The organism is Oerskovia sp. Root22 (assembly GCF_001429135.1).
GTDB lineage: Bacteria > Actinomycetota > Actinomycetes > Actinomycetales > Cellulomonadaceae > Oerskovia > Oerskovia enterophila.
On the sequence record NZ_LMIL01000011.1, the window covers coordinates 1 to 56,147 of the forward strand.

General features: G+C 73.7%; 50 protein-coding genes (1 of these 50 running past the window's edge). 19 read left to right on the forward strand and 31 right to left on the reverse strand.

Annotation, left to right across the window (positions count from 1 at the left end; genetic code table 11):
• Together ASE15_RS15490 and fdxA are read left to right on the forward strand one after the other, a co-directional pair.
• A partial coding sequence (locus tag ASE15_RS15490; protein WP_235534514.1) for a Fe-Mn family superoxide dismutase occupies positions 1 to 162 on the forward strand: 162 nt, incomplete at its 5' end.
• Positions 163 to 309: 147 nt separating this feature from the next.
• Positions 310 to 627 carry a ferredoxin gene (gene fdxA, locus ASE15_RS15495; protein WP_056764260.1) on the forward strand — a complete coding sequence of 106 codons (318 nt, stop codon included), beginning with the start codon at positions 310 to 312 and terminating at the stop codon, positions 625 to 627.
• A 73-nt stretch (positions 628 to 700) separates the two neighbouring features.
• Here fdxA and ASE15_RS15500 read toward each other — a convergent pair whose 3' ends face one another.
• From ASE15_RS15500 to ASE15_RS15565, 14 genes are all read right to left on the reverse strand, one after another.
• On the reverse strand, positions 701 to 1,753 hold the full coding sequence (locus ASE15_RS15500) for a hypothetical protein (RefSeq protein WP_056653406.1): 1,053 nt from the start codon (positions 1,751 to 1,753) through the stop codon (positions 701 to 703).
• Positions 1,754 to 1,897: 144 nt separating this feature from the next.
• On the reverse strand, positions 1,898 to 3,013 hold the full coding sequence (locus ASE15_RS15505; protein ID WP_056653402.1) for an App1 family protein: 1,116 nt from the start codon (positions 3,011 to 3,013) through the stop codon (positions 1,898 to 1,900).
• A gap of 54 nt (positions 3,014 to 3,067) precedes the next feature.
• The gene (locus ASE15_RS15510) at positions 3,068 to 4,315 is read right to left on the reverse strand and encodes a hypothetical protein (RefSeq protein ID WP_056653398.1); all 1,248 of its coding nucleotides are present in this window, start codon (positions 4,313 to 4,315) and stop codon (positions 3,068 to 3,070) included.
• Between the two features lie 159 nt (positions 4,316 to 4,474).
• The gene (locus tag ASE15_RS15515; RefSeq protein ID WP_056764262.1) at positions 4,475 to 4,816 is read right to left on the reverse strand and encodes a YciI family protein; all 342 of its coding nucleotides are present in this window, start codon (positions 4,814 to 4,816) and stop codon (positions 4,475 to 4,477) included.
• Between the two features lie 94 nt (positions 4,817 to 4,910).
• Positions 4,911 to 5,573, reverse strand: coding sequence for a response regulator transcription factor (locus ASE15_RS15520; protein WP_056653664.1), 663 nt, complete (start codon positions 5,571 to 5,573; stop codon positions 4,911 to 4,913).
• Positions 5,574 to 5,617: 44 nt separating this feature from the next.
• Positions 5,618 to 6,907: a sensor histidine kinase gene (locus ASE15_RS15525; protein WP_056653392.1), complete on the reverse strand. Its 1,290-nt coding sequence runs from the start codon at positions 6,905 to 6,907 to the stop codon at positions 5,618 to 5,620.
• 187 nt (positions 6,908 to 7,094) lie between these two features.
• Positions 7,095 to 8,552 (reverse strand): L-serine ammonia-lyase, encoded by a 1,458-nt coding sequence (locus ASE15_RS15530; protein ID WP_056764264.1) that lies wholly within the window; start codon positions 8,550 to 8,552, stop codon positions 7,095 to 7,097.
• A gap of 44 nt (positions 8,553 to 8,596) precedes the next feature.
• Positions 8,597 to 9,289 (reverse strand): DNA-3-methyladenine glycosylase I, encoded by a 693-nt coding sequence (locus ASE15_RS15535; protein ID WP_056764717.1) that lies wholly within the window; start codon positions 9,287 to 9,289, stop codon positions 8,597 to 8,599.
• Positions 9,290 to 9,400: 111 nt separating this feature from the next.
• The gene (locus ASE15_RS15540; protein WP_056764266.1) at positions 9,401 to 9,724 is read right to left on the reverse strand and encodes a transcriptional regulator; all 324 of its coding nucleotides are present in this window, start codon (positions 9,722 to 9,724) and stop codon (positions 9,401 to 9,403) included.
• Positions 9,721 to 10,173, reverse strand: coding sequence for a hypothetical protein (locus tag ASE15_RS15545; RefSeq protein ID WP_056764268.1), 453 nt, complete (start codon positions 10,171 to 10,173; stop codon positions 9,721 to 9,723). The genes ASE15_RS15540 and ASE15_RS15545 overlap by 4 nt, the downstream gene beginning before the upstream one ends.
• 202 nt (positions 10,174 to 10,375) lie before the next feature.
• Positions 10,376 to 12,760 (reverse strand): hypothetical protein, encoded by a 2,385-nt coding sequence (locus ASE15_RS15550; protein WP_056764269.1) that lies wholly within the window; start codon positions 12,758 to 12,760, stop codon positions 10,376 to 10,378.
• A gap of 166 nt (positions 12,761 to 12,926) precedes the next feature.
• Complete coding sequence (locus ASE15_RS15555; RefSeq protein WP_056764719.1) at positions 12,927 to 13,454, reverse strand: O-acetyl-ADP-ribose deacetylase; 528 nt, start codon at positions 13,452 to 13,454, stop codon at positions 12,927 to 12,929.
• Positions 13,455 to 13,572: 118 nt separating this feature from the next.
• Positions 13,573 to 14,346, reverse strand: coding sequence for an SDR family oxidoreductase (locus tag ASE15_RS15560; protein WP_056764271.1), 774 nt, complete (start codon positions 14,344 to 14,346; stop codon positions 13,573 to 13,575).
• A gap of 140 nt (positions 14,347 to 14,486) precedes the next feature.
• Positions 14,487 to 19,361, reverse strand: coding sequence for a DUF3418 domain-containing protein (locus tag ASE15_RS15565; protein ID WP_056764721.1), 4,875 nt, complete (start codon positions 19,359 to 19,361; stop codon positions 14,487 to 14,489).
• Positions 19,362 to 19,493: 132 nt separating this feature from the next.
• On the opposite strand from ASE15_RS15565, the gene ASE15_RS15570 reads away from it, so the two are divergent.
• Entirely contained in the window at positions 19,494 to 20,156 is a 663-nt protein-coding gene (locus ASE15_RS15570) for a GAP family protein (protein WP_056764272.1), read from the forward strand.
• A 122-nt stretch (positions 20,157 to 20,278) separates the two neighbouring features.
• A complete protein-coding gene (locus ASE15_RS15575) occupies positions 20,279 to 21,124 on the forward strand; it encodes a DUF427 domain-containing protein (RefSeq protein WP_056764274.1) in 846 nt (281 codons plus the stop codon).
• Between the two features lie 170 nt (positions 21,125 to 21,294).
• Here ASE15_RS15575 and ASE15_RS15580 read toward each other — a convergent pair whose 3' ends face one another.
• Positions 21,295 to 22,170, reverse strand: coding sequence for a hypothetical protein (locus tag ASE15_RS15580; protein WP_056653356.1), 876 nt, complete (start codon positions 22,168 to 22,170; stop codon positions 21,295 to 21,297).
• 119 nt (positions 22,171 to 22,289) lie between these two features.
• Between ASE15_RS15580 and ASE15_RS15585 the strand changes: the two genes are divergently transcribed.
• Genes ASE15_RS15585 through ASE15_RS15600 form a run of 4 tightly spaced genes read left to right on the forward strand, consistent with a single transcriptional unit; the run spans position 22,290 to position 25,633 of the window.
• Positions 22,290 to 23,204 carry an ATP-binding cassette domain-containing protein gene (locus tag ASE15_RS15585; RefSeq protein ID WP_056653353.1) on the forward strand — a complete coding sequence of 305 codons (915 nt, stop codon included), beginning with the start codon at positions 22,290 to 22,292 and terminating at the stop codon, positions 23,202 to 23,204.
• Positions 23,201 to 23,920, forward strand: coding sequence for a hypothetical protein (locus ASE15_RS21075; protein WP_162259143.1), 720 nt, complete (start codon positions 23,201 to 23,203; stop codon positions 23,918 to 23,920). Before ASE15_RS15585 ends, ASE15_RS21075 begins: the two co-directional genes overlap by 4 nt.
• Before the next feature lie 13 nt (positions 23,921 to 23,933).
• Positions 23,934 to 24,971, forward strand: a complete 1,038-nt coding sequence (locus tag ASE15_RS15595; RefSeq protein ID WP_056653346.1) for a sensor histidine kinase — start codon at positions 23,934 to 23,936, stop codon at positions 24,969 to 24,971.
• Positions 24,962 to 25,633 carry a response regulator transcription factor gene (locus tag ASE15_RS15600; protein WP_235534473.1) on the forward strand — a complete coding sequence of 224 codons (672 nt, stop codon included), beginning with the start codon at positions 24,962 to 24,964 and terminating at the stop codon, positions 25,631 to 25,633. Before ASE15_RS15595 ends, ASE15_RS15600 begins: the two co-directional genes overlap by 10 nt.
• Here the strand turns inward: ASE15_RS15600 and ASE15_RS15605 are convergent.
• The 3 genes from ASE15_RS15605 to ASE15_RS15615 all read right to left on the reverse strand — a co-directional run bounded on the left by ASE15_RS15605 (position 25,630) and on the right by ASE15_RS15615 (position 28,004).
• Positions 25,630 to 26,634 (reverse strand): cyclase family protein, encoded by a 1,005-nt coding sequence (locus ASE15_RS15605; RefSeq protein WP_056653344.1) that lies wholly within the window; start codon positions 26,632 to 26,634, stop codon positions 25,630 to 25,632. The two genes, ASE15_RS15600 and ASE15_RS15605, sit on opposite strands and share 4 nt — an antisense overlap.
• 198 nt (positions 26,635 to 26,832) lie before the next feature.
• Entirely contained in the window at positions 26,833 to 27,147 is a 315-nt protein-coding gene (locus tag ASE15_RS15610) for a DUF4190 domain-containing protein (RefSeq protein ID WP_197487085.1), read from the reverse strand.
• Positions 27,148 to 27,527: 380 nt separating this feature from the next.
• Positions 27,528 to 28,004 (reverse strand): hypothetical protein, encoded by a 477-nt coding sequence (locus ASE15_RS15615; RefSeq protein ID WP_056653341.1) that lies wholly within the window; start codon positions 28,002 to 28,004, stop codon positions 27,528 to 27,530.
• Positions 28,005 to 28,183: 179 nt separating this feature from the next.
• Between ASE15_RS15615 and ASE15_RS15620 the strand changes: the two genes are divergently transcribed.
• Complete coding sequence (locus tag ASE15_RS15620) at positions 28,184 to 28,798, forward strand: 1-acyl-sn-glycerol-3-phosphate acyltransferase (RefSeq protein WP_056653338.1); 615 nt, start codon at positions 28,184 to 28,186, stop codon at positions 28,796 to 28,798.
• A gap of 130 nt (positions 28,799 to 28,928) precedes the next feature.
• On the opposite strand, the gene ASE15_RS15625 is transcribed toward ASE15_RS15620, so the two are convergent.
• A complete protein-coding gene (locus tag ASE15_RS15625; protein WP_056764279.1) occupies positions 28,929 to 30,602 on the reverse strand; it encodes a bifunctional phosphatase PAP2/diacylglycerol kinase family protein in 1,674 nt (557 codons plus the stop codon).
• A gap of 141 nt (positions 30,603 to 30,743) precedes the next feature.
• Between ASE15_RS15625 and ASE15_RS15630 the strand changes: the two genes are divergently transcribed.
• Positions 30,744 to 31,412: a response regulator transcription factor gene (locus ASE15_RS15630; RefSeq protein ID WP_056653332.1), complete on the forward strand. Its 669-nt coding sequence runs from the start codon at positions 30,744 to 30,746 to the stop codon at positions 31,410 to 31,412.
• A gap of 90 nt (positions 31,413 to 31,502) precedes the next feature.
• Here the strand turns inward: ASE15_RS15630 and ASE15_RS15635 are convergent, their stop codons facing one another.
• Positions 31,503 to 33,455: an AfsR/SARP family transcriptional regulator gene (locus ASE15_RS15635; RefSeq protein WP_056764281.1), complete on the reverse strand. Its 1,953-nt coding sequence runs from the start codon at positions 33,453 to 33,455 to the stop codon at positions 31,503 to 31,505.
• A gap of 86 nt (positions 33,456 to 33,541) precedes the next feature.
• On the opposite strand from ASE15_RS15635, the gene ASE15_RS15640 reads away from it, so the two are divergent.
• Positions 33,542 to 34,420, forward strand: coding sequence for an alpha/beta fold hydrolase (locus ASE15_RS15640; RefSeq protein ID WP_056764283.1), 879 nt, complete (start codon positions 33,542 to 33,544; stop codon positions 34,418 to 34,420).
• 47 nt (positions 34,421 to 34,467) lie between these two features.
• Here ASE15_RS15640 and ASE15_RS15645 read toward each other — a convergent pair whose 3' ends face one another.
• The 4 genes from ASE15_RS15645 to ASE15_RS15660 form a co-directional block, all read right to left on the reverse strand.
• Positions 34,468 to 35,679, reverse strand: a complete 1,212-nt coding sequence (locus ASE15_RS15645) for a GAF domain-containing sensor histidine kinase (protein WP_056764286.1) — start codon at positions 35,677 to 35,679, stop codon at positions 34,468 to 34,470.
• Between the two features lie 316 nt (positions 35,680 to 35,995).
• A complete protein-coding gene (locus ASE15_RS15650; RefSeq protein WP_082618504.1) occupies positions 35,996 to 36,592 on the reverse strand; it encodes a hypothetical protein in 597 nt (198 codons plus the stop codon).
• 153 nt (positions 36,593 to 36,745) lie between these two features.
• Positions 36,746 to 37,951 carry a hypothetical protein gene (locus ASE15_RS15655; protein WP_056764288.1) on the reverse strand — a complete coding sequence of 402 codons (1,206 nt, stop codon included), beginning with the start codon at positions 37,949 to 37,951 and terminating at the stop codon, positions 36,746 to 36,748.
• 50 nt (positions 37,952 to 38,001) lie between these two features.
• The gene (locus ASE15_RS15660; protein WP_056653324.1) at positions 38,002 to 38,541 is read right to left on the reverse strand and encodes a hypothetical protein; all 540 of its coding nucleotides are present in this window, start codon (positions 38,539 to 38,541) and stop codon (positions 38,002 to 38,004) included.
• A gap of 207 nt (positions 38,542 to 38,748) precedes the next feature.
• Here ASE15_RS15660 and ASE15_RS15665 point away from each other — a divergent pair, with 207 nt between their 5' ends.
• Positions 38,749 to 40,734, forward strand: coding sequence for a D-alanyl-D-alanine carboxypeptidase family protein (locus ASE15_RS15665; RefSeq protein WP_056764290.1), 1,986 nt, complete (start codon positions 38,749 to 38,751; stop codon positions 40,732 to 40,734).
• Between the two features lie 331 nt (positions 40,735 to 41,065).
• Positions 41,066 to 42,862 carry an ABC-F family ATP-binding cassette domain-containing protein gene (locus ASE15_RS15670; protein ID WP_056764292.1) on the forward strand — a complete coding sequence of 599 codons (1,797 nt, stop codon included), beginning with the start codon at positions 41,066 to 41,068 and terminating at the stop codon, positions 42,860 to 42,862.
• A gap of 72 nt (positions 42,863 to 42,934) precedes the next feature.
• Here ASE15_RS15670 and ASE15_RS15675 read toward each other — a convergent pair whose 3' ends face one another.
• Positions 42,935 to 44,107 (reverse strand): PrsW family intramembrane metalloprotease, encoded by a 1,173-nt coding sequence (locus ASE15_RS15675; RefSeq protein WP_056653315.1) that lies wholly within the window; start codon positions 44,105 to 44,107, stop codon positions 42,935 to 42,937.
• Positions 44,104 to 44,730, reverse strand: coding sequence for a hypothetical protein (locus tag ASE15_RS15680; protein WP_056764294.1), 627 nt, complete (start codon positions 44,728 to 44,730; stop codon positions 44,104 to 44,106). Before ASE15_RS15680 ends, ASE15_RS15675 begins: the two co-directional genes overlap by 4 nt.
• Before the next feature lie 167 nt (positions 44,731 to 44,897).
• Here ASE15_RS15680 and ASE15_RS15685 point away from each other — a divergent pair, with 167 nt between their 5' ends.
• Positions 44,898 to 45,434 (forward strand): aminoacyl-tRNA deacylase, encoded by a 537-nt coding sequence (locus tag ASE15_RS15685; RefSeq protein WP_056764296.1) that lies wholly within the window; start codon positions 44,898 to 44,900, stop codon positions 45,432 to 45,434.
• A 119-nt stretch (positions 45,435 to 45,553) separates the two neighbouring features.
• Complete coding sequence (locus ASE15_RS15690) at positions 45,554 to 45,898, forward strand: STAS domain-containing protein (protein ID WP_056653305.1); 345 nt, start codon at positions 45,554 to 45,556, stop codon at positions 45,896 to 45,898.
• Here the strand turns inward: ASE15_RS15690 and ASE15_RS15695 are convergent.
• A complete protein-coding gene (locus tag ASE15_RS15695; RefSeq protein WP_056653301.1) occupies positions 45,895 to 46,188 on the reverse strand; it encodes a hypothetical protein in 294 nt (97 codons plus the stop codon). The two genes, ASE15_RS15690 and ASE15_RS15695, sit on opposite strands and share 4 nt — an antisense overlap.
• A gap of 120 nt (positions 46,189 to 46,308) precedes the next feature.
• Here ASE15_RS15695 and ASE15_RS15700 point away from each other — a divergent pair, with 120 nt between their 5' ends.
• Both ASE15_RS15700 and ASE15_RS15705 read left to right on the forward strand, forming a co-directional pair.
• Positions 46,309 to 47,622: an exonuclease SbcCD subunit D gene (locus ASE15_RS15700; protein ID WP_056764298.1), complete on the forward strand. Its 1,314-nt coding sequence runs from the start codon at positions 46,309 to 46,311 to the stop codon at positions 47,620 to 47,622.
• Positions 47,622 to 50,807 (forward strand): AAA family ATPase, encoded by a 3,186-nt coding sequence (locus ASE15_RS15705; RefSeq protein WP_056764300.1) that lies wholly within the window; start codon positions 47,622 to 47,624, stop codon positions 50,805 to 50,807. Before ASE15_RS15700 ends, ASE15_RS15705 begins: the two co-directional genes overlap by 1 nt.
• A 6-nt stretch (positions 50,808 to 50,813) precedes the next feature.
• On the opposite strand, the gene ASE15_RS15710 is transcribed toward ASE15_RS15705, so the two are convergent.
• The 4 genes from ASE15_RS15710 to ASE15_RS15725 all read right to left on the reverse strand — a co-directional run bounded on the left by ASE15_RS15710 (position 50,814) and on the right by ASE15_RS15725 (position 54,459).
• A complete protein-coding gene (locus ASE15_RS15710; protein ID WP_082618505.1) occupies positions 50,814 to 51,590 on the reverse strand; it encodes a uracil-DNA glycosylase in 777 nt (258 codons plus the stop codon).
• A gap of 19 nt (positions 51,591 to 51,609) precedes the next feature.
• Entirely contained in the window at positions 51,610 to 51,984 is a 375-nt protein-coding gene (locus ASE15_RS15715; RefSeq protein WP_056764302.1) for a VOC family protein, read from the reverse strand.
• Between the two features lie 174 nt (positions 51,985 to 52,158).
• Positions 52,159 to 53,565, reverse strand: a complete 1,407-nt coding sequence (locus ASE15_RS15720) for a multidrug effflux MFS transporter (RefSeq protein ID WP_056764304.1) — start codon at positions 53,563 to 53,565, stop codon at positions 52,159 to 52,161.
• A gap of 111 nt (positions 53,566 to 53,676) precedes the next feature.
• Entirely contained in the window at positions 53,677 to 54,459 is a 783-nt protein-coding gene (locus tag ASE15_RS15725; RefSeq protein ID WP_056764306.1) for an LLM class F420-dependent oxidoreductase, read from the reverse strand.
• 207 nt (positions 54,460 to 54,666) lie between these two features.
• Here ASE15_RS15725 and ASE15_RS15730 point away from each other — a divergent pair, with 207 nt between their 5' ends.
• Positions 54,667 to 55,353, forward strand: a complete 687-nt coding sequence (locus ASE15_RS15730) for a DUF2993 domain-containing protein (RefSeq protein WP_162259144.1) — start codon at positions 54,667 to 54,669, stop codon at positions 55,351 to 55,353.
• A gap of 10 nt (positions 55,354 to 55,363) precedes the next feature.
• Positions 55,364 to 56,147, forward strand: the 5' portion of a protein-coding gene (locus ASE15_RS15735; protein ID WP_056764308.1) for a winged helix DNA-binding domain-containing protein. The gene runs 392 nt beyond the window's last position; the window shows 784 of its 1,176 coding nt (coding positions 1-784); its start codon is at positions 55,364 to 55,366; the stop codon falls past the right edge of the window.

Sequence of the window (56,147 nt, forward strand, 5' to 3'; positions counted from 1 at the left end):
ATCGTCCTGCTCGACGTCTGGGAGCACGCCTACTACCTCGACTACCAGAACGTGCGCGCCGACTACGTCACCGCCTGGTGGAACCTCGTCAACTGGGCAGACGCCGACGCACGCCTCGCACGCGCCCGCACCCAGGGCGAAGGCCTCATCATCCCCGCCTGACCTCTCCCTCACCTCGACGGTCCTCGTGGGCCGTCGCGACGAGACCCGCGTGAACGGGAACGGCCCCGGCACCGCGGCGCGCACCACGCGCGACGCTGCCGGGGCTTTCCTGCGGGCAGCCAGAACCCTCCAGAAAGGTGGTCCGCCGTGACCTACGTGATTGCTCAGCCTTGTGTGGACGTGAAGGACAAGGCGTGCATCGAGGAGTGTCCGGTGGACTGCATCTATGAGGGCAAGCGGTCGTTGTACATCCATCCTGACGAGTGTGTGGACTGTGGTGCGTGCGAGCCGGTGTGTCCGGTGGAGGCGATCTACTACGAGGACGACGTGCCCTCGGAGTGGAGTGACTACTACCGGGCGAACGTGGAGTTCTTCGATGACCTGGGGTCGCCGGGTGGTGCGGCGAAGATGGGCATGATCGAGAAGGACGACCCGATGATCGCTGCCCTGGCCCCCCAGGCCTGAGCGCAGCCACTCCCGAACCCCGAGGGGCCCGTCATCCTGTGGATGACGGGCCCCTCGACGTTCTCGACGATGCTCAGCCCTGCGGTTCGACCGGGCCCCCGGGGTCGGCGCCGCCCGCGACGAGGTCGCCGCAGCTCGTCTCCTGCGCCGTCACGACGACCGGGTCGCTCGCCGGGACCCCCTCGGCGACGGTCTCGGTCTGACCGTTCGTGGCTCGGCGCGCCGACTCGTCGAGGTCGACGAAGGTTCGCGCGACCGTGTAGGTCGAGCCGTCGTTCGACATCGCGTTGAGCCCGGCCAGGTGCAGCACGCCGTCCACGGTCGTGCACCCGACTCCTGTACCGAACCCGCTGAACCCCTTGTCGAACGTGTACGGCTCGTCCTGCGCGTTCTGCGTGACGTTCACGGCGCAGTTCGCGACCGAGTACAGCAGGACCTCGCGGCTGACATCGACCAGTGCGATGGGCGCTTCGCCGTCGCCTGCCGCGACGAGGTTGACGACCGCGCTCGCCGGGACGGGGCTCGCGGTCGTCACGGGGGCGGAGAACGTCGCCCCGGAGGCGGTCGTGATCCCGAAGCGCCGGTCCGCACCCGTGGTCAGCCACGCGGTGTCGGGGCGCCCGTCGAAGTCGACGTCGATGATCTCGTGCGTGCTCGCGCCGGCGGGCGTGCCGCCCTCGGTGGGCGTGCAGCCCGTGGCGGGGGGAGTGGTCACCTCGGTCGTGGGCTCGGGGCTGGGCTCCTCCGAGGGGGCCTCGGAGGTCACGGTGCCCGACGGCGTCGCGCCGGGGGAGGCGCCGTCGTCGCCCCCCGCGTCGCCCCGGGTCGCGAGCCAGACCGTGAGGGCGACGATCGCGAGGAGGACCAGCCCTCCGAGCGCCCACCACCATGCACGGTTCCCCGAGGGGGTCTCGCCCGGGCCTCCGGGCGGCGGCTCACCCGGCCCGCCGGGGGGCGGAGTGGTCGGTGCGCCGGTCGGGGAGAACGGGTCGGGGGCGTTCGGGATGGGCTCGGCCGGCGGGACGCTGCCCCCGGTGAGACCGCCCGGCGCCGGGAAGCCGGGTCTGATCGGTTCGGTGGGGTCCTGGCTACCTGCGGGGCCTCGTCGCTCCTGGTCGTCCGTCATGTGTCCAGGGAATCATCCCGTGACGAACGGGGCCAACCGGTCAGGTGCCCGGACCCTGTGCGCCTCGTGGGCGAACCCCGTGGCCCCCGCTGCTCGACAGGGGCCACAGGAGGCGGTGCAGCACGCGTCGAGCGCGGCCCGACCTCAGCGCAGGGCGCGCCCGAGCGCCCGGGCGAGCGCTGCGCCGTCGGGCCCTCCAGCCGTGGGGACGCCGTGCGCGGGGCGCCGGGTACGGCGCGAGCCGGGCGTGCCCGTCCCGCCGCGGCCCGCCGCGCCGTTCCTGCCCGACGGCGCGGGCGGCTCGTGCGCGAGCAGCCTCTGGGTGGGGCTGAGCTGCCGGATGCCGATCGCGGCCACGTGCTCCGGGTGCCGGCGCGCCGCGGCAGCGTAGATCTCGGGGTCGTGCTGGCCGTCGTCGCCGAGGAGGAGCCAGCCGACGTCCGGCAGCTCGCGCACGAGCCGGTCGATCGCGTTGCCCTTGTGCTCCTGGCCGCTGCGGAACCAGCCCGTGGCCGTGGGGCCCCAGTCGGTGAGGAGCAGGGTCCCGGGCGGGAAGCCGTTGCGGTCGAGGAAGCGTTCCAGGTTTCCCGCGGTGTTCCACGCCCCGTTCGACAAGTACACGAAGGGGGCCTCCGGATGTACGGAGGCGATGCCGTGGTACAGGTCGGCCATGCCGGGCACGGGTCGCCGCTCGCTCGCGTGCAGCCCGAACGTGTTCCACACCGCGCGCAGCAGGCTCGGGACCATGGTGATCATGACCGTGTCGTCGATGTCGCTGATGACCCCCAGGCGCCGGCCGGGGCCGACCACGAAGACCCGCGACGTCGCGACGGCCCCGCTCGCGGTCGCGAGCTGCACGTCGTGCCAGCCGGGCTCGAGCGCGACGTCGAGCATCCCGTCGACGTAGCCGTCCCGGTCGGCCGCGAGGTCCACGACGAGTCGCTCGTCGCGCCCCGCGGCCCCCGTGCGTGTCACGGACGCGCGCACCACCTCTCCGGGAGCCGAGACCGTGAGGTAGTTGCGCCACCCGCGCCGGTTCCAGACCAGGTCCGCGCGGCGGTGCGGACGACTCAGCAGCACGCGCGCCAGCACGCGCACCGAGCCCTCGGTGCCGTAGCCGACGTACGGCTCGATCCGCGGGGTCCACCCCCGCGACCGGAGGAAGCGCACAGCAGCCGCACGGATCCGGTCCTCGAGACGCGCCGAGAGGTGCAGGTGCTGGACCGGAGGGGTCGGGGACGGCAGGTGCTCCTGGTGCATGAGGTCCGATCGTCGAAGGTGCTGGTCTCCCACCTTGGCACACGGGGGCCCGGTTCATCGGGCGACGCGGGGCGTGATCGTCGAGGGCGAACGACCGCACAGCCGGCAGGTGCCTCGGCGCCGGGTGGCGTACGCGGCCGTCGCGACACCGAGCGCGACGCTCCACAGAGGCCAGAGCACGCCAGGACCGAACGCCGCCCAGTTGGCCAGGAGCTCGGGCGTCGACATCTCCAGCAGACCCTTGATCATCGAGAGCCCGGCCGGGAGGATCGCGACCGCGACCACCGAGGCGGGGACGACTGCGAGCGCGACGGGGACCCGTCGCCCGGCCAGGCCCGGGATCCAGCGGGGGAAGACCTCTCCCCACCGTTGCACGAGGCCGAGGGTCAGCACGGCGCCGACCACGGCGAACAGCCCGAGCCCCACCGCGGGGGCGACCAGCCTGCCGGCGTCCTGCTCGTACATCTCGGGGTCGAGCCCGAGCGGGTAGCCCAGCACCCAGATCAGCCGCGTGAGGGCGTACAGGCACGGGATGGTCGCCGCGACGATCGCGGCGGGCCGCCCCCAGGCCACGATGCCCGACGGCGCCGCGGAGGTCTCCCCGGCGGGTGCCGGCGCGTGGTGGTCGGCCGGGGCGTCCAGTCGGCCGCAGACCGCGCACGCCCCGCTGCTGCGCCGGGCGAAGAGGACGGTCGTGACCGCGAGGAGGACCAGGGCGACGAGCACGCCGAGCTGGAGCAGGAACGCGGGCGCGGCGTACTGGTCGAAGGCCCCGGCGAGCTCCGGGTCGAACGGGGCCCGGACGAGCACCACCGGGAGATACCCCATGCGGGCGAGAAGGCTGGTGTCGGCGAACACGACGCCGAGGGCCACGACGAGCCCGGAGACCGTGACCGCCGCGGCGCGCACCCGGCGCGTCGCCGGGCGTCCGGCACGCGACGTCATCCAGGCGGCGTGCGCCGCCCCGACCAGTCCCAGGGTGGCGAGAACCGCGGTCAGGCCGTCGCTCGGGACGGAGTCGACGATCGTCCCTGCTGCGTCGGGCGTCGAGGCCCCGACGGGCAGGTGACGGCCGGTGAGGACGGCCGTGAGGGCCGTAACGGCTCCTGCGAGCCACCAGGCGACCGTGAGACCCGGGACCCACCGTGGCCATCGCGGGGCCTCCCGGCGAGGGGGCGGTGTGCCGTCCGGCCTTGAGGCGGCGTGACCGGACGTGCGGCGCCGGGGTGGTGCTGACGTCGTGGCCGAGCTGGTCGAGCTGGTCGAGCTGGTCGAGCCGGTCGTGAGGTCGGTGTCGTCCATGGTGTCTCCCGAGGTGACGGCCGCCGGGCGGTCCGGCGGGCTGTCTCTCCAGGCTCCCGGCGCGCGGCCAGGAGGGGATCACCCGCTCCGGTGAGCGGGTTCCCCCGTACGGGTGAACGATCAGGACGTCGTCGAGGAGTCGTCGGACGGACGATCCCGTCAGCTGGCGGGGTCGTAGTGGAAGGCGCGCACCTCCTGCGCGCACCGGCAGGCGACCGCGAGCTTCGTGGCCCAGGCCAGCGCCGCCTCGCGCGTCGGCACCTCCAGGACGCAGAAGCCGCCGTCGAGCTGCTCGGTCTGGGGGTAGGTGCCCTCGGTCACGGTGCCGTCCCCGTCGACCAGGACGGGGGCGACGCCCTCGTCGATCGCCGCGCCGAACACCCAGACGCCGGCTTGCTTCGCCTCCTCGACCACGGCGCGGGACGCGTCCGAGACGGCAGGCAGCTCGTCGTCGGGAACGACCATCGCGGCGCTCGGGAAGGTGATCAGGTACTTCGTCATGGTGTGGCCTCCTGGATTCGTGTCGTGGGGCTCTGAACCATCCTCACCGACGCACGGGTGCTCTGCACAGGGGCCTGCAGGCCGCGAACCCGTCCTAGGGGCTCGGTCGCACGAAGCCCGACTCGTAGGCCGCGACGACGGCCTGCGTGCGGTCGCGGACGCCGAGCTTGGCGAGCAGGTTGCCCACGTGGGTGCGCACGGTCTCGACCCCGAGGAACAGCTCGCCGGCGATCTCCTGGTTGGACCTCCCGGTCGCCATGAGGCGCAGCACGTCGCCCTCGCGCTCCGTGAGCCGTGCCGAGCGCAGGGCATCGCCCCGCGCCGGGTGAGCGGTCGCGATCCGTCGCACCGCGTCGGGGAAGAGGAGCGACTCCCCGCGGGCCACGACCCGCACGGCCTGGGCCAGGTCCTCGGGGCGGGTCCGCTTGAGGAGAAAGCCGTGCGCTCCCGCGCGCAGCGCGTCGAGCACGTGGTCGTCGTTCTCGAACGTCGTCATGACGAGGACCCGGGGCGCGGGGGCACGGGCCACGATCGCGCGGGTCGCGGCGATCCCGTCGACCCGCGGCATGCGGACGTCGAGCAGCACGACGTCGGGCCGGGTCGCCTCGACGGCACCTGGCACGTCCGCGCCGTCCGCAGCCTCCCCGACGACCTCGATGTCGGGCTCGGCGTCGAGGATCACGCGGAGGCCCACCCGGACGAGCGGCTCGTCGTCGACGACGAGGACGCGCAGGACCCTCGCGGGTCCGGCCGGCACGTCACCGGCCCCCGGCCGCCCGGGCACGTCGGGGTCCGTCTGCCTCACGGGGTCACCTCGTCCGACGCGGCCTCGGGAACGCCGAGAGGCAGCGATGCGCGCACGACCCACGCTCCGCCGTCGGGCCCCGCGAAGAGCGTGCCGCCGAGTGCGGTCACGCGCTCCTGCATGCCCGGCAGCCCACGGCCCCGTCGCACCGATGCCCCGCCCGGCGGGGGCGACCACGGGTGCCGGACCTCGATCCGGAGGTCGTCCGCGCGGACCACCCGGACGTGGATCGGTGCTCCCGGCGCGTGCCGCAGGGCGTTGGTGAGCGACTCCTGGGCGATCCGGTAGATCTCGCGGGTCACGGTGAGCGGCGCCCGGCCCACCTCGCCCACGAGACGCAGCGTGACGTGGGCTCCCGCGGCGCGCGCGTGGCGGACGAGCATCGCGACGTCGTCGTCGTGCTCGGCGGACGCCTCGCTCCCGGGGTCGCGCAGGCGGCGCAGCAGGTCGTCGAGCTCGGCCAGGGCGTGGCGTCCCGTCTCCTCGATCGCCTCGAGCGCGCGACGTGAGGCCCGCGGGTCGGTCTCCAGCGTGCGGGTCGCCGCCGCGGCCTGGAGCACGGTGATCGTCAGGGCGTGACCGACGCCGTCGTGCACGTCGCGAGCGAGGCGGTTGCGCGCGGTCAGGCGCGCGGCCTGCGCCTCGAGCTCGGCGATCCGCTCGCTCTGGTCGGGGCCCAGCAGCACGGGTGCCGCCGAACGCAGCACCGCGCGCGCCCCGACGACCGCGTACGGCAGGGCAAGGAGCACGAGCAGCGCGAGCGCGATGCGCGCCGCCGCGCCCTCCAGCACCCCCGGCAGCCACCCGGGGTCGACGAACGGCGCGCCGAGCACCGAGAGCACGAGGTCGAGCACGAGCGGGACCACGGCCAGCAGCACGACGACCGCGACGAGACCGAGCAGCAGGTGGAGCGCGAACCAGGCCGCACCGCGCCACCTGGCCGCCGGGCCGGGGCGGCCCGACGGGACCGGGACGTCGACGTCGAGCAGGGTGCGCACCGCGAGGACCTCGACCGCACGGACCGGGGCGAGGAAAGGTGGCACGGCGGCAAGGGTCGTCGCGACGATCGCGAGCACGACGGTCGTGGGGGTCGCGGTGCGTGGCTCGGCGAACATCTGCACGAATCCCGCACCGAGCAGCCCGTACGCCCCGGCGACCACGCCACCCACGACCAGGAAGACCCCCGCCCGGACCGTCGCGCCGGAGGTCAGGGGCGCGACCAGAGCGCGCGGCGAGAAGCGCGGCCGCGGCGCGGGGCGCGCTCGATCGGGGGACGAGCCGGACATCTCGCCATCATGTCAGGCGGGCGTGCTCGGCGCGCTGGGACGCCGGCGCGGGTGCTGCGGGGCTGGCGGCGGCCGGACCGCTCTCTGCGCTCGATGAACCGGACCGCCTTCAGCACTCGATCACACGGACCGCCTTCAGCACTCGATCACACGGACCGCTTTCAGCACTCGATCACACGGACCGCTTTCAGCACTCGATGACGTTGACCGCGAGGCCACCCGTCGACGTCTCCTTGTACTTGGTCGACATGTCGAGTCCCGTCTGGCGCATGGTCTCGATGACCGTGTCGAGCGAGACGACGTGCGCGCCGTCTCCCTGGAGGGCCAGCTTGGCCGCCGAGACCGCGGTGCAGGCCGCGATCGCGTTGCGCTCGATGCACGGGACCTGGACGAGTCCGCCGACCGGGTCGCACGTGAGCCCGAGGTTGTGCTCCATCGCGATCTCCGCGGCGTTCTCCACCTGCGCCGGGGTGCCACCGAGCACCGCGCAGAAGGCGCCCGCTGCCATGGAGCAGGCCGAGCCGACCTCGCCCTGGCAGCCGGCCTCCGCCCCCGAGATCGAGGCGTTGCGCTTGTAGAGCGCGCCGATCGCGCCAGCCGTGAGCAGGAACGTGCGCATGGCCTGGCGTGTGGCGTCCTCGTCGGCGGCGAGGTCCGGGTGGATCCGCAGGAAGTGGCGGCCGACGGCGGGCAGGATGCCCGCGGCCCCGTTGGTGGGGGCCGTGACGACGCGGCGGGCGTCGGCGTTCTCCTCGTTGACGGCCATGGCGAAGGCCTGGAGCCACTCGATCGAGTGGTCGTTGTGTGCGGCGGCCCCGCTCGCGGCTTCAGCAGCCTCCAGCTTCTCGCGCTGCGCCCGGGCCCGACGGCGGACCTTGAGTCTCCCCGGAAGCATCCCTCGGCGGTCCAGGCCCGCGTCGACGCACTCGCTCATGGTCCGCCAGATCCGGTCGAGTCCTGCCCCGACCTCCGACGCGGGACGCAGGGAGACCTCGTTCTCCCACGCGGTCTCGGCGATCGACCGGCCCTCGAGCGTGCAGGACGCCAGGAGCTCGGCGGCGTTGGCGAACGGGTGCGGGACGTCCGAGGGCTCGGTGGCCGGGTCGATCGGGGCGCCCGCGAGCTCGGCTGCGTGCTGGGCCTCCTCGTTCGCGGCGGCGGCCTCGAGCTCCTGCTCGGTGAGCACGAACCCGCCCCCGACCGAGTAGTACACCTGCTCGGCCACGACGTCGCCGGTCGCGTCCAGGGCCGTGAACCGCATCCCGTTGGGGTGGCCGGGCAGGCGGGTGAGCGGAGCCAGCCGGACGTCGGTGCTCGACATGGTCACGGCCCGACGACCGAGGATGCGGACCTCGTGACCGTCGCCCAGGCGCTCCCAGCTCCCGGGCACCTCGTCGGGGTCGCACGTCTCCGGGTCGAGCCCGCGCAGGCCGGCGACCACGGCGTCCGGTGTCCCGTGGCCGATCCCCGTCGCGCCGAGCGAGCCGCACAGCACGACCTTGACCGCGGCGACACGGTCCAGCACGGCGCGTTGCTCGAGCTCGCGCGCGAACGTGGTGCCCGCCCGCATGGGGCCGACGGTGTGCGAGCTCGAGGGTCCGATGCCGACCGAGAAGAGGTCGAGGACGCTGACGTACGAGGACATGGTCCTCATGATCGCACCTCATCTCACGGAGTGGAACTCTTCTGCTATAGCAAGTGACCCCGGACCGTGTCTCGGCGCGAGGTGACGACCGGGCACGTGGCCAGGTGGTCGTCGACGAGCCCGCACGCCTGCATGGCTGCGTAGGCCGTCGTCGGGCCGATGAACTTGAAGCCCTCCTTCTTGAGAGCCTTGGCCAGGGCGACCGACTCGGGGGTGCTGGCCGCGAGGTCCGCGAACGTCGCGGGGCGAGGGCGGTCGAGGGGGGTGCCGCCCTCGGGTGCGCCCGAACCGCCCGGGGCGAACGACCAGACGAGCTCGTCGAGCGTCCGGCCCTGCTCGTGCAGCGCGAGCAGGGCGCGCGCGTTGGAGATGGTCGCCTCGATCTTCATCCGGTTGCGGATGATCGAAGCGTCCTGGAGCAGCCGCTCGACGTCCGCGTCGGTGAAGCGCGCGACGACCTCGGGGTCGAAGCCCGCGAATGCCGCGCGGAATGCCGGGCGCTTGCGCAGGACCGTGATCCAGGCGAGCCCCGATTGGAAGGCTTCGAGGGCAAGCCGCTCGAACAGGGCCTCGTCCCCGTGGACCGGGATGCCCCACTCGGTGTCGTGGTACTCCTCGTAGAGCGGGTCGCCGTCCCCGAAGCAGCGGGCGCCCTGCGCGGGGCCGGGCGCGTCGGCGGGCGCCGCGAGCGGAGCGGGCGAGGGGGCTTCGGGGGACGTGGCCTCGGTCGTGGTCATGGCCCCACTCTTGCGCACGGCACCCACGCGCGGCGCGTGAGGGGCGTGGTCCTGTGGAGCGCGCTCCGGCCGAGGGGCCTGTGCACGGCTCCTGTCCACAGGTCCTGTGGATCAGGCGTCGGCGACCGGAGGGAGCTGCTGCTCGGCGATCGCGCGCAGCGCCTGGAGGTGGCTGGTCAACGCGGCCCGGCCCGCAGCGGTGAGGGCCACCCAGGTCCGCGGTCGGCGGCCGACGCGGTCCTTGCTGATCTCGACGTAGCCGGCCTCCTCGAGCACCGTGAGCTGCTTGGAGAGAGCCGAGTCGGACACCTCGATCGCGTCGCGCAGGGACTTGAAGTCGGCCTTCTCGACCCCGGCGAGCGCCGCGACGACCGAGAGGCGGACGGGGGAGTGGATGACGTCGTCGAGCCGGTGACGGGGGTGGGTCTCGGTCATGCTGCCTGCTCCTCGCGGCGCGGCCAGAGGGCGACGACGACCATCGGTACGGCGGAGACCAGTGCCGCGGGCAGCCAGTAGGCGAGGTTGCCCGCCTGGCCGGGGAGGCCGATGACGAGCGTCGCGCCGTAGACGACGGCCCATGCCGCCGGGGCCACGGCGAGGCGCCGGCGCGACCCCTGTGCCAGGAAGCCTTGACGCGACGCCCAGGTCACGCCGATCGTGACCAGCGCTGCCCAGGCCGCCATGCCGACGAAGAACCCGACCCGCCCGCCCATGCCGATCGCGAGCACGAGGCCGACGCTGCCCAGCCCCCATCCCAGGAGGTAGGTCCGGACCCAGCGGGCGCCGCGCAGCCGGGTCAGGCGGGTGCTGGACTCCGCGTGGGCGAGCACCGCGGCGGCTTCCTGGGGGGTCGGGGCGGCAGGAGAGAGTGCGTCGTGGCTCATGGATCCATCGAAGCATCTACTTTCCCACTTGGCAAGTACACGTCCGTTCGACAACTTGTCGTGCCGCCCCCGTCCGGCGACGCAGAGCGAGGGCGGCGGGAGCCGCGTCCAGGTCATGGACGCGGCCCCGCCACCCTCGAGATGCGCGGCGTCACCGTCGACTGTGAAGGCGCCGCGCGGGATTGCGCTGGTCAGCCGGTGCTCAGATGGTGAGCCGGCGGCGCATTCCCAGTCCGACGCCGAACACCCCGGCGAGAAGCCCCCCGCCCAGGATCGCTGAGGCGCCCATCGAGAGCTTGCCCGCGGGGCTGTTCTCGACGTCCGACTTCAGCTTGGCCGTGCCGTTCGAGATCTCGACGGTCCCGTCGGCGAGCGTTCCGGCGCCGTCCGCGAGCGTCGAGCTGCCCTCGGCGAGGTCGCCCGCACCGTCGGCCAGCGTCGTGGTCCCGGTGTGCAGCGTGCCAGCGCCCTCGGCGAGCGCGGCGTTGCCCGCGGCGAGCGTCGTGGCACCGTTCGACAGCGTCGTGATGCCGGTGTGCAGCGAGAGCGAGCCGTCCTCGAGCTTGGTCGTGCCCGCGAAGAGGTCTCGGGCGCCCGTGGCGAGCTTGGTGTTTCCCGCAGCGAGCTCCTGGGCACCGGTCGCGAGCTTCTGCGATCCCTTCGCCGCGTCGGTCGCGCCGACCGAGACCTCAGCCGCACCCGGGGCGAGGGCGCCGAGGCCGGTGTTGATCTCGGTCGCGCCGTTGGCGGCTGAACGGATGCCGGGGGCGAGGGCGCCGAGGCCGGTGCTGATCTCGGTCGCGCCGTTGGCGGCTGAACGGATGCCGGGGGCGAGGGCGCCGAGGCCGGTGCTGATCTCGGACGCGCCGTTGGCGGCTGAACGGATGCCGGGAGCGAGGGCGCCGAGGCCGGTGCTGATCTCGGACGCTCCTCCTGCCGCCTGGGCGATCCCCGGGGCGAGGACGTCGAGTCCAGCCTTGATCTTCGTCGCGCCGGCCGCTGCGTCCTGGGCCCCGGTGGAGAGCTCACCCAGCTTGGTGGTGAGGGTGGAGGCGCCCGTCGCCGCGTCCTGGGCGCCGGTGGACAGCTCGCCCAGCTTGGTGTTGAGCGTGGAGGCGCCCGTCGCCGCGGACTGGGCCCCGGAAGCGACCTGCTGTGAGCCCGCCTGGACCCGTGCAGCACCGCTCGAGAGCTCGCCCAGACCGGTGGAGAGCGCTGCGGTACCGTCGGCGACCTGCTGCGCTCCGCTCCTCAGTGCCTGGGCCCCTTCATCGAGGCTGGCAGCCCCGGACCGGAGGTCGGAGGCTCCTGCGTCGAGCGCCCGGGCGCTGTTCACGAGCCCCTTCTCGGCCGTGAAGCCACCGTAGAGCCGAGCGGTCCCGGCTGCGACCTCTGCTGCCCCGCCCTCGACCGACGCCGCTCCCGTGGAGAGGCCACCAGCGGCACCGGCAAGTCGATCGAGCTCGGCCTTGAGGGGCGAGTCGGACGGCACAGAATCAGCCAGCGCGGCGATGTCGCCAGCGAGGTCGGCGGCTCCAGCCTCGACCGAGGCGGCCCCAGCGGCGACCCCTGCCGACCCGTCCTTCAGTGTCTTCGCAGAACCAGCGGCCGTCTCCAGTCCTGCGGACAGTGCGCTCGCACCGTCGTGAAGCCGCGAGGCGCCATCCGCGAGCGAGCCGGAGCCGGTGGCCAGGGCGTCCGCGCCGCCGGAGACGCTCCGCGCTCCGGTGGCGAGAGCGCCGCTGCTCGACGCTGCGGCGGCAGCTCCGGTCGAGAGGCTGGACGCTCCTCGTGCGAGGTCTGCTGCGCCAGGGGCCAGCTCACTCGTCAGCTTGCCGCTGAGSTCTCCGGAGCCGGCGTGGAGGAGTGCGGCGCCGGGSGCGAGCCGGGTGGTGAGGCTGTTGCTGAGGTCTCCGGAGCCGGCGTGGAGGAGTGCGGCGCCGGGSGCGAGCCGGGTGGTGAGGCYKGTGCTGAGGTCGGTCGATCCGGCGTAGAGCTGGGCGGCGCCGGGGGCGAGCCGGGTGGTGAGGCCTGTGCTGAGGTCGGTCGACCCCGCGTACAGCCGCGCTGCACCGTCCGCCACCTTGGCGGCGCCGGGGGCGAGTCGCCCGGTGAGGCCTGCGTCGAGCTCCGTGGCGCCGGCGGCGACCTTGTTCGCTCCTGTGGACGCGTCGGCCGCTCCCGGGGCGAGCTTCGCCGCACCGGCGTTGAGCTCGTCGGCTCCGGCGGCGAGCTGTGCGGCGCCGTCGAGCGCGGTGACCCCGCCGGCCGCGAGCTGCTCTGCGCCGCTCGACGCCTGGGTCGCACCCGCGGAGAGGGTCTTCGCCCCGTCCTCGAGGGCCTTCGAGCCGTCGGCGACCTTGCCCGCGCCGTCCTCGGCGCGGGTCGCGCCGTCGGCCAGCTCGGCTGCGCCCGCTTCGAGACGCGAGGCTCCGTCGTCGAGGCGCGTGGCGCCGTCGGCCACCCTGCCGTTGAAGAGGAGGAGATAGCCGACGAGCACGACGACGACGAGTGCCAACGCCACCAGGGCGCCGATGGTCAGGGCTGAGTGCGCGCGCGAAGGGCGCGGGAGTGCGTGGGTTGTCATGTGCGAGGGTCCTCTCGTGGCCGGCCTCGTTGCCGGTCTGATCGCGGAGCGCCCATCACCTTGGTGCGACTCCGAGTATCAGGTAAATCACCGTCGACGCTAGCAACGGCGGAGAGGAGGAGGAAAGCAAGTATCTGATACTTCGAAAATCACAAGTTGGTAAAGGTCACGCAGGTGCGGCGAGCGCGTCCTCGAACGCACCGAGCAGTCGCTGGGTGAACAGCACGAACCGCACGGCCTCGATGTCCCGGTCTCCCTCGGCTTCCCACGCGCGCACCGCGTGCACCGCGACGCGAGCCACCTCGTGCCCGTCCCACCCGTAGACGCCTGCGCTCACGGCCGGGAACGCGACCGTGCGGGCGCCGAGCCCTGCGGCCACGTCGAGGGACGTCGTGAAGCACGAGGCGAGGAGGGCCGGATCGGTCTGGCCGCGGTGCCGGTCCGGGCCGACCGTGTGGATGACCCACGGTGCCGGCAGGTCGAAGCCCGGGGTCGCGACCGCCTCGCCCACGGGCAGGCCGTCGGGCAGGGTCGTCCGTCGCAGCTCGCGGCACGCGGCGAGCAACCGGGGGCCCGCCGCGGCGTGGATCGCGCCGTCGACCCCGCCTCCGCCCAGCAGCGACGAGTTCGCGGCGTCGACGATCGCGTCGACGTCGACCGTCGTGATGTCTCCGAGCTCTGCGGTGAGGCGCATGCCTCCCATGCTCGCGCACGTCGCGCGCGCCCGCCCTCGCCCGGATGTGCAGGAGGCGGCCCGACGGCGGTACGCACGTTCCGCCGTCGGGCCGCCTCCTCGAGGTGAGCCGGTCAGGTCACCAGACCTTGTCGCTCCGGAAGACCACGTCCGAACCGCCGTCGACGAAGACGACCTGCCCGCACATGTGGCTGTTCTCCGGGGAGACGAGGAAGCGCAGGAGGTAGGCCGGTACCTCGGGGCCCATGATGCCGCCGAGCGGCATGGGGACGACGGCCTCGACGGCCTTGGTCGACTCGTCGGTCGAGAGCATCTCGCGGGTCATGCCCGTCTGGACGATCCCGGGGCCGATCGCGTTGAGCGGGATGCCTGCTCCGGCCCAGTCGGCGGTCGGCGCGGCGCGGCGCAGCCAGTGCGCGACCGCGGCCTTGCTGCTGCCGTAGATGATGTCGCCCGTCCCGGCCTCGGTGAGCTCGGCGGCGCGGGCCAGGGCAGCGGCCTCGTCGCCCTCGAGGGTCAGCTCGACGAGCCGGTCGTCGACGGGCAGGAGGCTCGCCATCGAGCACGTGACCGCGGCGCGGGGTGCGTCCGACCCGGCGAGGAGCGGGCGCAGGCCGTCGAGGGTCGCGACCGCACCGAAGTAGTTGACCGCGAGCGTCGCAGGGCTGCCGTTCGACAGCCCGGCGTTCGCCACGACCGCGTCGATCGTGCCGCCGCTGAGCGCGGTGACCTTCTCGACGAGCTCGGCCCGGCCCGCGTCGGTCGTCAGGTCGACCGTGACGTCGGCGTCGCGCAGGTCGACCCCGATGACGCGATGGCCGTCGGCCTCCAGCAGACCCTTCAGAGCCCTGCCGATGCCCGAGGCGGAGCCGGTGACGACGACGGTGCGCATGATGCCCTCCAGAGCAGCTGGTGCGGCCAGTCCCATGTCCTGGCCGTCCCCTTCAGGCTAGCCAGCGAATCCGCGGAGAACGGGCGTTCGGGACCTCCGTCCGAGGGGTCGTGACGAAGGTCCCGCCCTCCCGCGGCTGTCTACCACCCGCCCGGCGCGAGCACCTTCCGGATGCGCTTCTCGCTCACGGCGCCGTCGGTCCCGAGCTGCTGCGCGAACAGCGACACCCGGAACTCCTCGATGAGCCAGCGCGCCTCGTCGAGCTCGGCCAGGCGAGCCGGGTCGGCGGGCCCGGCGGCGTAGGCCGCACGTGCCTTGCTGTACGCCTCCTCGACGTCGTGCACGCGCCAGGCGAGCTCGGCGTCGCGGTGCGGGTTGGTCGCGGCCTTCTCGATCCGGTACGACGCCGCACGCAGGTAGCGGGTCAGGTGCGGCAGGCGGTGGGCCGGGGTCTGCGACACGAAGCCCGCGTGGACGAGCCCTGCGACCTGGTCGCGCACGTCCTGGAGCGTGTTGAGCAGCGCGAGGCTGTTGGCCGACCGGATCTCGCCGTCCAGGTTCCGTGCCGCCGTGAGCGCCGCGACGACGTGACCGACGATCTGGTGCACCTCGTTCTCGAGGTGCCGCTTCACGAGCTCGCGCGCAGCGGTGTACGAGTCAGCACTCCGGATCTGTACGGCATCGGGCAGCGGCCCGTACTGCGAAGCCTTGGCCCCGGAGGTCAGCGCCATGACGGCCGCGAGCTGCAGGTCGGCGACGAGCGCCTCGGTGTTCCGGTACGGGCTCGCGGCCATGGTCAGCGACTGCGTGCCGGTCCAGCGGCTCGTGATCCGGGGGGTCTGGAGCGCGGTCTCCCCGAGCAGCAGGCGCCGGACGCCGCGCGCGTGCGCACGGTCCTGGGTCGACCGGTCGGCGAGCACGCGGAGCGCGACGCTGGGCTTGCCCTTGGGGTCGACCTCCTCGACGAGCGCGGGGTACCCCCGCACGACCATGCCGCCCCCGGCGGGCGTCGACACGACCTCGGGCAGCACGCCGTCGGGAAGCCCCGTGGGCCACGTGGTGAGCCCGGTCGCCTCGGCGACGACCACGGAGGCCACGCCGCCGTCGGGCGCGGCCCCCATCTCGCCATCACCACCTGAGCCCCCACCAGGACGGCCTGCGGAAGGTGTGCCGGAAGCGGACGCGGTGAGGGGGGCGGAGGGATCGAAGGGCGTGGCGGGGCTGGCGGGAGCGGCGCGAGGAACGAGCGACGCGGATGGTAGCCCGAGACCCTCCGCCCCCCTCCCCGCGTCCGCCCCAGCAGCAGCCTCACGCAACGCCGCTCCGACGGCCCCCTTGACCGCCGCCCGCACCGCCGCCTGCGCCTGGGGCGCGAGGCGCCGCTGGAGCGAGACGAGGTCCTTGGACTCGTCGAGCACGACCTCGCCGCCGCGGCGCTCCTCGATGACGCGGAACGTCATGCGCAGGTGGCCGGGAAGGCGTTCGGTGCGGGCGTCGTCCCAGGCGTCGTCGGGGATGACGACGTCGCGCAGGGCGCGGACCGCGCGCGTGAACGCGACGTGGAAGGGCTCGGCCATGTCGCCCGCGCGGGTGATGTCCTCCCAGGCCGGGGTGTTCTCGCGGAGCCAGCCGACGACGTCGCGCGCGACGTCGGGGGCGGGGACGAGCTGGACGCGCACGGGCTTGGGCAGCGAGCGGATGGTCGCGGTCGCGAGCTCGTCGAGCAGGCCGGGGACCATCCAGTCGAAGCCGTCGGGGACGACGCGGTTCAGGACGCTGATGGGGATGTGCACCGTCACGCCGTCGGCGTCGGTCCCGGGCTGGAACTGGTAGGTCAGGGGGAGCGTGAGGTCGCCCTGGGCCCAGGTCTCGGGGAAGAGGGAGGTGTCGACCGACTCGGCGTCGGGCACCAGCTGTTCGAGCGTGAACGTGAGCAGGTCGGGGTCGCGGCGCCTGGCGCTCTTCCACCAGGTGTCGAAGTGGCGCGCGGAGACGACGTCCTCGGGGATGCGCTCGTCGTAGAACGCGAAGAGCACGTCGTCGTCGACCACGAGGCCGCGCTGGCGCGAGCGCGCCTCGAGCTCCTCGGCCTCCTCGAGCAGGCGGCGGTTCTCGTGGAAGAACTGGTGGTGCGTGGTCCACTCGCCCTGGACCAGGGCGTGGCGGATGAACATCTCGCGCGCGGCCTCGGGGTCGACCTTGCCGTAGAGGACGGTGCGGTCGGCGACGATGGGCACGCCGTAGAGCAGGACCTTCTCCTTGGCCTGCGCGGCGCCCTGCTTGGTGGACCAGTGCGGTTCGGAGTAGGTGCGCTTGACGAGGTGCGCGGCGAGCTCCTCGGCCCACTCGGGCTGGATCTTGGCGACGTCGCGGCCCCACAGGCGGCTGGTCTCGACGAGCTCGCCGGCCATGACCCACACGGGCGGCTTCTTGGACAGGGGCGAGCCGGGGAAGATCGCGAAGCGTGCGCCGCGCGCGCCGAGGTACTCGTTGCGGGCCTGCTTCTTGGCCCGTTTCATGGCGAGCTCCTTCTGCGGGCCGCGCAGGTGCGCGACGGACGAGGCCTTGACCTCGGTGGCCTCCTGCATGCCGATCTGGGAGAGGAGCCCGGCGAGGAGCGCCTGGTGGATGGTGTCGTCGTCCCAGGTCAGGCGGTGCTCGACGGGCTGGTCGGTCGCCTCGGCGACCGTGGTGCCCGACGACGTCGCTCCCCTCCCGGAGGTCGCGTCGCCCCGGGTGCGGGGTGTGTAGGACATGTCGATGCCGAGCGGCTTGCTCATCTCGCGCAGCTGCGCGACGACGTCCTGCCACTCGCGCACGCGCAGGAAGTTGATGTACTCGGCCTTGCACAGGCGCCGGAACGCCGACGACGAGAGCTCGCGCTGCTGCTCGCGCACGTACTCCCACAGGTTGAGGTAGGTGAGGAAGTCGGAGCGGGGGTCCGCGAAGCGGGCGTGGAGCTGGTCGGCCTGGGCGCGGAACTCGGCGGGTCGTTCGCGAGGGTCCTGGATGGACATCACGGCCGCGATGATCGCGACGTCGCGCGCCACGCCGCGGCGCGAGCCCTCCCAGATCATGCGGGCCAGGCGCGGGTCCATGGGGAGCTGGGCGAGGACGCGGCCGACCTCGGTGAGGCGCGTGACGGCGCGGCCGGGCTGTGCGTCCTTGTCGGCGCCGCTGCGACCGGCAGGCTCCACCACGGTCTCGAGGGCGCCGAGCTCGGTCAGGAGCTGCACGCCGTCGCGGATCGAGCGCGTGTCCGGGGGCTCGACGAACGGGAAGCGCGCGACGTCGTCGGGCGAGGAGACGACGCCCACCGAGATCATCTGCAGCAGGACCGACGCGAGCGAGGTGCGCAGGATCTCCGGCTCGGTGAACTCGGGGCGGGAGAGGAAGTCCTCCTCGGAGTACAGGCGGATCGCGATGCCGTCCGCGACACGGCCCGAGCGCCCCGAGCGCTGGTTGGCGCTGGCCTGCGCGATGGGCTCGATCGGCAGGCGCTGCACCTTGGTCGCCTTGGAGTAGCGCGAGATGCGGGCCGTGCCGGGGTCGACGACGTAGTGGATGCCCGGGACCGTCAGCGACGTCTCGGCGACGTTGGTCGCGAGCACGACGCGGCGCGAGGAGTGCGCCTGGAACACGCGGTGCTGCTCGGCCGAGGACAGGCGCGCGTAGAGCGGCAGGATCTCGACGAAGTCGGGGCGCTTGGCGTCGCGCGTGCGCTCGCCCAGGCGGGACTCGAGGGCGTCGGCCGTGTCGTGGATCTCGCGCTCGCCCGACAGGAAGACCAGGACGTCGCCCGGCCCCTCGGCCATGAGCTCCTCGACCGCGTCGACGATGCCCGTGACGAGGTCCTTCTCCTGGCCGGCGGCCCCCTTGGCGGTGCCCCGCTTGGTCTTGCCCGTCTCGGGGTCGACGTCGGGGCTCAGCGGCCGGTACCGGATCTCGACGGGGTAGGTACGACCCGTGACCTCGATGACGGGAGCCGTGGGGGGATGGTGAGCGGCGCCGTCGGGCCCGTCGACTGCCACGGACCCGTTGTCAGAAGTGCCCAGGTCCCCCGCCCGGTCTGCTTCTGACAGCTCGTCGGCCGTGAGCGGCGGGAGCGGGCCGCCCGGCGCGAAGTGCCGCGCGAACCGCTGCGAGTCGATCGTCGCCGACGTGATGATGACCTTGAGGTCGGGGCGCTGCGGCAGGAGCCGCGTGAGGTACCCGAGCAGGAAGTCGATGTTGAGCGAGCGCTCGTGCGCCTCGTCGATGATGAGCGTGTCGTACGCGAGGAGCTGCGGGTCGCGCTGGATCTGCGCGAGCAGGATCCCGTCGGTCATGACCTTGACGAGCGTCTGGTCGCTCGACTGGTCCGTGAAGCGCACCTGGTAGCCGACGATCTCGCCGAGCGGCGTGCCGATCTCCTCGGCAATACGTTCCGCGACCGTGCGCGCCGCGATCCGTCGCGGCTGCGTGTGCCCGATCTGGCCCTTCCGGCCTCGGCCGAGCTCGAGCGCGATCTTGGGGAGCTGCGTCGTCTTGCCCGAGCCCGTCTCGCCCGCGACGATCACGACCTGGTTCTCCGCGATGGCCTTCGCGATGTCCTCGCGCCGCGCGGAGACGGGCAGCTGTTCGGGATAGGTGATGGGCGGCACGACGACCTGCGCGCGCCGCTCGGCGGCCCGCGCGAGCTGGGCGGGGCTCACCTGCTGGCGGCGGGTGCCGCGCTGGTTGCCACGCGTCGAGGTGCCCGACGTCGGACGCTCGCCCCGGGCGTTGCTGTCGCCCTCGGGCGTCTTCTCGACGCGGGCGCGGCCGGCGCCCCGGCGGGGGGCGGAGCCCGTGCGACCGGCGGCCTGCTCGGGGGAGGGGTTCTGCTCGCTGACCTGGGGCTTCGCCCGTCCGCGTCCTCCGCGTCGGCGGCGTGGGCTCCCGCCCGTGCGCGGCTCGCGTCCCGCCTCGCCCGTGGGGGCGCTCGCAGGGCTGTCCACGGCGGGCCGTGCGGGGCCGTGCGGTTCGGTGCTCACGACCAACCATTCTCTCAAGCGGTCGCAACTTCAATTGCCCGGACGTCGTCCGGCACGTGCCGTGGCGAGGAGGATCGGCCCGGCGCGTCGGCCCGTGGGAAGGCGTGGCACTACGGTGACGACGTGAACTCCATGGCCGAGGTCGTCGGCGCAGCACTTCCCCTCGCAGTGGCCGTCGCGCTCAGCCCGCTGCCGATCATCGCCCTCGCGCTGCTCCTGACGTCGGACCGGGGGCGCGCCTCGGGCGTGACCTTCGTCGTGGGCCGGCTGCTCACGCTCGCGGCCCTGCTCGGCGTGGTCGTCGCGGCGTCGGACGTCGTCGAGCACCTCCTGGGGTCGAGCGAGCTCCCGGCGTGGGTGCGGATCGTCCTGGGAACCGCGCTCATGGTGCTCGGCCTCACGCAGTGGCGCCCCAAGCCCGAGGGCGAGTCGGCGAGCCTCCCCGGCTGGCTGGCCTCGATCGCGGACGCCACCCCCGCGCGTGGCCTCGGCGTCGGTGCGCTGGTCACGGTCGCCAACCCCAAGGAGCTCGCGTTCGTGCTCGCCGCGGGCGTCTCGGTGGGCGGAGCGGCGCTCGGGTTCGTGCAGGAGGTCGTGGTCGTGCTGGCGTTCGTCCTGGTGGGCGGGCTGTCGGTCGTGGTGCCGCTCGTCGCGACGCTCGTGGCCCCCGCCCGCGTCGTGCCGTGGCTCGACCGCCTGCGGGAGTGGCTGACCGCCAACACGTCGCTCGTCATGGGGGTGCTGCTGCTCGTGATCGGGGCGACGGTCCTGGGGGACGCGATCGGGGAGCTGTAGCGGCTCGGTCGGACGGTCACGTCCCAGGGGGCGGGTGCAACGCCGCCGGCAGGCCCGGGGATGGCAGCCGCTCGGCCTCCCGGGGGATTGCAGCCGCTCGGCGTCGGGCGCACGCTGGGGGCATGGCCACGTCCTGGGTCGACAGGTGGCAGCTCGATCTCGATCGGCTGCGCTGGTACCCCGCGGCCCAGGAGATCCGCGCGGTGCGCCAGGAGGACCCGACCACGCTCGTGCTCCGCTCGACCACCGCGCGCCTGGTCTGGGAGCCGTGGCGCCTGCTCCCGGTCTACGCGGTCCCCGCAGCGGACGTGCGCGTACCCCTCGTCGAGGGCGAGCACCAGGAGGGGCAGGTGCGGCACGGGCTGATCCCGCACCCGCTGCACTTCGAACGGCACACGTGCGCGGGGACCGAGCTGTGGCCCGAGGAGCACGCGACGGCGGGCGACGCGCCCGGGTCCCGCACGGCCACGTTCTTCCGTCCCGACGACGAGGACCTCGCGGGCCACGTCCTGGTCGACTTCCAGGCGTACGACTGGTTCGCCGAGGACCAGCCCCTCGCGGCCCACCCGCGCGACCCCTTCAAGCGGGTGGACGTCGCGCCCAGCTCGCGCCACGTCGTCGTGTCGCTCGGCGGCGTGCTGCTCGCGGACAGCTCGCGGGCCATGGCGCTCACCGAGACCTACCTGCCGCTGCGGTGGTACGTCCCGCGCGAGGACGTGCAGTGGGACGCGCTGACGCCGAGCACGACGACGAGCGACTGCGCCTACAAGGGGCACGCCCGCTACTGGTCGCTCGCGTCGGGCGACCCCGACGGTGCGGACATCGGCTGGAGCTACGAGGCCCCGCTGTCCGACGGCGAGAGGGTGCGCGGTTACGTCGCCTTCTGGTGCGAGCGCACCGACCTCACGCTCGACGGCGCCCAGATGCCGCGCCCCGAGAGCCTGTTCTTCCCCCGCGGGAGACGCTGAGCGCAGTGCGACCGGCGACGTCGACCTGGCACCGGTGCCGAGCATGCGGTGGGCGTTCGTCCAAGCGAGAAGTTGAACGCCCACCGCATGTTCGACGAACGTGAACCGCATGTTCGGCGAGCCGGGGTCCCGGACTGGTCGCCTTGTCGACCGGGATGCTCAACCGATGCTCAGCCGACCCGGACGCTCAGGACGAGCTGCTCGCCGACGTCGAGCCGCACGTCCGAGAGCGTGACGCCCGGCGGCAGCGAGGACGCGAGGTCGATGCGCTTGCCGTCGACCTGCTCGAGCTTCCCGCGGACGGCCAGCAGGAGCGCCGCGACGACCGGGTTGCGGCTCGTCGCCCCGACATTGCTCAGCGTGAGGACCATGGCCTGGTCGATCTCGGCGGTCGCGGTGATCTGGGCGCTCGCGGACAGGAAGCCCTTGCGGATCTTCGCGGACGCCACGATCGACGCCGCGCGGGGCCCACGGGACGCGAGGTCCACGTCGAGGGCGGTGAGCGTGAAGCCCTGGTCCGCGAGGGCCTTGGTCGCGAGCTCGCGGACCGTGGTGACGAGCGCGTCGCGGCTCGCTGCGGCACGCAGGTGACCGCTCACGGGGTGCTCGGTGCTCTGGCCGGACTCCTCGATCGAGAGCGAGCCGTCGGCACCCTCGACCCAGGAGAAGCGCAGGTCGCGGATCTCGGCGTCGAGGTCGACCGCGACGCCGGCGACCGTGACGGGGTGCCCCTGGGCGCGGATCGTCCGCGCGACGGCCTTCTCGCGCCCGACGACGTGCTCGACGTTCTCGGCCGGGTCAGGGGCGTCGGCGGCACCCATCGCGCGGACGACGAGGCCCGTCACGTCGACGTCGAGGCTCTGGACGTCCGGGCTGCCGGGGACGGTCGCGGCGTCGATGCGGACGCGTTCCAGGCCGGAGGCGTGGGGCCCGAGGTTCCTGGTCATGACCTCGCGCAGGCGCTCGGCGAGCGCGGGGCCCGTGTCCGGGCGCGGGGCGCGACCGAAGGGGAGGACGTCGTGGGCGGGGCTCAGGTCGTCGGACATGCGCCGAGCCTACGACGAGGGTGACGCCGGCAGACGGATCGGCGTGCAGGGCGCCCGGAGTCCCAGGGTCCTCACTTTCGTCGGTACCGCACCTCACGAGGCCCGACGACGATGGAGCCATGATCACCTTCGCCCACGCGATGAAGCGCTACGGCCCCACCACGGCCCTCGACGACCTCACCGTCACGGTCCGACCCGGTCGGGTCACGGGCCTCCTCGGTCCCAACGGCGCGGGCAAGTCCACAGCCCTCCGCCTGGCCCTGGGCCTCGACCACGCGACGGCCGGGGCCGTCACCGTCCACGGCACCCCGTACCGTGCCCTGCGGCACCCGCTGCGCACCGTCGGCGCGCACGTCGACGCGCGGGCCTTCCACCCCGGGCGCTCCGCCCGGGCCCACCTGACGGCCCTCGCCCGCTACAACAGGATCCCGGCACGCAGGGTCGACGAGGTCCTCGGCCTCGTCGGGCTGAGTGACGTCGCGGGCAAGCGCGCGGGCGGGTTCTCCCTCGGCATGGCCCAGCGGCTCGGCCTCGCGGGTGCGCTGCTGGGCGACCCGGAGGTCGTCCTGCTCGACGAACCCGTCAACGGCCTCGACACGGACGGCGTCCTGTGGCTGCGCGGCCTCCTGCGTGACCTCGCCGACCAGGGCCGCACCGTCCTGCTGTCGAGCCACCTGTTGTCCGAGCTGGAGGTCACCGCCGACCACGTCGTCGTCCTCGGACGAGGTCGCCTCCTGGCAGACGTCCCGATCGCCGACCTCGTGGGACGGGACGCCCCCGTCGTCGTCCGGACCCCGGACGACCCGGCACCTCTGGCGCACGCGCTCGTGGCGAGCGGTCATCACCCGCAGGTCGACGGGCACGCGTTGACCGTGGAGGGCGTCGACGTCGAGCTGGTCGGCGACCTCGCCCATGCGCTCGGCCTCCGCCTGCACCACCTCGCCGCCGCCCCCGTCACGCTCGAGGCCCGCTACCTGGACCTCGTCGCCGACGACGTCCAGTACCGCGCACGTCCCGAGGAGCGCATCGCATGATGGCCGCAGTCCGTGCCGAGTGGGGTCGTACGTGGTCGGTGCGCGCCCCGTGGGTCACCCTGGCCGCTGTCCTGGTCACCGTGCCGCTCGTGGCGACCGTCCTGGCGAACGACGTCGTCCACGCGGTCTCCACCGGTGAGCTCCCGCCCGGCACGTCCACCGCTCCGGCGGAGGCTCTCGGGCCGGCCGTCCAGCTCGGTCTCGTCGTCCTCGCTGCCCTGGCCATGCATCCGGTGACGACCGAGTACGCCACGGGTACCGCCCGGCTCACGTTCCAGGCCGAGCCCCGCCGATGGGTGGTCCTCGCCGCCAAGACGACGGTCGTCACCCTGACCGCCCTGCTCGCAGGGGTGGCCACGGGCACCGCCGCCACCCTCGCCGTGCGCGCCTACCTCGGGGAGCACGCCGCCCCCGCCCCGGACGGCGCCGTCGCCGAAGCCCTCCGAGCCGGGCTGCGCACCGGCGTCGTCCTCGCGCTCGCCGCCATCCTCACCGCGGCGCTCGCGGCGCTCGTCCGGCATGCGGTCGGTACGCTGGCACTGGCCGCCGCGCTGCTCGCGGGTGTGCTCGTCCTGCCCGACCCGGTCGCGCGCTGGACCCCCGCCGGAGCCGCCGCAACGTTCGTCGCGGGAGAGGGCGCGCCCTGGGTCCTGGCCGCGTGGGCGGCCGTCGGGTTCGCCGTCGCTGTGGGGGTGCTCGAACGCCGCGATGCCTGACGGAAGGATCCCCATGCCCTCGCCCCTCGCGCTGCTCGCCACGGCGGTGCTCGTTCTCACCGTCGCGGGCGCGGTCGCGGCAGTCCGCCGCTATCGTTCGCTGGCCCGTGAGCTGCACGCCCGTTCCGTCGTGCAGGCGGCGGCAGCCGAAAGGGCACGCCTCGCGGACGACTTGCACGACGCGCTCGGTCACCGGCTCGCTCGCCTGGCGCTGCGTGCCTCGGCGCTCGCGGTGACGGGCGTCCCGGACGCGGCGGACCTGCGGCGCGAGGCCGACGACGCGGTGCAGGACCTCCACCGTGTCGTCGACGTGCTGCGCGACGACACCCTGGAGCCCGTCGAGGACCTGGTCCGCGCGGCACGCGCGGTGGGGCTCGACGTCACTCTCACCGGGGCCGAGGGTGACGGTGCCGGTGCACCGCTCCTGCGGACCGTCGTGCGGGAGGGCCTCACCAACGCTGTCCGCCACGCGCCCGCCGAGCCGGTCCAGATCGACATCTCTCCCCGCGGCGTCACGGTCCTCAACCGTCTCGCAGCCGCCGGGTCGCGACCGGACGACGGCCGGGAGCCGTTCGGGCTGGACTCTCTCGAGCGACGCGTGCGCGCCGCGGGCGGGATGCTCTCCCACGGTGAGCGCGACGGATCGTTCGTGCTCGTGGTGAGCCTCCCGGCCCGTCCCGTCGCGCCCGACGGTGATCTCCCGCTGCCGCCGTCGGCGCTGCGCGTCTTCGTGCGGCAGGCCCTGCTGCCCGCGGCGGTGGTGGTGACGGGCCTCGTGCTCGCGTACTCGTGGGCGGCGCACGACGCCGTGCTCGACGAGGACGTGTTCGCCGGGATCGTCGTCGGGCAGGAGCGCGCCGCCGTCGAGGCCGAGCTGCCCGAGCGGGAGGCGCCGCTGCGCCCGGTCCGTGCCCCCGCCGCGGAGCATGGGTGGGACTGCGCGATCTACACGGACGGCAACTTCCCGCTCGCCATGGCCACCCTCCAGATCTGTTTCGACGGCGACGAGGTGGTCCGCACCGTCGACCTGCGGGAGCGCTCGTGGCTCTGAACGGGATCTCCGTCGTGGTGGCCGACGACGACCCGATCGTGCGGGCGAGCGTCTGCACGGTGCTGGGGGCCGACGGGCGGTTCGACGTCGTCGCGCAGGCGGACGACGGTCAGGGCGCCGTCGCGGTGGCACGTCGGCATCGGCCGGACGTCGCCCTCCTCGACATCCGCATGGCATCCCGCGAGGACGGCCTCGATGCCGCCGAGGCCCTGCGGGCCCAGCTGCCGACTACTGCTGTCGTGCTGCTGACCACGTTCGGCGAGGACGCGTACGTCGACCGGGCGCTGCGCGTCGGCGTCGCCGGGTTCCTGCTGAAGTCGGGCGACCCCGCGGCGTTGACGGACGGGCTGGCTGCAGCCGCGGCCGGGGGAGCGTGCCTCTCGCCGATCGTCGCGGCGCGGCTCATCCGTCACCTTGCGGGGGGGCTCGGCGTGCGCCCTGTCGACCGTCCTGCCGTCCTCGACAGCCTCACGCCCCGTGAGCGGGACGTGCTCGTCGCGATCGCGCGCGGGCTCTCGAACGCGGAGGTGGCCGCCACGCTCCACCTCACCGAGGGCACGGTCAAGGGCTACGTCAGCGCACTGTTCGACCGGCTGGGCGTGCGCAACCGGGTCGAGGCAGCGGTCCTGGCGCACACCGCGGGGCTCGTCCCCCAGGGCTAGCTGTCCTGACCTGCCAGGTTGTCGACGTGGCGGGGGACCTCCGCGAACGCCCGCACCGGGAACGTCCCGAACCCCTCGACCTTGGGCGGCACGGCGGTGAACCGCGCACCGCGCGACGGCACGGCACCCAGGTTCGTCAGGTGCTCGACGACGTGGATCCCCGCCGCGAGGAGCAGCGAGTGGGCGGGACGCGCCCCGCCGGAACTCACTGGGTCCGTGTCGTCGATGTTCAACGAGTCGATACCGACGAGCGTGACCCCCGCGTCGACGAGGTGCTGTGCGCCGGCCTCGGTGAGGAAGGGCGCGGGCTCCCCGTAGGCCGGGGTGCCGAAGTGTCGGTCCCAGCCGGTCTGGAGCAGCACCGCGGTCCCGGCCAGGTCGCGGTCGAAGAAGACCTCGGCGCCGATCCCGCGACGACCACCCCGCGCGGGGTCGACGACCTCGCTCAGCCGAAAGACCTCGGCAGGCAGCCCGACGAGCGACTCCAGCTCGAGCCCGGAGAGGTCGGTCCCGCCCGCGTACCGGTGGAAGGGGCTGTCGAGGTAGGTACCCGTGTTGCCGATCATGGTCAGGACGTCCATCGCGAACTGGGTCCCGGGCGCGTACTTCGCGACCGAGTCCGCCCGGGTCAGGAACGGCGTGATCGTCGGGGCGGGCAGGCCCGGGTAGGTCACGAGGCCCTCGCGCACGGTGTGGCTCAGGTCGACGAGCCGCGTCGCGCGGCCCGCTCCTTCGCGGGGTCCGGCCCCTTCGCCGACCCCAGCGTCACCGACGGCGCGACCGACCCCACGGCTCCCCACGTGCGGTTCCTCGACGAACGTCAGCCCCGTGATCTCGACCGACCCGACCAGTGCGAGGCCCAGGTGGCGGACCAGGAGGCGAGCGACGTCGTCGGGCACGAGGTCGCCCGACGGGACGTCGAGGCGGAAGCCCTCCGTGCGGAGGCTGCCACCGTTGGCGAAGGTCACGTGGGCGTCGAAGTGCGCGCGCTGCTCGGTCATCACCGGAGTCTCGCACCGCGGGCGGCCCACGGGAAGACGCAGCGAGGCCGCCGCCCCCGGAAGGGGACGACGGCCTCGTGGGCGACCGGGAAGGTCAGTACGTGCTGAGCTCGCCCGACGCGGCCAGCGCGGCGAAGGCGATGATGTAGACGNGCCGCCCCCGGAAGGGGACGACGGCCTCGTGGGCGACCGGGAAGGTCAGTACGTGCTGAGCTCGCCCGACGCGGCCAGCGCGGCGAAGGCGATGATGTAGACGACCCAGCCGATGGCTCCGAGCACCGTGAAGATGATGCTGAGGATGAGGCCCCACTTGGCGAGCTGGTTGTCGAAGCCGGCCTCGCGGGACTTCTTCTTGGCGATGGCGCTGACGACGATGCCCGCGATCGCGAAGACGAACGCCAGGACGAAGCCGACGATGCCGAGCGTCTTGCCCGGGTCCTCGACGGGGGCGCCGTAGTACTGCGGGGCCTGGTCGGACTGCGGGGCCTGCGGGGCGCCGTAGGGAGTGGTCACGGGGGTTTCTCGTTTCTCTCGCGCGCCCGAGCCTTGCNCCGATGATCGAGAGCACGAGCCCGACGATGCCGAGCGTCTTGCCCGGGTCCTCGACGGGGGCGCCGTAGTACTGCGGGGCCTGGTCGGACTGCGGGGCCTGCGGGGCGCCGTAGGGAGTGGTCACGGGGGTTTCTCGTTTCTCTCGCGCGCCCGAGCCTTGTCGGGAGCGTGGGGATCGTGGCAAGGAGTGCCACGGGAGTGCGGTGCTCATTGTGGAGGAAAACGGCGCGCCTGCACAGGGGTAATTCTCCCCATGGGGGTGAAAAGTTCTCAGCGGCTCTGCTCTCGGCAGAGCCGAGGCGGGCTCGGCGCTCGAGGTGGCCGCCGCGTCAGGTGCCGCGTCAGGCCGCGGCGCGGCTCGTCTCGCCCCGGAGGTGGTCGATCGTGTTCTGCACGTCGCGCAGCGTCGAACCGACGTCGGCGCCCTGTGCCACGGTCTTGTCGGCGACGTATCGGACCTGGGCCGAGGCCGCGTCGAGCGCGACCTGGGCGTCGGTGAGGGCGAGGACTGCGCGTCCGTCGCCGAACTCGTCGGTCGCAGCCTGCGCGAGCGCGGCGTTGGCCTCGTCCGTGGCGGCCTGGGCGTTCGCGACGGCGTCCTCCACCTCGAGGCGCAGGCCGGAGGGGAGCGTGGAGAGCTGTGTGCTGGCCTTCTCGAGGTCCTCGCCGATCGAGTCGACCTGACACTGCGTGTCCTCGATGAGCCGGGATACCTCGGCGGCCGATGCGGTCGCGCTCAGCGGCAGCATCATCGCGAGTGCGAGGAAGCTGGCGGCGGCGAGCCGGGCGGCAGGTCCTGATGTCTTCGGCGACGTCATGCCGAGAAGTCTGCCCGGTGAACCTGGGAAAAGACAGGGAGGACATGGAGGGCTCGTGGAGATTTCGCCCACGGCACACGCAGGGGCCGTCCTTCCGGCTCCGGCGGGGCGCCGGCGCGGCCCGTGCGCACGGGTAGCGTTGCTGCCGTGTCCCACCCCGTAGCCCTCGAGGCAGCCCGATGATCCGCCGCGCGCTGGCGCGCGCCTACTGGGCGGTGAGCCGGTGGACCCTGCGCACCGAGCAGCCCCCGACCGACCGCCCCGGCATCCTCATCGGCGCCCCGCACACCTCGAACTGGGACTTCGTGCTCATGCTCGCGATCTCGGCGAGCGTCGGCGTCAAGGTCCGCTGGCTCGGCAAGCACACGCTGTTCAAGGGCGTCGTGGGACCGTTCGCGCGGGCCCTCGGCGGGATCCCCGTGGACCGGACGGACCCGAGCCGAGTGGTCGACGACATCGTCTCGCGGGTCCGCACGGGCGAGGTCTTCTCGCTCGTCATCACGCCCGAGGGCACACGCAGCAAGGGCGAGTACTGGAAGTCGGGCTTCTACCGGATCGCGCGCGAGACGGGCATGCCCGTGACCCTGGGCTACGTCGACCGCACGACCATGACCGCGGGCCTGGGCCCCACGCTCGACCTCACGGGCGACGTCCGCGCCGACATGGGCCGCGTCCGCGCGTTCTACGCCGACAAGGCCGGGTTCGACCCGTCGCGCCGCACCGAGCCGCGCCTGCGCGAGGAGGACCGGCCCGCCCGCGGGGCGAGTGCCGCAGAGGGCGACCCGACGGTCTGACAGGGGCGGCGCCGTCGGGCCATCCTGGCCCCTCGGACCACGCGGCCCGACGGCGGTGCTTCCGTCACGGGGCTGCGGCGGCCGCGTCGTCCTCGTCCAGGAGACGGGCCGTCCCCGGACCCGCTCGGCCTCAGCCCGCAGCCGGGTCTGTCGGTGCGTAGACCCGGAGCCCGCCGCGCACCATGGTGAGCGTCGCGTCGACGACGCGGTCGCCGTCGATCTCGAGCGTCTCGCCGTCGTGCGCGAGGATCACCGGGTCGTGCGGCGTGCCGTCCCCGAAGCGCAGCGCGAGGTCGGGCGTCGTCCACGAGTCGACCGCGAGGTGGCGTTCGAGGGGCCGGACGCGCTGCGCGAGCGAGGACGCTCCACCGCCCGCGACGGTCTCGAGGAACAGCCGGACCCTGCTGTAGCGCTTCTCGGCACGGCCCGTGCGGACGTCGAGCACGCCGTCGTCGAGCCGGATGCGCTCGACGGGCGCGAGGTTCTGCGGGACGTACTTGTTGACGCCCGCGAAGAACGACCAGTAGGAGCCGACCACGCCGTCCACGGACAGCCGCAGCGGGGCGGCCGAGCGCAGGACGCGCGAGGTGGCCCACACGGTCGCGGGCCACTTGCCCAGGCGCTTCTCGGCGCGCTCGCGCTGCGAGACGAGCTCGGGGTAGATGCCGAGCGAGAACGTGTTGAGCACCGTGAGCGGGTCCTCGCCGTCGACGCGCAGCTCGGCGACGTCGACGCTCACGCCCGAACCGGTCCGGACGGCGTCGACCGTCGCCGACATCGACGTGAGGTCGGCCGCCTTGGCGAAGTGGTTGAGCGTCCCGCCGGGCAGGACCACGAGCGGGAGCCCGTGCTCCCGGGCGGCCGCAGCCGCTGTCGAGACGGTCCCGTCGCCCCCGCTGATCCCGAGCGCGACGGCGGGGCGGACGTCGTCGGACTCCGTGCCGGGGCCCGCAGCCCCACCAGACCCCACGGGCACGCCGCGGGCCGCGCGGTCGTACAGCTCGCGCAGGTCGTCGCCCTCGGCGAGGACGTGCACCCGGGCCCTGGGGAGGTCACGGCGGAGGACCTCGAGCGGGTCCTCCTTGAGGAGGCGCCCGGACCCGGCAGACGTGTTGACGACGACGAACAGGCCCTCGCCGTCGGCCAGCGCGGGCACGTCGGTGGGCGGCCCGGCGGGCACGTCGGGTGCGGGGCCCGGGGGAGAGGGCACGAGCCACCTGCCGAGCACAGCGAGCCCGACCCCGAGCGCGGCACCCCCGACGACGTCCGAGAACCAGTGCGCCCCCACGTGCAGCCGCGAGTACATGACCGCGCCGGCGACGGGCGCGACCACCAGCCCGGCGGCGGGCCACTCGAGGGCCACGCCCGTCGCGAACGCGGCAGCCGACGCCGAGTGACCGGACGGGAACGAGGGGGTGGTCGGGTAGCGGCGCAGCCGTCGCACGAGCGGCAGCACGTCCGCGGCGGGACGATCGCCACCGAACAGGCCCTTGCCGAGCAGGTTGGCGGCCGCGCTCGCGACGGCGAGCGTCCCCAGGCCCCGTACCGCCGCCCGGCGCCCTCGGGCACCCGTCGCGGCCAGCCCGGCGCCGAGCCCCATCCACAGGACGCTGTGGTTCGCCGCCGTCGAGAGCCGCACGAGCGCGGCATCGGCCTGCGGGCCGAGCCGTCGCCCGAAGGTCCGTTCGTTCATGCGGCGGTCGAGCCGGGCGATCGCGGGGAAGGCCTCGTGGGGCTTGATGAGGCCCGTGAAGCGGGGCTTCCGCCGACGGTTCCGGACGGGGACGGAGGAGGACGACGGCATCCTTCCACCGTAGGGCCGCCCCGCCGGCCCTGCCCGCCCGCGCGCTGTGACGTCGAGCCTGCGCTCCTGCGGGAGCGGCGCCGTCGGGCCTCCTGCTCCTCCGGCACCCTCGTTCTGACACAACTCCGATAAGTTCTCCCTATGGGCACCACCCCCGACCCCATCCGGGTCTTCCTCCTCGACGACCACGAGGTCGTCCGCCGTGGCGTCGCCGCCCTCCTCGAGGCCGAGGACGACATCCAGGTCGTCGGCGAGGCCGGCACGGCCGCGTCGGCGCTGCCGCGCATCCGTGCGGTGCGACCGGACGTCGCCGTGCTCGACGTGCGCCTGCCCGACGGCTCGGGCGTCGAGGTCTGCCGCGACGTGCGCTCCGAGATGCCGGAGATCGGCTGCCTCATGCTCACGTCCTTCGCGGACGACGAGGCGCTGTTCCAGGCCGTCCTCGCGGGGGCCTCGGGCTACGTCCTCAAGCAGATCCACGGGTCCGACCTCGTGGGCGCCGTGCGGACCATCGCGGGCGGCGGCTCGCTGCTCGACCCGGTGAGCACCGCGCGCATCCTCGACCGGCTGCGGACGCCGCAGGCCCAGGAGGTCGACCGCCTCGAGGGGCTCTCGCCCCAGGAGCGGCAGATCGTCGACCTGATCGGCGAGGGCATGACGAACCGCCAGATCGGTGAGCGCCTGTTCCTCGCGGAGAAGACCGTCAAGAACTACGTGTCGCACATCCTGTCGACGCTCGGGCTGCAGCGCCGCACGCAGGTCGCGGTCCTCGCGACCGAGATGCGCACCGAGGACCGCCCGCGCGGCTGAGCCGCACGGCCCGCTGGGCATCGCCCGACGACGGAGCGATCGTCCGTACCGGACCTCACCCTCGTCGGTGGTCGCCTCGTCACCGACGGGTCACGGGTCCTCTGCGTGGCCGCACGAGGTGAGGCGGTCGGCGACCGGACCGAGCACGAGCATCCCCGTCGCGCCGCCCGCGAGCTCCTGGCGCGCAGGCTCGAGCGCCCGGCACGACCTCTCGGCCGTACGAGGGTGCGCAGCGAGCGTCGCGGCATCGGCGACCAGGCTCCACAGGGCCTCGACGAGGAGGCCTGGCGTGGGGTCGGGAACGTCGTCCAGGAGCGCGGCCGCGGCCGCGGTCTCACCGGCGCGAGCGTGGCGGAGCGGGGCGAGCCAGGGGTCGTAGGCGCCTGCGTGCAGGTCGTCGAGCGGCGCGTCGTCGGCCCGGACGCCGACGAGGGCGAGAGCGAGGAGGCCCTCGGCGACGCCGGGCATCCCCGCGCCGTCGAGGGTCTCGGCCGCGGCGCGGTAGCGGGTCTCGGCCGACGGATCGTGCCGGGCAGCGGTGCGGGCGGCCTCGTTCCACAGGGTGAAGACCCGGGCGAGCGGTCGCTCGTGGCGGTCGGCGAGGGTGTCGACGGCAAAAGCGAGCGACGCAGCCTCGGCGAGGTCTCCGCGTGCGGTGGCGGACTGCATGCGCACCAGGAGTCCGTGGAGGTGGAACGTCGGCAGGTCGTGGCGCCGTGCGAGGTCGACGATCTCGGCCGCGACCCGGTCGCGCTCGGCGGAGAGTCCCGGCCGGTCGCAGAGCTGGACGACGGCAGCGCTCAGCGCGAAGCAGAGCAGCTCGGGGTTCCCGAGCCCCCGGGCGAGCCGGACGGCTTCGTCGGCAGACGCCCGGCCCGTCCTCGTACGACTTCCGCGCAGCTCGACGGCGACGACGGCGAGGAGCCGTGCGCGGGCGGTCGTGCCGTCGGGGTCGAGCTCGTCGAGGGCTCGGAGGGCCGCAGCGGCGACGGCGGCCGAGGCGTGCTCGTCGTCGGACCGCGGCCAGATGCTGGGGACGTCGAATCCGCCGATGATCCGCGCGGCCAGCGCAGGATCGCCCAGGCGGTCGACCGCGTCCACGATCTCGGACCGTTGCGAGCGGGCCTCCGCGAGGCCCGTGCCGCCGGACACGGCCAGGGTGCGCAGCAGCGCGACCGTCGATTCGAGGCGCAGCCGGGAGTGGGCGTCGGTGATGCGCGTCGAGGCCTCGGTGGCGCGGGAGAACGCGTCCGAGTCCTCTCGCGGACGCTCGTGCCGGAGGATGCTCGTCTGGAGGTCGTCGAGCTCGCGCGAGGGGTCGAGCCCGACGGCGACGAGCTCGCCCCGCGCGGTGCCGAGCACCTCGAGCGACTCGGCTGATTGCCCCGAGCCGTCGAGCGCCCGCGCGAGCAGGAGCGATGCCCGCTCCCGGAGGGGGTGCCGGCCGACCAGCTCGCGCAACGTCGGCACGGCCTCGTGGGGCCGACCCAGCGCGAGGAGCGCGGCGGCGCGCCGCTCGATCGCGACGTCGCGCAGCCCGGTGAGACGCGCACGCTCCTCGACGGCCCAGGGCGCGTCGCCCGCCTCGGGGTAGGGCGTGCCGCGCCACAGAGCGATCGCGGCGGCGAGCGATCGTTCGACCTCGCGGGGTGCTCGGCCCGCGGCCTCGTCGGTCGCCCGTTCGAAGCGGCGGCCGTCGACCGCGTCGTCGGGGAGCAGGAGCGCGTAGCCGTCGCCCACCGTGGTGAGGACGCGCGCAGGCTCTCGTGGGCGGCGGTCCGGTTCGAGCGTGTGGCGGAGGTCGCCGACGAAGGTGCGGATCGCACCGACCGCGCGCGGCGGGGCTTCCTCGCCCCACAGCGCGGCGGAGAGCTCGGCGACGGGCAGGGCGCGGCCGCGCGCTGCGACGAGCCTGCCAAGCAGGGCCCGGTGGCGGGCCCCGTGCAGGGCCAGCGGCGTGCCGTCGGCGCGGGCCCCGTCCGTCGGGCCGAGGACGCGGAGGGTCACCCAGCCCAGCGGGTCGGGGGACGGCGGGCAGGGCATCGGTCCACCGTACGCCCGACGACACCTGCTGATCCGTTGCTGATCGACGGGCGCGAGGCTCGAGGGACTGAACGAAAGGAGTCCCGATGACTCTCTCCATCCCAGGGTTCACGACCAGACGGCTGCGCGGAGCGGGCGACGTCGTGCTCAACGTCGCGGTCGGCGGCAGCGGCTCGCCGATCGTCCTGCTGCACGGCTTCCCCGAGACGCACGTGATGTGGCGCCACGTCGCGGCGGACCTGGCCCGCGACCACACCGTGATCTGCCCCGACCTGCGCGGCTACGGCGCGAGCGACAAGCCGGTCGAGGCGGACGAGCACACCTACTCCAAGCGGACGATGGCCGCCGACGTCGTCGCGGTCGCCGCCGGGCTCGGCTTCGACCGGTTCGCGCTCGCCGGGCACGACCGCGGCGCGCTGGTCGCGGTGCGCGCGGGGCTCGACCACCCTGACGCCGTGACCCATCTCGCGTCGCTCGACGTGCTGCCGACGCTGGACATGTGGGACATCCTGCGCGGCGCGGACGCGAAGGTCGCCTGGCACCTGTACCTCATGGCACAGCCGCCGGGTGTCGCCGAGCCGATGATCGCCGGGGCCCCGGACGCGTTCTTCGCGTCGTTCCTCGACGGCTGGACCTCGGCCCCGGAGGCCATCCCCGCCGAGTACCGGACGGAGTACCTCCGCGCGTCCCGGGAGGCGATCCCGTCGATCGTGGCCGACTACCGCGCCTCGGCGGGGATCGATCTGGCGCACGACCGCGAGGACCGGGCCGCGGGGGTGCGTCTGACGATGCCGACGCTCGTGATCCAGCAGGACTGGGGTGCAGAGCTGGGGTACGACGCGCAGGCGCTGTGGTCGGCCTGGTCGGACGACCTCGTCCACAGGACGCTGCACGCGGGCCACTTCATGGCCGAGGAGTCGCCCGAGCGCATCTCCGCCGAGCTGCGGGAGCTCGTCGCGCGGTGAGCCCCTGCGCCGGGCCGTGGCGAACCGCCACGGCCCGGACCGGGGTCTCAGGCGTTGGGGATCCTCCACACGAGCGCGGTCCCGCGGCCCGTCGGGACCGCGGTCGACGAGCCGTCGCCCGTCGTCGCGGCGTCGGCCCCTGTCCCACGAGCCCCCACGACCTCCCGTGCCACGGCCTCGGCGGGCCCCACTGCGAGCTTCCCGCGCAGGGCCTCGGCGCGCGTCGCGAGGTTGTGCAGCCCGCCGCGGTGGTCGCCCGCGTCGACCCCTTCGCAGCCGATCCCGTCGTCGACCACCGACAGCGTGATGGCGTCGTCCGTGACCTTGAGCCGCACGTCGACGCGCGAGGCCCGTGCGTGCCGGGCCACGTTCGTGAGCGCCTCGCCGACCACGACCACGAGCTGGTCCGCGACCTCGGCGGGCACGAGCGACGAGTCGTCGCTCTCGATGATGACCGAGGGGGCGAACCCGAGCGCGGGGGTCACGGCGTCGGCCGCCGCGGTCAGGCGCTCCTGGAGGCTCGCCTCGGGGGGAGTCGTGGCCTGGAGCGCGAAGATCGTCGAGCGGATCTCCCGGATGGTGTCGTCGAGGTCGTTCACGGCCTCCTCGACGCGTGAGCGCACGATCTCGTTCTCGATGTGCTTGGTCGTGCTCATGAGCGTCATCGCGGACGCGAAGATCCGCTGGATGACGACGTCGTGCAGGTCGCGGGCGATGCGCTCGCGGTCCTCGAGCACCGCGACGCGGCGGCCGTCCTCGTAGAGACGGGCGTTGTCGACCGCGACGCCCGCGGCGGCGGCCAGGGCGCGGACCGCGGCCTCGTCGTCCTGCGTGAACGGGGAGCCGTCGCGCTTGTCCGTCAGGTAGAGGTTGCCGTAGACCGAGTCGCGGACCTGGATCGGCACGCCGAGGAACGAGTGCATGGGCGGGTGGCCCGCGGGGTAGCCCGACGCCGCGGGGTAGCCCTCGATCTTGTCGACCCGTAGGGGGTGCGGGTGCCGGATGACCTCGCCCAGCAGGCCGTGGCCGTGGGGCCAGTGGCTGATCGCCTCGACCTCGGAGTCCTCCATACCGACGGGGACGAACCGGCCCAGCCGGTCGCCGTCGCGGACCCCGAGCGCGCCGTAGCGGGCTCCGGTGAGGTCCATGGCGGCCTCGACGATACGGCGGAGCACGGTGTCGAGGTCGAGGTTGCTCGTGATGGCGACGACGGCGTCGAGCACGCGGTGCGCGACGGCGGACGGGAGGGACTCGGTCACCCACGTGAGTCTGTCAGATGTACGGACCGGAGCTGGCCTCGGGAGGACCGGGACGGTGCTCTCCCACTGGTGGTGGGTCTTCAGGTATTCCATGACGAACCCCCTCGATCTGGACAGTCCCGGCACCCGCCGCGGGTTCCGACGGGTGTGCCCCCGGCCGGTCGGCGGGTGGCCGACCGGCCGGGGAAAGAGCGACGGCCCTCCGGGAGGTGACCGGGAGGGCCGTCGGGCGGGCCGGGGTCTCGCGTTCCCCGTGATTCCCGCGTCTACCTGGGTGTATCGCCGTGGCGAGCGGATCGCGTCGCCGAACCGGGGATCAGACCAACCAGGAGTTCTTGCGGACGAGCGGCAGGCTCTTCCACTGTCGGCCGAGGCCGAGGGTGTCGCCGGCGCCGATCATGGCCAGCGAGATGATCGCGAGGGCTTCGACGACGTGGCTGTCGATGATGGGGTTGGTGGTCAGGGGCAGCGACGCGAGGTACATGAAGCCGAGGAGGACGGTCCCCGCGATCGCCGCGATCCGCATCCCGATCCCGAGCATCAGGGCGAGCCCGATCCCGAGGAGGCCCGCCATGAAGAGCCAGTCGGCCCAGGCCGCGCCGGCCATACCGTTGAAGAAGGTCGCGAACGGTCCCTGGACCCCGCCGAGGAAGCCGGCCGTGGGGCTGCCCCCGTTGATCCAGGCCCGCTCTGAGGGGGTCGAGAACCCGAGCCCGAAGGTCTTGTCGAGGAAGGCCCACACGAAGTAGAAGCCCATGACGATCCGGAAGATCCCCAGGACGATCTGGGTCGGGAGGGTGCCGCGGACCGCGAGGCTCGCGGTCGTGGTCGCCCCGGTGACCTCGTGGGGGACGGCACGTACTGCTCGGGCCGAGCGGGCCGAGCTGGCCGGGCGTTCGATCGTTGCACTCATGTCGTCTGTCTTCCTCGTCTCCAGGACCGGATCCCCTTCCGGTTCGTTGACTCCATTCCACCGGAGCGCGAGGGGCGTGACCTGGGGCGAAGGTCGAGGATTCCGGGGGACCTAGGTCCCGTCGTGAGGCTCGGCGCGGACGCAGCGGCAGGATCAGGAGAACGCGGGATACCCGCCCGACGGCGAAGGTCCCCACTCGCGCTCGGCCCACGCGACGCCGTCGGACAGGAGGGACGCGATGCCCGGGGTGACGTCCCGCAGGTGCTCGGCGCCCCAGCGCCACCGGGACAGCACGAGCTGGCGGTACGACGGTGAGCGCCCCTCGGGCCCCACGCGCGGGCGGTCCTCGACCGCTCCGTCGAGCAGCCAGCCCGTCATCGCGAGGATCCAGCCTGCGCAGGCGACCAGCACGTCGTGGGTCCAGGCGGGCTCGACGACGGCGTCGGGAAGGTGTCGGCCGAGCCCCGCGGTGAACGCCGCGAGGAGCTCGTCGGTCAGGCCGGGCGGCGGGTCGAACACGCACCAGCACGTCGAGAACGGCATGAGCGTGTAGGCGGCGTCGAGCGCGGGGTGGTGGGCCGTGGTGTCCTCGAGGTCGAGGAAGACCCAGCCGGCGGGTGTGAGGACGGCGTTGTCGGGACACGTGTCGCCCGGGGAGACGACGACGGCGCTCCCCGGCGCACGCAGGCTCGCGAGGGCCTCGAGGTCGTCGTGCAGGAACGCGAGGGTCGCGTCGAGCGGGTCGCGCGCGAGGTCCGTGGGCGTCGGCAGGGCCGCGACGAGCCGGTGCACCCCGGCGCGGGCGTCCGCGTCGAGGTCCCACCCGCGCACGACACCGCGGGCCGCGAGCTCGGCCGAGAACCGCTCGACGTGCGGCCCCGAGGCGCCCGCGAGCTCGCCGAGCGCGGTCGCCCACGAGAGGGCTCCGTGCCAGGCGGCGTCGCGGTCGGTGCCGAGCAGCAGGTCGGCGAGCGTGGGCCCGTCGCCGACGTCGCTCATGACGACCAGGCTGTGCGCCTCGTCCACCCCCAGGAGCACGGGCGTGCGGTCGAGCGCCAGCAGCCCCGCGACCTCGTGCTCGAACGGGAACCCGTGCACGCCAGGGCCGTCGAGGAACCGCTTGACGACGACCGTGCTGCCCGGGGCGTGCGCGGCGGCGCGGGTCGTGTCGAGGCGGTCGGTCGTGAGCCCCGCGACGACGCGGGCACGGACGACGAGGGATCTCGTCGACCCGCCGAGGGCCTCGGGCTCGGTGAGCGCGGCCCCCAGCGCGGCGCCTGCGAGCGCGAGGGTCTCGTCGAGGTCGGGCACGGGCGTGCGAGAGAGCGCTGGCTCGGGCGGGGGAGCGGCGGACGGCATGCCTCAGTCTGCCCCGTGGGCTCCTCGCCCGGCCGGGTGCGACACGGCCGTCAGGACGTGGCGTCCTCGACGTCGGCCGACAGCTTGTCGACCTCCGTGCGGAGCTCGTCGAGCTTCGAGCTCACCGCCTGGTCGGCCGACTCGACCGCGTCGGACGCGGACTGGAGCCGTGCCGAGGCCTCGTCGAGCCGGGTGCGTGCCTCGGCGACGCGCTGCTCCGCCTCCGCCTTGGTGTCCTCGCTCGCCGTCGCGGCCTCGTCGATCGCGGCCTGGAGGTCCTGCGACGCGGTCCGTGCCGAGGTCACGGCCTCCTCGACCTGGGCGCGCTTGTCCTCGGGCAGGGAGCCGAGCCCGTCGACGAGCGACTGCACGTCGGCACCGATGGTCTCGGCCTGGGCCTTGGCGTCGTTCAGGAGCTGGTCGAGCTGGTCGCTCGTGATGGTGAACTCGGGGAGGGTGATGCTCCCGTCGTCGCCGCAGGCGCCGAGCAGCGACGTGGACAGGACGAGCGCGAGCCCGACGGCGGCACTTCGGCGGGGGCGTCGGGTGCGCTGCGCGGGGGGCGCCTGGAACGAGGTCGAGGTGTCCATGTACCCATTGTGCTCGCGCAACCTGAGAAGTCACCCTCAGTGTTCATCCAGGAGGGGTGGCGTACACGCCGTTCGTCGTCCAGGCTTGAGTTTGGCCTTTCTCGCGATAGCCTCGCTACGTCGAAAGACGCAAGACCGGACAATTGGAGTCTCGTGGTGACCTTGCCGACGCACCGTGTGCGTTCACGCCGCCCTGCGGGAGCAGCAGTGAGCCCGCACGACGAGGCAGGCTCGGTCGCCGGCTCGTCCCTCCCCGTCGCCCCTGAGGCGGCGACCGACGCTCCAGCTCCTCCTCCTTCTTCCACGACGCCTCCGTGCCTCGCGGCGAGCGCTCGCCCGCGCCACACGTCCCGCGCGGTCCCGTGGATCCTCTCGACCACGCTCGTGCTCGGGTCGGTCATGACCGTCGGGTTCGTGGGGTCGTCGATCACGCACCGTGAGTCCTGGTCGGTCGAGTACGCCGCGCCGGAGACCCCGACCCCGGGTGCCGCGTTCGGCGTGCTCCCCGCCGCCTACGAACCGCCGCACGAGGACGTCCAGCTCGAACGGGTCGTCGCTGCGGTCGACCGCAGCGACGAGTACATCGCGACCGAGGCGCAGGTCCCGGACGGTGTCCTCCAGGCCCGCTCGGAGCTCGGCATGCTGCTGGCCACCTACCAGGCGCAGCAGGCTGCTGCCGGTGGGAGCGCTCCAGGAACGAGCGGCGGGACCGGCACGAGCGGGGCAGGGAGCTTCTTCCTGGACGGCCTGGCCACCCCGCCCGCCCCTGCACCGTTGTCTCCGCTGGCACCGGTCGCCCCCGTCACGCCCGAGGCCCCCGGGTCGTCCGGCGTGGTCGAGGGGCCGGGGCCCACGGCAGCACCCGCGGACGTCGCGGACGCCGCCGCGGCGTCGAGCACCGTGTCGTCCGGCCTGCCCGCGGGGTACGTGCCGGCAGGCGCCGCGGACGCCCTGGCGACCGACCTCGCTCCCGTCTCGCCCGAGCCCACGGCGCCGGTGGCTCCGGACGCGGAGGGCGGGGACACACCGTCGGGCACGGGTCCGGACGGTGCGATGGCTCCCGACGGCACCGTCCTTCCCGAGGGCACGGTCCTTCCCGAGGGCACGGTCCTTCCCGACGGGACGGTCGAGGACGGTGACGGGGTACCGCTCCCCGGCGGCCTGACCGGCGACCCGACCGACGAGGACGCCCCCGACCACGACGACCTGGTGACGCTCGACGACGTCGTCGTCGCCGCGACGCGGCTCGCAGAGCTCATGGGCCCGTCCTACGCGCTGGCGCCCGGCGACGTCCTGCCGGCCGCAGGCATCACGGCTCCAGCCGGCGGCACGCTCGCCGACCAGCTCGCGGCCGTGGTCGCCAAGTACGCCGACAGCACCGCGCAGTACGGCAACGGACTCCTGCCGGACTCGGTGCTCTGCGGTCTCGACTTCGCCTCCGGGCACAGCCTGCGCTGCGACGCCGCGGAGCAGCTCAACGCGCTCGCGGTCGAGTACCAGAAGGAGTTCGGCAAGCCGCTCCGCATCACCGACTCGTACCGCAGCTACGACGCGCAGGTCGCGGTCAAGGCCGCCAAGCCGTACCTCGCCGCCGTGCCGGGCACCTCGCAGCACGGCTGGGGTCTGGCGATCGACGTCGGGCAGCCCGTCTCCACGGGCCGCAGCGCCGAGTACCTGTGGATGCGGCTGCACGCACCGGACTACGGGTGGGACAACCCGTCGTGGGCGCGGCTCGACGGCCGCAAGCCCGAGCCCTGGCACTTCGAGTTCTACGCGGCGGGCGCCATGCCGGACCGCTACACCGGGGGAGCCCCCGCGACGCCGTCGGCCCCTCCCGTGAAGCCGACGACCCCGCCCACCACACCTCCCACGACTCCGCCGAGCCCGGCCCCCACGCCGAACCCGACGCCCACGACGCCCGCGCCGACGGACCCGCCGACCCCGACGGACCCGCCGACGACGACGCCGCCGACCACGACGCCGCCGACCGAGACGCCGGACCCGACGGACCCGCCCACGACGACGCCGCCGACCGAGACGCCGGACCCGACGGACCCGCCCACGACCACCCCGCCGACCGAGACGCCGACGGCTCCGCCGACCTCGACGCCGGACCCGACCCCCACTGCGACACCGACCTCGGACCCGACGTCCACGGCCTTCGCGACCGAGGAGCCCACGGCGACCCCGTGACGACCGCATGACGAGCGGCGCGCGTCCCCGCGAGGGGGCGCTCGCCGCTCGCGTCTCACCTACCTGTGCTCTCCGGCGGCGTCGGGTCGAGAGGCGGGGGTGGCGGCAGGCGGGCGGGACCAGCCCGGGAATCCCGGGAATGCGGTCGCAAGGCGCGGAGGCGACCGCGTAGGGTGGAGCCCATGTGGATCTGAGCCTGCTCGCGAGACCCCCTTCCTCTCGCGCCCCGACGTCGCCCCGCGACGTGACGACCTCGTCGCGTCCCGCCAGCGCTCGACGTCGGTAGGCAGCCTCCTGTGCCGCCGTGGCGCCCTTCCAGTCAGGTGACCCCATGCCCCATGCCTCTCCGTCCCTCCTCACTGCCACGGACCTCACCAAGTCCTACGGCGACCGCACGGTCCTGGCGGGGGTGAGCCTCGCCGTCGACCCCGGCCACCGGACCGGCCTGGTCGGTGAGAACGGCGTCGGCAAGTCGACGCTGCTGCGGCTCCTCGCGGGGGTCGAGGACCCCGACTCCGGGGTCGTCACCCGACCGGCCGACCTCGGCTACCTGCACCAGGAGTTCCCCTACGGTCCGACGACGACCGTCGGCGAGGTCGTCGAGGATGCCCTCGCGGGGGTCCGGGAGATCGAGCGTGAGCTCGAGGCGGCGGCTGCGGCCCTCGCTGAGCTGTCAGAACCTGGCCGGGGTGCAGCCCGGCCCAGCTCTGACGACGGGTCCGCCGCCGTCGATGCCCTCACCGCGGCCTACGACCTGGCCCTCGCGCGCGCCGAGCAGTCGGACGTGTGGGGGGCCGACGCCCGTGCCTCCCGCGCGCTGGCGGGCCTGGGCCTCGACGTGATCCACCGCGGCCGCCTGGTCGCGCGGCTCTCGGGCGGTCAGCGCACGCGCCTCGGCCTCGCGGCGCTCCTCATCCGCCAGCCCGGCGCGCTCCTGCTCGACGAGCCGACCAACCACCTGGACGACGAGGCCGCCGAGTTCCTCGCGACCGCGCTGCGCGCGCTGCCCGGGGCCGTGCTCCTCGCGAGCCACGACCGGGTGTTCCTCGACGAGGTCTGCACCGAGATCCTCGACCTCGACCCCTCGCAGGAGGCCAGCTCCGCGGGTCGCACGGGCGGCACGCTGTACGCGGGGACCTACCGCGACTACCTGCGGGCCAAGCGCGTCGAGCGTGCCCGCTGGGAGCAGCAGTTCGCGGCCGAGCAGGACGAGCTCAAGGCGCTGCGGCGGTCGGTCGCGACCACGGCCCGCAACGTCTCGCACAACCGTGAGCGCGGCAACCAGTCCAAGCTGCTCTACGACGCCAAGGGCGAGCGCGTGCAGTCGCAGGTCTCCCGGCGCGTGCGCAACGCCCAGCAGCGCCTCGACACGCTCGAGGCCGAGCAGGTGCGCAAGCCCCCGGAGCCGCTGCGGTTCGCGCCGCCGCACCTCGTGCGCGAGCGGGCGACGAGCTCGTCGCCCGGGCGGTCGGGCGGTCGGCGCGGCTCCCAGGGGGCGTCGAACGGCACCGACGGCCTGGCGCTCTGGGCGCGTGACGTCGTCGTGCAGGGAGGGGCGACCGAGCCCGACCCCGCGACGCCTGGCCGTCCCCGCCTCGACCTGCGTGCCGCGGGGGTGCCGTCGATCGACCTCGCGCCGGGCGCCAAGCTCCTCGTGACCGGGGCCAACGGCTCGGGCAAGTCGACGCTGCTCCACGTGCTGGCGGGGGACCTCGTGCCGACGTCGGGCAGCGTGGGGCGTGCGCGAGGCGTCGAGGTCGCCCTGCTGGAGCAGGACGTCCGCCTGCACGACGACGAACGCACCCCGCGCGACCTGCTCGCCCTCATCACGGGTCAGGATCCCGCGGACCGCCCGCTCGTGAACGCGCACGGCCTCGTCGCACCCCGCGACCTGGACCGACCGCTCGGGATGCTGAGCGTGGGCCAGCGGCGTCGCGTGGTCCTCGCGATGCTCGTGACGCAGGCCCCCGACGTGCTGCTCCTCGACGAGCCGACCAACCACATCTCGCTCGCGCTCGCCGAGGAGCTCATGGCCGCGGTCGAGACGTGGCCGGGGGCCGTGGTGGTCGCCTCGCACGACCGGTGGCTGCGGCGGACCTGGAAGGGCGACGTGGTGCACCTCGGCTGACGGCTGCGTGCAGGGAGCTCGGGGAGACCCGGCGGCTCCCCGGCTCGGTCGAGCGCCCGAGCCGCGCGGTGGCTAGGCCTGCACCTCGACGGGCACGGTCAGCCGCGAGCGGATCTCGTGGACGACCTGCTTCTGGACCTCGACCGGCGGCGACCCGTCAGGGTAGATGCCCAGCAGGGTCGCGAGCCGGAGCTGGGCCTCCTGCAGGTCGGCGAGCCGGCGGCTCTCGGCCGCACCGCCCGCGCGTCGGGCCGCCTTGCGCACCGCCCGTCGCGCGTGGACGGACCGCAGCGCCTCCATCTCGCCCGGCGTCACGACGTCCGCGGGCTGGTCGGCGAGGACCGTCTCGAACCAGTGGTGGTCGATGCTCCGGGCGTAGCGGAAGACCAGGACGAACGCGAGGATCAGGACCACGTACTTGAGGAAGACCGACGCGAAGACGCCGGCCTCGGACGACGAGAGGAAGATCTCGGGGGCGTTCCACGCGAAGTGCAGGGCCCAGGCGAGCAGGTACGCCCCGAGGGCCACGCCGATGCGCCGGGCCACGGAGATGCGGAACGCGGTGAGCGCGTAGGCCACGCCGAACCCGGCGATCGCGCTGAACATCACGTGCGCGCCGAACCCGACCAGGACCCTGCTCAGCCCGACCTGGAGCGCGCCCACGGCGTCCGAGTTCGGGTCCATGATCGCGCCCTGCACGATGTAGCTGATGTTCTCGCTGACCTCGAACCCCAGGCCCACCATGGCTCCGTAGACCAGCCCGTTGAGCGGCCGGGTCACGTGCGCGCGCCCCGCGTAGAGGACCAGGACCACACCGAGGACCTTGATGAGCTCCTCGTCGGTCGGCCCCGCGAGGGCGGCCGACCAGGAGGCCAGGCCGACGCGCTCGAGCGCGGAGATCAGGTGGTCGTTCGCGACCACGACGATGGTCGGTGCGGCCACGAAGCCCCACGCGTAGGCCGCGAGCAGCAGGGGGCCCGGCTCGTCCTCGAACAGGTCGAGACGGCGGATGATCGCCGTGAGCAGCAGCGTGACGAGCGCGGCGAGCAGGACCCCGATCCCGAGGCCCTCCGGGGTGAGCAGCGCGTCCTGGCGGGCCGTCAGGAGCATCGAGAACCCGGTCACGACCAGGCAGACCCAGTAGAGCCAGGTCGCCCACTGGTAGTGGGGGAACAAGCCACGCCGCCGTCTCGCGGGAGCGCCCGTGGGCAGGACCACGGGGACGTTGCGGAGCTGGTCGGTCATGAGATCGTCACCGCCTTCACGAGGGTGGCCACGGCCTCGGCCTGGGCCTGCAGGTCCGACGACGTCCCGTACGCGAGGATCGAGACGCCTCCCTGGGCGTACTGCCGGGTGACCTTGACCGTGAGCGCTGCCGCGGCGGGGCCGTCCGACCGGAAGACGCCCGAGACCTCGGCCGGGTCGCCCTCGGAGACGATCCGGGCGTCGTACAGGCTCGTGCCGGTCGAGAGCTCGGCGAGCCGGGCCCGCCGTGCGAAGAAGACGTTCGCGTTCTCGACCCCCGACGCGACCTCGATCTGGACGCTGACGCCTGCGCGGTCCACGGTGAGGCTCGCGCCCTCGAACGTCGATTCGCTCGCGTCGCCCGACGGGCTGATGTCGGCCGTCGTGGACCATCCCTCGGGGAACCGGATCGTCGCGGTCGAGGCGCCGTCGGACACCGTCACGATCCTCCCGGCGGGGATCTCGGTCTCGGTGGGCGGGGTGCCCTCGTCGACGGCGGTCGGGACGAGCCACAGGGCGACCATGGCCAGCAGCACGAGGGTCGTCGCGACCGACCCGACGCGATCCATCCCGAAGCGTCCGCGACGCTCGGGCCGCAGGAGCGGGGGAGGTTCCGGTTGCATCGTGCTCCTCGGGTCGGGGCGGCGGGACGTCCCTCCGATGCAAGCACCGGGCGCGGCGGACCGCGACCGCTGGCCGGCGCGGACGACGGGGGGAGGAGACGTGGACGAACTGTGCGGGCCGTTCTCTCGGGCGGTGGGTGTCGGCGGCGGGGCCTAGGGTCTGAGGAATGAGCGAAGAGCGAGCACGCGCCGCACTCGAGGCGTCCGGGATCGACTTCACGATCACCCGGCACGGCCCGGTGGGCTCCCTCGAGGAGGCCGCGGAAGCGCGCGGGATCGACCCGGCGAACATCGTCAAGACGCTCGTGGTCCGCCGTGGTGACGACGACTACCTGTTCGTCCTGGTGCCCGGCGACCGGACCATCTCGTGGCCCAAGCTCAGGTCTCTCCTGGGGGTCTCGCGGCTGTCCATGCCGGACAAGGACGTCGCCCGCGAGGTCACCGGGTACGAGCGCGGCACCATCACGCCGTTCGGATCCACGACCGCGTGGCCGGTCGTCGCGGACTCGCGCGTCGTCTTCCGGGAGGCGGGGGACGTCGTCGGGCAGGACGAGGGAGGGGCGGACCTTCTCGGTGAGCCCGACGGCGCCTCGCCGCTCGTCTCGATCGGCGGGGGCGCGTTCGGCGTCGCGGCGACCGTCGACGGAGCGCGACTTGCCGCCGTCCTGGGCGCGCAGGTCGCGGACGTGACCGACCCGGTCTAGCCTCACAGGGTTTGACCATCACGGGTCCCGCCCTCGGGAACACCGTTCATTGCCCGATCGTTGACCAGGAGGACGGTCCGCGAGGACCAGCCTCACCGACTGACGGAGCACGAGAAAGCATGACCATCCCCAGCACCTTGGACGCAGGCATCACCTACGAGGCGACCCCGGAGGGGTCTCTCATCACGCTGTGGGGAGAGATCGACGCAGCCTTGCGGGACCGCGCGAGCGACGCGATGGCGCAGGTCATCACGCACCCAGGTCCCGTGACGATCGACGTCGGTCGGGTGACCTTCATCGACTCCTCGGGCATCGCCTTCATCCTGCAGGTCTACATGCTGGGCTCCGAGGACGGACGCCCCGTGGTCCTGCAGGATCCGACGAGCACGCTCGAGGACCTGCTGGAGATGATCGGCATGGGCGGCACCATCCCCGTCGTGCGGACGGCTTCCGCGGGGTCCTAGGCGTCGTCGCGGCGGTCCTCGACCGCGGGCGGGGTGCCCCACGGGGCGCCCGCGTCGGCGGGCCGTGCGGGCTCGATCCGGTCACGGACGGGCGGCTCGATCCGCTGCGTCTCGTCCGGGGCGGGGAGCTCGTGCGGCAGCTTCTGCCGGAACGCCGAGAAGTACAGGCCCACGAGCACGCCCCCGACCATCATGATCGGGAGCTGTGCGGCGCTGAACCACATCGCCGAGGAGGCCACGAGCAGGCCGAACGTGACGGGGACGGCGACGTCCAGGGTCCTGCGGTCCACGGGGCCTCCGGTGCTGATCGGTGTGAACGAGGAGCGTAGCGCGCGGGCGGGTGCGGCCCGAGCGCGTGTCACGCCTCGGCACCCGCCGTGCTGTGGGTGGCTCGGGCTACGGTTCGGACCATGCGCATCCTGCACACCTCGGACTGGCACCTCGGCCGGACGCTGCACGGCGTCGACCTGCTGGGCCACCAGGCGGCGTACCTGGACCACCTGGTCGAGGTGGTGCGTTCGGAGGGCGTGGGAGCGGTCCTCGTCGCGGGGGACGTGTACGACCGGGCGATCCCGCCGGTCGACGCCGTGAACCTCCTGTCGGACACGGTCGCGCGGCTCGCGGAGCACGCGGACGTCGTGCTGACGCCGGGGAACCACGACTCGGCGATCCGGTTGGGGTTCGGGGCGTCGCTCATGCGTCCGGGGGTCCACTTCCGGACCCGTGTGCCCGACGTCGGCGCACCGGTGCTCCTGGACCCCGCCTCGCGCGGTGGTTCGGGTGGGCAGGTCGCGGTCTATGCCGTGCCCTACCTCGACCCGGACGGCGTCCGGTGGGAGCTCGCGGACGGCTGCGGCTGTGGGGAGCCGGGCGCACCCGAGGCGCACGACGCGCCTGCACCGACCGCACCGACCGCACCCGCCGCCGAGAGGCGACCCCTGCCCCGCTCGCACGAGGCCGTGACGGCCGCGGCCATGCGGCGGATCGCAGCCGACGTGGCGGCTCGTCGGGCGGCTGGGCAGGGCGAACGCGTGCGGAACGTCGTGATGGCGCACGCGTTCGTGGTCGGCGGGCAGGCCTCGGAGTCCGAGCGAGACATCCGGGTCGGCGGTGTGGACTCGGTGCCCGCGGGGGTGTTCGGCGGCGTCGGGGTCGACTACGTGGCCCTGGGCCACCTGCACGGACCCCAGAAGGTCAGCGTGCCGAGCGATGTTTCACGTGAAACCACAGGCCAGGACGGTGCAGGCGCGACCATGGCCCGGTACTCGGGGTCGCCGCTCGCGTACTCGTTCTCGGAGATGCACCAGAACAAGTCGACGGTCCTGCTGGACCTCGACGCGACCGGCGAGGCCCGGACGGAGCTTGTCCCCGCCCCCGTGCCGCGACGGCTCAGCGAGGTCAGCGGCACGCTCGACGAGCTGCTCGGTGCGCCCGGAGACGCGTACACCGACGACTGGCTGCGGGTGTTCGTGACGGACGAGTCCCGGCCCGCCGAGATGTACGCCCGCGTGCGTGGTCGCTTCCCGCACGCGCTCCAGGTCCAGCACCGCCCGCCGCGCACGGCCGAGCGCGAGGTGGTCTCCGTCGTCGGCTCGGGGCGTGACCCGCTCGAGGTGACCCACGAGTTCGTCCAGCACGTCACCGGATCGGGGCCGGGTCCCACCGAGGCCGCAGCGCTGCGCACGGCGCTCGAGCGGGCCCTCGCGAGCGAGCGGAGCGCCTGATGCACCTGCACTCCCTGACCCTCCAGGCCATCGGCCCCTTCGCGGGGACCCACCGCATCGACTTCGCCCAGCTCGCGACCTCGGGGATCTTCCTGCTCGAGGGGCCGACGGGTGCGGGAAAGTCGACCATCATCGACGCCGTGGTCTTCGCGCTCTACGGCAAGGTCGCCTCCGAGGCCGCGAGCGAGGACCGGTTGCGGTCGGCCTACGCTCCGCCCGAGGTCGAGTCCTTCGTCGACCTCGTGTTCGAGACCGGATCGGGCGTGTACCGCGTGCGGCGCAGCCCCGAGTTCCAGCGCCTCAAGAAGCGCGGCACCGGGACCACGACCCAGCAGGCGGGCGTCAGGCTCTGGCGGCTCGCGGGGGCGGACCAGGCCGTCCTCGCGGCGGACGACGTCCCGGGTGAGCTCCTCTCGACGAGGCTCGACGAGGCCGGGCTCGAGATCCACCGGGCGATCGGGCTCGACCGCCGCCAGTTCGTCCAGACCATCGTGCTCCCGCAGGGAGAGTTCGCGAGCTTCCTCCGTGCCGACCCCGAGCACCGCCGCGACCTGCTGCAGAAGGTCTTCGGCACCGAGATCTACGACAGGGTGCAGAGCGAGCTCGCGGCCCTGAACCGCGAGGCGCAGAGCGCGGTCGCCGCGGCCAGGTCAGTCGCCACGGGGTCCGTCGAGAACTTCGTCGGCGCGGCAGGGCTCACGAGCGAGGACGCTGCAGCGTTGAGAGAGGCCGCGCGGGACGACGCACGACTCGCAGGGCCCGTCGACGAGACCCCGGTCCCGGACGACGACCTGTTCGCGATCGCGGGTCTCGCAGCAGACGAGACCCCGACGCTCTCGCCCGTCGAGCCCGGGGCCTCGGTCCGTACGCTCGTCCGCCGCCACGTCGTCGCGCTCGAGCGGGTCGCAGAAGAGCTCGGCGCGCAGGAGATCACGGCGAATACCGTGCTCGTCGCAGCCCGGGAGGCCTTCGAGGCCGCCCGGGCGGTGAGCGCAGCAGTGACGCGCCGCGACGCACTGCTGGCCGAGCAGGCCGCCCTCGACGCCGCGGCCGACCAGGTGGCGCTCGATCGGGAGGTCCTCGCGGCCGCGCGTCGTGCCGCCGTGGTGGAACCTGTGCTCGCCGGTGCGCGTCGGGCAGCGCAGGAGGAGACGGCCGCCCAGGAGCGCCTGCTCCTCGCGCGGACCGGCGTGCCCGCGTCGTTGGCGGTGTCCGACGTGTCCGCTCTCGAGGTGCTGCGGTCGAGCCTGTCCGCAGCCGAGGCACGACTGGTGCGGCTGTTGCCGCTGGGCGAGTCGCTCCCGCTCCGTGAGCGGGAGGTGGTCGACGGGCGCAAGGAGACCGACCGCGACCGCGAGGAACGCAGCCGGACCCTCGCCGACCTCGAGGCCCGCCCCGCTGCTCGGGCCCTGCTCGAGGCGCGCCGCGACACCCTCGCCGACGCCGCCGGTCGTCTCGGCGAGCGTCAGGAGCGGGTGCTCGGGGCCGAGTCGGTGCTGCGTGCCGCCCGTCAGGCCGTCGCGACCGGCGCCGACCTCGAGGTCGCGCGCGGGCGTCAGGACTCGGCGGTCGCCGCCGCGCGCGCCGCCTCGGACGCCGAGCACTCCCTGCGGACCGCCTGGCTCGGGGGGATCGCCGGAGACCTCGCCGCAGAGCTGCAGCCCGGCTGCCCCTGCCCGGTCTGCGGCGCCGAGGAGCACCCTGCTCCGGCCCGCACGGGAACCGAGCACGTCGGGCGGGACGTGGTGGAGGCGGCTGAGGCCGCTCGTCGCGCCGCGGAGCAGTCCGTGGCCGAGGCCTCGGCCGAGGCGGCCACGCTCGCCGAGCGGCTCGACGGGCTCCTGCGCACCGCGGGCGGCGTGACGACCGACGACGCGCAGAGCTCGGTTGACGCGGCCAAGGAGCTGGTCGCGGAGTCCGCCGCCGCGGTCGCCGAGCGTGCCGAGGCCGCGACTGCGCTCACGGACTTCGACACCGCGACCGCAGCCCTGACCGGCCTCGCCGCGAGCCTCGCCGAGCGGATCGCGGGCGAGACCGCCCGCCTCGACGCCCTCGCGACGGGGATCGAGCGTGACCGCCAGGAGATCGCTGCCGAGCTCGACGCGACCGGTCCGCTCCTCGCGGACGCCGCCCTGCCGGACGCGCTGGCCGACGAAGGCTCTCCCGCCAACCCCGTCGCGGTCATCGAGGCCGCCCTCCGTGACCGTGGGATCGCGGTCACGGCGCTCCTCGACGCCGAGTCCGCCGTGGCCCACGCAGCCGACGCCGTGGCCGCCCGGGCAGCCGAGGTCGCGACGGTCGTGACCGAGTCCGGGTTCGACGACGAGCAGCACGCGCTCGACGCGGCCCGTCCGCCCGCCGAGCGGGAAGCCCTCGAACGGCGGCTCCGTACCGTGGACGCCGACGTGGAGCGCGTCCGCCAGGGGCTCGCCGAGGAGTCGATCGCGACCCTGCCCGCGGACGTGGAGGTCGACCTCGACGCGGCACGTGACGTCGTCGGGCAGGCGGAGACCGCCGAACGGCGAGCCGCCCTCCAGGCCAACGGTGCTGCTCAGCGCGCCCGGCTCGCCGCACGCGCGGCGAGCGAGATCTCCTCGGCCGTGGAGGGGTGGGCTCGGGAGCGCGAGGCCGCAGCCCCCGTCGCCCGCATGGCGAGCCTCGCGGCCGGGTCGGGCTCGGACAACGCCAAGGCCCTCTCGCTCGCTACGTACGTGCTGGTCAGGCGGTTCGAGGACGTCGTCGCGGCCGCCAACGAGCGGCTCCGCGAGATGTCCGACGGGCGCTACGAGCTCGAGCGCTCCGACGAGAAGGAGGACGTCCGCACGCGCCGGACCGGGCTCGCGATGAAGGTCCTCGACCACCGCACCGAGGCCGCACGCGACCCACGCACGCTCTCGGGCGGCGAGACCTTCTACGTGTCGCTGTGCCTCGCGCTCGGGATGGCCGACGTCGTGACCGCCGAGGCCGGCGGCGTGGACCTGGGCACCCTGTTCGTCGACGAGGGGTTCGGGACCCTCGACCCCGAGACCCTCGAGGCGGTGCTCGGCGAGCTGGGCAAGCTCCGGGCGGGTGGCCGCGTCGTCGGCGTGGTGTCGCACGTCGACGCGCTCAAGCAGTCCATCGCCGAGCGCATCGAGGTCAGACGGTTGCCGAGCGGGGCCAGCACGCTCGCGGTGCGGGCGTAGCGCCGGTCAGCCGCCCAGCTCGCGCGCGCGCAGCAGCACCGCGTCGAGCATCTCGGGCGTCAGACGCCCCGTGAAGGTGTTCTGCTGGCTCACGTGGAAGCATCCCAGCAGCGTCAGGCCGCGCCCGTCGGGGTGCGTGATCCGCACCTCGGCCCCGTGCCCGAACCGCGGCCGTGGACGGGGTACCACCCACCCCTGGTCGTCGAGCGTCGCGAGCAGCGCCTGCCACCCGAACGCGCCGAGCACCACCGCGACGCGCGGCCCGACGAGCTCGAGCTCGCGCCCCAGGTACGGCGCGCACGTGTGACGTTCGAGCGGCGTCGGCTTGTTGGCCGGCGGCGCGCAGTGCACGGGCGAGGTGACACGGATGCCGGTGAGGACCAGCCCGTCGTCGGCACGCACCGACGTCGGCTGGTTCGCGAACCCCGTGCGGTGCATCGCCGCGAACAGGAAGTCGCCCGAGCGGTCGCCCGTGAACATGCGCCCCGTGCGGTTCGCGCCGTGCGCGGCAGGCGCGAGACCGACCACGAGGACCGTCGCTCGTTCGTCGCCGAACCCGGGCACGGGCCGGGCCCAGTAGACCTCGTCCCGGAACGAGGCCCGCTTCACGGTCGCGACCTGCTCACGCCACGCGACCAGGCGGGGGCAGGCTCGGCACGCCACGAGCACCTCGTCGAGTGCCGCGATGCTCCCGGCCGGACGAACCTGGAGAGGGTAGGTGACGTCGTCGGGCCCGACGGCGCCGCCCGCCTCACGGGGCGCGGCGCCTCGCGGAGGGCTCACCGGCCGGACCGTGCCGATGTCATGCCTGCGGCGTGACGAGCTGCTGCAGCGCCCAGGTGTTGCCGTCGGGGTCCGAGAAGTACGTGAACCGGCCCCACGGCAGGTCCTCGACCGGCGGGGCGTCGATGCCGCGGTCGAGCAGGTGCTGACGGGCCTCGTCGGCGTCGGGCACCACGATCTGCAGACCGCGCTGCCCGCCCGAGGGCATATCGGTCATGTTGACGTCGAGCACGATCGAGCACGCCGACCCCGGCGGGGTGAGCTGGACGAACCGCAGGTCGTCGTTCACGGGGATGTCGTGGTCGGCGTTGAAGCCGACCTGGTCGACGTAGAAGGCCTTGGCCCGGTCGATGTCCGACACGGGCACGGGGACGAGCTCGAGCTTCCAGTCCATGGTCGTCGCTCCTGGGGTCTGCTGGTGGTCGCGGCCCGCGGGATGACGGGCACCTCTTCACCGTACGAAGAGAAGCGGTCACCCGCTGGCCGGGACCTGAGCTCGAGCACCGGCGTCACGAGCGCGTGGTTGTCAGAAGTGGGCCGGGGGATTCCCCGGCCCACTTCTGACAACTCAGCGGGGCTCGCCGACGGAGGCCGGCGCCGGGAGGGCAGGAGCCGCCTCGGCGGCCTCGACCACGGCCTCGGCCGCCGCGACGACCCCGAGCTCGGAGGCGTCGGAGACCACGATCGGCGCGTCGCCTGCCGGCGCGGCCCGCAGCGAGCGCGTCAGGCTCAGCAGGAGCAGGCCAGCGACCGAGATGACGCCGAACATGACCGCGGCCATGGTGATCGTGACGTCGCCGCCGATCAGCCCGGTCAGCGGCGCGATGCCCGCGCCGACGCCGAACTGCATGGCCCCCAGCAGGGCTGCCGCGCTGCCGGCCCGGTGCGCGTTGCGCTCGAGCGCGACCGCCGGGACCGAGGGCATGACGAACCCGGCCGTGCCCAGGGTCAGGACGATGAGGGCGACCAGGACCGGGAGCCCCGCTCCGCTCAGGGTCGCGGCGAGCAGCCCTGCGGAGAGGACCATGCCGACGGGCACGATGACGCGCAGGATCTGCTCGGGCGTCACGCGCCCGACGAGCGCGCCGTTGACCTGGCTGCCGATCGTCACGGACACCGCGCCCGCGCCGAAGATGATCGCGTACTGCTGGGCGCTCAGGCCGAACTGCTCCTGGAACACGAACGTCGACGCCGAGATGTACGTGAACATCGCGGCCATGTAGAACCCGCCGAGCAGCGCGAGGCCGAAGAACGACCAGTCGCGCACGAGCGAGCCGTACGAGCGCAGGGCCGCCGACGTGCCGCCCGTCCGCCGCATCTCGGGGGGCAGCGACTCCTTGAGCCGCAGGGCTGCGAGAACCAGCAGCAGCACGCCGAACACCGCGAGGGCGACGAACATCAGACGCCATGAGCCCATGCGCAGGAACTGGGCACCGATCGTCGGAGCCAGGATCGGGGCGACGCCCACGACCAGCATGAGTCGCGCGATGACCTTGCCGACCTGGAAGCCCTCGAAGTTGTCGCGCACGATCGCCATCGACAGGACCATGCCGGCCGCGGCCGTGAGGCCCTGGACGAACCGGAGCGCGGTGAGCATCTCGACCGACTGGACGAACACGATCCCGACCGAGGCCAGGACGTAGAGCGAGAGGGCGGACAGCAGCGGGAGGCGGCGCCCGATCGCGTCGGAGAGCGACCCGATGAGGAGCTGACCGAGCGCGAGGCCCGCGAGCGTCGCGGTCAGGGTGAGCTGGATGCGGGACTCGGTCGTGCCGAGCTCCCGCACGATCTGCGGGAAGGCCGAGAGGTACAGGTCGATCGTGAGCGGGCCGATAGCCGTGAGCGCCGACAGGAGCAGGACGAAGCCGACGGTGATGCGCGTGCCGCGGGTGGGTACGGAAGCCGACGGCGCCGACGGTGCTGACAGGTGGGAGACCGCGTCGGAGGTGGACGACGCTGGTGGTGGGGTGGCCATGACTGCGGCAACCCTCGCCGCCGGGCCGTTGTTCCCGGACGGCGTACGGCGTCCGGTGGCTGAGACGGGGCGCAGCCACCGCGTGCGCGGCGCGCCCCGTCCTGCCGGAGGTCAGCCCTCGGCGCGCGCGTCGCGCCAGGCGACCCACTGCTCGACGAGCGAGAGGTCGTAGTCGGGGCCGCTGACCCCGACCGTCAGGAGCGTCGCGCCGAGGCCCACGAGCTCGTCGCCCACCTCGGCGGGCGGACGGTTCACCGCGACGGACCGCTCGACGAGCGAGGCCGTGTCGCGCCCGACGGCGGCGCCGTGCTCGTCGAGGATCGCGCTCTTGCGGGCGAGCGTCTCGGCGTCGCCGAACGAGTGCCACGCGGTCGCGTGCTGGGCGACGATGCGCAGGGTCTTGCGCTCGCCCCCGCCCCCGACGAGGATCGGGATCTCGCGCGTGGGCGCCGGGTTGGACGCGGCCCAGCGGGCCTTGATGCGGGGGAGCGCGTCGGCGAGGTCCGCGATGCGCGAGCCCGCCGTGCCGAACTCGTAGCCGAACCGGTCGTAGTCCTTCTCGAACCAGCCGGCGCCGATCCCGAGGATCAGGCGGCCGCCCGAGATGTGGTCGACGGTGCGGGCCATGTCCGCGAGGAGCTCGGGGTTCCGGTAGCTGTTGCACGTGACGAGCGCGCCGATCTCGACCCGGCTCGTCTGCTCGGCCCACGCGCCGAGCATGGTCCAGCACTCGAAGTGCTTGCCGTCGGGGTCGCCGCTGAGCGGGAAGAAGTGGTCCCAGTTGAAGATCACGTCGACCCCGGCGTCCTCGGCGCGGGCCACCGCGTCACGGATCTGGGGATAGTCGGCATGCTGGGGCTGGAGCTGGACACCGATGCGCACGGGACGAGTCATCCATTCAGCCTAATCGGCGCGACCTGGGGCGTGCCGCTGCGAAGGCAGCGAACCAGGAGGACCCGGGCAGCGGCGCCCGACGTCCGCGGTGGACGCGCACGACTGGGCGAGGACACCACCACGCAGCCGCCCAGCGTGAGCGACACCGCAGGTCACGGATCCGCATCCTCCGAGGCAACGCGCCGCCTCGCCACCTACTGTGGGCGGATGAAGCGATGGTGGTGGTTGATCGGCGGGCTCGTCGTCCTGGTGCTCGTGCTCGTCGTGGTCGACCGCGTCGCGGTGCGCGTGACCGAGGGGGCTGCGGTCCGGTCCATGGAGCAGGGGGACGTCGAGCTCACGGACGCGAACCTCGACATCCAGGGCTTCCCGTTCCTGACGCAGGTGGTCGGCGGCGAGCTCGAGCACGTCACCGGGACGGCCGCGACGGCGACGTTCGGCGGCTACACCGTGACCGACCTGCACATCGACGCCCGCGGCGTCTCGACGCGCGACCCGTACGTCCTGCAGTCGGGCACCGCGACGGGGCTGCTCGCACCGTCCTCGCTCGACGCGGTCGCGAGCGAGGCAGCGGGGTCCCCGGTCACGTTCAGCACCGACGGGAACCTGCTCGTCGCGAGCATGTCGGTCCTGGGCGTCGACCTCTCGGCCCGGCTGACGCCGCGCGTCGACGGCAACACCATCGCGGTCGACGTCGCGGCCCTGACCCTGGGGCCCGCGACGATCACGATCTCCGACCTCCCTCGCCCGATCGCGAACCTCCTGACCAACCTCCAGGTCCCGCTCGACCTCCCGACGGGCGTCACGCTGACCTCGGTCGGGGTCACCGACGGCGCGATCCGCGTCGAGCTGAGCGGGACGGACGTCGCGCTCGCGGACCTCGCGGCGTCGTGATCCCGGGGCGGTGAGCGGCGTGGTCGGCGAGGGTGCAGGGGCGACGCCGCCCGGCGCAGACACGGTCGTCGCGACCCGGCTGGGTGCGCACGGCCTCCGGGGAGCCGGCCTCCCGAGCCTGCGCGACGTCGTCGGGCACCTGGGCGCCGTCCAGTCGCAGGAGTTCCACCCGTCCCTGTGGGGGATCGCACAGCGCGCGGCGGGGACGCCGTCCGCGGCGTCCGCGCGCGAGGCGTTCTCCGCGGGGGACCTGCTGCGCACGCACGTCCTGCGCCCCACGTGGCACACCATCCTGCCCGACGACGTCCGCTGGCTCCTGCAGCTCACCGCGCCCCGGGTGCACCGCCTCAACCGTCCGTACTACCCGGACCTGGGCGGGCCTGCGCAGGACGCGGCCGCGACCGACCTGCTCGCCGAGGCCGTCGCGGGCGGCCGGCACCGGACCCGGGCCGAGCTCGCGGAGCTGCTCGCGTCGCACGGGCTGCCGTCGACCGGCATCTCGTTCACGTACATCCTGATGCGGGCCGAGCTCGACCGGGTCGTGATCAGCGGCGCGCTGCGCGGCAGGCAGCAGACGTACGCGGCGTTCGACGAGCGTGTGCCCGCCGGCTACGGGCCCCTCGGGGCGACGTTCGACGAGGACGAGGCACTGAACGAGCTCCTGCGGCGCTACCTGCGCAGCCGGGGGCTCGCCACGGTCAAGGACTTCGCGGGCTGGTCGGGCCTCACGATGACCCGTACGCGGGAGGGGCTCGCGGCGCTGGGCGGCGAGGTCGAGCAGGTCGTGGGCGCCG

What these genes read in the sequence shown, in the direction of transcription:
- ASE15_RS15500 (WP_056653406.1), bottom strand. Translation starts at nt 1,753, where the DNA reads ATGACGGACGACCAGGAGCGACGAGGCCCCGCAGGTAGCCAGGACCCC.
- ASE15_RS15505 (WP_056653402.1), bottom strand. Translation starts at nt 3,013, where the DNA reads ATGCACCAGGAGCACCTGCCGTCCCCGACCCCTCCGGTCCAGCACCTG.
- ASE15_RS15510 (WP_056653398.1), bottom strand. Translation starts at nt 4,315, where the DNA reads ATGGACGACACCGACCTCACGACCGGCTCGACCAGCTCGACCAGCTCG.
- ASE15_RS15515 (WP_056764262.1), bottom strand. Translation starts at nt 4,816, where the DNA reads ATGACGAAGTACCTGATCACCTTCCCGAGCGCCGCGATGGTCGTTCCC.
- ASE15_RS15525 (WP_056653392.1), bottom strand. Translation starts at nt 6,907, where the DNA reads ATGTCCGGCTCGTCCCCCGATCGAGCGCGCCCCGCGCCGCGGCCGCGC.
- ASE15_RS15530 (WP_056764264.1), bottom strand. Translation starts at nt 8,552, where the DNA reads ATGTCCTCGTACGTCAGCGTCCTCGACCTCTTCTCGGTCGGCATCGGA.
- ASE15_RS15535 (WP_056764717.1), bottom strand. Translation starts at nt 9,289, where the DNA reads ATGACCACGACCGAGGCCACGTCCCCCGAAGCCCCCTCGCCCGCTCCG.
- ASE15_RS15540 (WP_056764266.1), bottom strand. Translation starts at nt 9,724, where the DNA reads ATGACCGAGACCCACCCCCGTCACCGGCTCGACGACGTCATCCACTCC.
- ASE15_RS15545 (WP_056764268.1), bottom strand. Translation starts at nt 10,173, where the DNA reads ATGAGCCACGACGCACTCTCTCCTGCCGCCCCGACCCCCCAGGAAGCC.
- ASE15_RS15555 (WP_056764719.1), bottom strand. Translation starts at nt 13,454, where the DNA reads ATGCGCCTCACCGCAGAGCTCGGAGACATCACGACGGTCGACGTCGAC.
- ASE15_RS15560 (WP_056764271.1), bottom strand. Translation starts at nt 14,346, where the DNA reads ATGCGCACCGTCGTCGTCACCGGCTCCGCCTCGGGCATCGGCAGGGCT.
- ASE15_RS15570 (WP_056764272.1), top strand. Translation starts at nt 19,494, where the DNA reads ATGGCCGAGGTCGTCGGCGCAGCACTTCCCCTCGCAGTGGCCGTCGCG.
- ASE15_RS15575 (WP_056764274.1), top strand. Translation starts at nt 20,279, where the DNA reads ATGGCCACGTCCTGGGTCGACAGGTGGCAGCTCGATCTCGATCGGCTG.
- ASE15_RS15580 (WP_056653356.1), bottom strand. Translation starts at nt 22,170, where the DNA reads ATGTCCGACGACCTGAGCCCCGCCCACGACGTCCTCCCCTTCGGTCGC.
- ASE15_RS15585 (WP_056653353.1), top strand. Translation starts at nt 22,290, where the DNA reads ATGATCACCTTCGCCCACGCGATGAAGCGCTACGGCCCCACCACGGCC.
- ASE15_RS21075 (WP_162259143.1), top strand. Translation starts at nt 23,201, where the DNA reads ATGATGGCCGCAGTCCGTGCCGAGTGGGGTCGTACGTGGTCGGTGCGC.
- ASE15_RS15595 (WP_056653346.1), top strand. Translation starts at nt 23,934, where the DNA reads ATGCCCTCGCCCCTCGCGCTGCTCGCCACGGCGGTGCTCGTTCTCACC.
- ASE15_RS15605 (WP_056653344.1), bottom strand. Translation starts at nt 26,634, where the DNA reads ATGACCGAGCAGCGCGCGCACTTCGACGCCCACGTGACCTTCGCCAAC.
- ASE15_RS15615 (WP_056653341.1), bottom strand. Translation starts at nt 28,004, where the DNA reads ATGACGTCGCCGAAGACATCAGGACCTGCCGCCCGGCTCGCCGCCGCC.
- ASE15_RS15620 (WP_056653338.1), top strand. Translation starts at nt 28,184, where the DNA reads ATGATCCGCCGCGCGCTGGCGCGCGCCTACTGGGCGGTGAGCCGGTGG.
- ASE15_RS15625 (WP_056764279.1), bottom strand. Translation starts at nt 30,602, where the DNA reads ATGCCGTCGTCCTCCTCCGTCCCCGTCCGGAACCGTCGGCGGAAGCCC.
- ASE15_RS15630 (WP_056653332.1), top strand. Translation starts at nt 30,744, where the DNA reads ATGGGCACCACCCCCGACCCCATCCGGGTCTTCCTCCTCGACGACCAC.
- ASE15_RS15635 (WP_056764281.1), bottom strand. Translation starts at nt 33,455, where the DNA reads ATGCCCTGCCCGCCGTCCCCCGACCCGCTGGGCTGGGTGACCCTCCGC.
- ASE15_RS15640 (WP_056764283.1), top strand. Translation starts at nt 33,542, where the DNA reads ATGACTCTCTCCATCCCAGGGTTCACGACCAGACGGCTGCGCGGAGCG.
- ASE15_RS15650 (WP_082618504.1), bottom strand. Translation starts at nt 36,592, where the DNA reads ATGAGTGCAACGATCGAACGCCCGGCCAGCTCGGCCCGCTCGGCCCGA.
- ASE15_RS15655 (WP_056764288.1), bottom strand. Translation starts at nt 37,951, where the DNA reads ATGCCGTCCGCCGCTCCCCCGCCCGAGCCAGCGCTCTCTCGCACGCCC.
- ASE15_RS15660 (WP_056653324.1), bottom strand. Translation starts at nt 38,541, where the DNA reads ATGGACACCTCGACCTCGTTCCAGGCGCCCCCCGCGCAGCGCACCCGA.
- ASE15_RS15670 (WP_056764292.1), top strand. Translation starts at nt 41,066, where the DNA reads ATGCCCCATGCCTCTCCGTCCCTCCTCACTGCCACGGACCTCACCAAG.
- ASE15_RS15675 (WP_056653315.1), bottom strand. Translation starts at nt 44,107, where the DNA reads ATGACCGACCAGCTCCGCAACGTCCCCGTGGTCCTGCCCACGGGCGCT.
- ASE15_RS15680 (WP_056764294.1), bottom strand. Translation starts at nt 44,730, where the DNA reads ATGCAACCGGAACCTCCCCCGCTCCTGCGGCCCGAGCGTCGCGGACGC.
- ASE15_RS15685 (WP_056764296.1), top strand. Translation starts at nt 44,898, where the DNA reads ATGAGCGAAGAGCGAGCACGCGCCGCACTCGAGGCGTCCGGGATCGAC.
- ASE15_RS15690 (WP_056653305.1), top strand. Translation starts at nt 45,554, where the DNA reads ATGACCATCCCCAGCACCTTGGACGCAGGCATCACCTACGAGGCGACC.
- ASE15_RS15700 (WP_056764298.1), top strand. Translation starts at nt 46,309, where the DNA reads ATGCGCATCCTGCACACCTCGGACTGGCACCTCGGCCGGACGCTGCAC.
- ASE15_RS15705 (WP_056764300.1), top strand. Translation starts at nt 47,622, where the DNA reads ATGCACCTGCACTCCCTGACCCTCCAGGCCATCGGCCCCTTCGCGGGG.
- ASE15_RS15715 (WP_056764302.1), bottom strand. Translation starts at nt 51,984, where the DNA reads ATGGACTGGAAGCTCGAGCTCGTCCCCGTGCCCGTGTCGGACATCGAC.
- ASE15_RS15720 (WP_056764304.1), bottom strand. Translation starts at nt 53,565, where the DNA reads ATGGCCACCCCACCACCAGCGTCGTCCACCTCCGACGCGGTCTCCCAC.
- ASE15_RS15725 (WP_056764306.1), bottom strand. Translation starts at nt 54,459, where the DNA reads ATGACTCGTCCCGTGCGCATCGGTGTCCAGCTCCAGCCCCAGCATGCC.
- ASE15_RS15730 (WP_162259144.1), top strand. Translation starts at nt 54,667, where the DNA reads ATGAAGCGATGGTGGTGGTTGATCGGCGGGCTCGTCGTCCTGGTGCTC.